The organism is Lapidilactobacillus concavus DSM 17758, assembly GCF_001435835.1.
Lineage (GTDB): Bacteria > Bacillota > Bacilli > Lactobacillales > Lactobacillaceae > Lapidilactobacillus > Lapidilactobacillus concavus.
In genome coordinates this window covers 1-40,874 of record NZ_AZFX01000011.1, presented here as the reverse complement: position 1 = coordinate 40,874, position 40,874 = coordinate 1, and the positions used below count along the sequence as shown (strand labels likewise).

General features: G+C 42.1%; 48 protein-coding genes, 2 tRNA genes and 1 pseudogene. 3 read left to right on the top strand and 48 right to left on the bottom strand.

Features of this window, described 5'->3' with window-relative positions; translation table 11 throughout:
- Positions 1-94 precede the first annotated feature (94 nt).
- Positions 95-1,339, top strand: a pseudogene (locus tag FC15_RS02235) (tyrosine-type recombinase/integrase).
- Positions 1,340-1,358: 19 nt separating this feature from the next.
- On the opposite strand, the gene rpsI reads toward FC15_RS02235, so the two are convergent.
- The 38 genes from rpsI to rpsL all read right to left on the bottom strand — a co-directional run bounded on the left by rpsI (position 1,359) and on the right by rpsL (position 23,379).
- Positions 1,359-1,754 (bottom strand): 30S ribosomal protein S9, encoded by a 396-nt coding sequence (gene rpsI, locus FC15_RS02230; RefSeq protein ID WP_057823580.1) that lies wholly within the window; start codon positions 1,752-1,754, stop codon positions 1,359-1,361.
- A 13-nt stretch (positions 1,755-1,767) separates the two neighbouring features.
- Positions 1,768-2,211, bottom strand: coding sequence for a 50S ribosomal protein L13 (gene rplM / locus FC15_RS02225; RefSeq protein ID WP_057823578.1), 444 nt, complete (start codon positions 2,209-2,211; stop codon positions 1,768-1,770).
- A gap of 174 nt (positions 2,212-2,385) precedes the next feature.
- The gene (gene truA, locus FC15_RS02220) at positions 2,386-3,168 is read right to left on the bottom strand and encodes a tRNA pseudouridine(38-40) synthase TruA (RefSeq protein ID WP_057823576.1); all 783 of its coding nucleotides are present in this window, start codon (positions 3,166-3,168) and stop codon (positions 2,386-2,388) included.
- Between the two features lie 29 nt (positions 3,169-3,197).
- The gene (locus tag FC15_RS02215; RefSeq protein WP_057823574.1) at positions 3,198-3,983 is read right to left on the bottom strand and encodes an energy-coupling factor transporter transmembrane component T family protein; all 786 of its coding nucleotides are present in this window, start codon (positions 3,981-3,983) and stop codon (positions 3,198-3,200) included.
- Positions 3,976-4,845, bottom strand: coding sequence for an energy-coupling factor ABC transporter ATP-binding protein (locus FC15_RS02210; protein WP_057823572.1), 870 nt, complete (start codon positions 4,843-4,845; stop codon positions 3,976-3,978). Before FC15_RS02210 ends, FC15_RS02215 begins: the two co-directional genes overlap by 8 nt.
- The gene (locus FC15_RS02205) at positions 4,821-5,657 is read right to left on the bottom strand and encodes an energy-coupling factor ABC transporter ATP-binding protein (RefSeq protein ID WP_083479052.1); all 837 of its coding nucleotides are present in this window, start codon (positions 5,655-5,657) and stop codon (positions 4,821-4,823) included. The genes FC15_RS02210 and FC15_RS02205 overlap by 25 nt, the downstream gene beginning before the upstream one ends.
- Before the next feature lie 238 nt (positions 5,658-5,895).
- Positions 5,896-6,276 carry a 50S ribosomal protein L17 gene (gene rplQ / locus FC15_RS02200; protein WP_057823567.1) on the bottom strand — a complete coding sequence of 127 codons (381 nt, stop codon included), beginning with the start codon at positions 6,274-6,276 and terminating at the stop codon, positions 5,896-5,898.
- Between the two features lie 24 nt (positions 6,277-6,300).
- The gene (locus tag FC15_RS02195; protein WP_057823566.1) at positions 6,301-7,239 is read right to left on the bottom strand and encodes a DNA-directed RNA polymerase subunit alpha; all 939 of its coding nucleotides are present in this window, start codon (positions 7,237-7,239) and stop codon (positions 6,301-6,303) included.
- Between the two features lie 84 nt (positions 7,240-7,323).
- Positions 7,324-7,713, bottom strand: a complete 390-nt coding sequence (rpsK, locus tag FC15_RS02190; RefSeq protein ID WP_057823564.1) for a 30S ribosomal protein S11 — start codon at positions 7,711-7,713, stop codon at positions 7,324-7,326.
- A 28-nt stretch (positions 7,714-7,741) separates the two neighbouring features.
- Positions 7,742-8,107 (bottom strand): 30S ribosomal protein S13, encoded by a 366-nt coding sequence (gene rpsM, locus FC15_RS02185; protein ID WP_057823562.1) that lies wholly within the window; start codon positions 8,105-8,107, stop codon positions 7,742-7,744.
- Between the two features lie 16 nt (positions 8,108-8,123).
- Positions 8,124-8,240 carry a 50S ribosomal protein L36 gene (gene rpmJ / locus FC15_RS02180; RefSeq protein WP_057823560.1) on the bottom strand — a complete coding sequence of 39 codons (117 nt, stop codon included), beginning with the start codon at positions 8,238-8,240 and terminating at the stop codon, positions 8,124-8,126.
- A 47-nt stretch (positions 8,241-8,287) separates the two neighbouring features.
- Positions 8,288-8,506: a translation initiation factor IF-1 gene (gene infA / locus FC15_RS02175; RefSeq protein WP_057823558.1), complete on the bottom strand. Its 219-nt coding sequence runs from the start codon at positions 8,504-8,506 to the stop codon at positions 8,288-8,290.
- 151 nt (positions 8,507-8,657) lie between these two features.
- Positions 8,658-9,311, bottom strand: a complete 654-nt coding sequence (locus FC15_RS02170; RefSeq protein ID WP_057823556.1) for an adenylate kinase — start codon at positions 9,309-9,311, stop codon at positions 8,658-8,660.
- A gap of 15 nt (positions 9,312-9,326) precedes the next feature.
- Positions 9,327-10,622: a preprotein translocase subunit SecY gene (secY, locus tag FC15_RS02165; RefSeq protein WP_057823554.1), complete on the bottom strand. Its 1,296-nt coding sequence runs from the start codon at positions 10,620-10,622 to the stop codon at positions 9,327-9,329.
- The gene (gene rplO, locus FC15_RS02160; RefSeq protein WP_057823552.1) at positions 10,622-11,062 is read right to left on the bottom strand and encodes a 50S ribosomal protein L15; all 441 of its coding nucleotides are present in this window, start codon (positions 11,060-11,062) and stop codon (positions 10,622-10,624) included. Before rplO ends, secY begins: the two co-directional genes overlap by 1 nt.
- Positions 11,063-11,095: 33 nt before the next feature.
- Positions 11,096-11,281: a 50S ribosomal protein L30 gene (rpmD, locus tag FC15_RS02155; RefSeq protein ID WP_057823550.1), complete on the bottom strand. Its 186-nt coding sequence runs from the start codon at positions 11,279-11,281 to the stop codon at positions 11,096-11,098.
- A 12-nt stretch (positions 11,282-11,293) separates the two neighbouring features.
- A complete protein-coding gene (gene rpsE, locus FC15_RS02150) occupies positions 11,294-11,794 on the bottom strand; it encodes a 30S ribosomal protein S5 (protein WP_057823548.1) in 501 nt (166 codons plus the stop codon).
- A 19-nt stretch (positions 11,795-11,813) separates the two neighbouring features.
- Positions 11,814-12,182, bottom strand: a complete 369-nt coding sequence (gene rplR, locus FC15_RS02145; protein ID WP_057823546.1) for a 50S ribosomal protein L18 — start codon at positions 12,180-12,182, stop codon at positions 11,814-11,816.
- 18 nt (positions 12,183-12,200) lie between these two features.
- Positions 12,201-12,734, bottom strand: coding sequence for a 50S ribosomal protein L6 (rplF, locus tag FC15_RS02140; RefSeq protein ID WP_057823544.1), 534 nt, complete (start codon positions 12,732-12,734; stop codon positions 12,201-12,203).
- A gap of 29 nt (positions 12,735-12,763) precedes the next feature.
- Positions 12,764-13,162 carry a 30S ribosomal protein S8 gene (gene rpsH, locus FC15_RS02135; protein WP_057823541.1) on the bottom strand — a complete coding sequence of 133 codons (399 nt, stop codon included), beginning with the start codon at positions 13,160-13,162 and terminating at the stop codon, positions 12,764-12,766.
- A 34-nt stretch (positions 13,163-13,196) separates the two neighbouring features.
- Positions 13,197-13,382, bottom strand: a complete 186-nt coding sequence (locus tag FC15_RS02130; RefSeq protein ID WP_057823539.1) for a type Z 30S ribosomal protein S14 — start codon at positions 13,380-13,382, stop codon at positions 13,197-13,199.
- Between the two features lie 14 nt (positions 13,383-13,396).
- Positions 13,397-13,939, bottom strand: coding sequence for a 50S ribosomal protein L5 (rplE, locus tag FC15_RS02125; RefSeq protein WP_057823537.1), 543 nt, complete (start codon positions 13,937-13,939; stop codon positions 13,397-13,399).
- A gap of 25 nt (positions 13,940-13,964) precedes the next feature.
- Positions 13,965-14,294, bottom strand: coding sequence for a 50S ribosomal protein L24 (rplX, locus tag FC15_RS02120; protein ID WP_057823534.1), 330 nt, complete (start codon positions 14,292-14,294; stop codon positions 13,965-13,967).
- A 45-nt stretch (positions 14,295-14,339) separates the two neighbouring features.
- Positions 14,340-14,708, bottom strand: a complete 369-nt coding sequence (gene rplN / locus FC15_RS02115; protein ID WP_057823533.1) for a 50S ribosomal protein L14 — start codon at positions 14,706-14,708, stop codon at positions 14,340-14,342.
- 34 nt (positions 14,709-14,742) lie between these two features.
- Positions 14,743-15,012, bottom strand: a complete 270-nt coding sequence (gene rpsQ, locus FC15_RS02110) for a 30S ribosomal protein S17 (protein ID WP_057823532.1) — start codon at positions 15,010-15,012, stop codon at positions 14,743-14,745.
- Positions 15,013-15,032: 20 nt separating this feature from the next.
- Entirely contained in the window at positions 15,033-15,227 is a 195-nt protein-coding gene (gene rpmC, locus FC15_RS02105) for a 50S ribosomal protein L29 (RefSeq protein WP_057823530.1), read from the bottom strand.
- Complete coding sequence (gene rplP / locus FC15_RS02100) at positions 15,217-15,651, bottom strand: 50S ribosomal protein L16 (RefSeq protein ID WP_057823527.1); 435 nt, start codon at positions 15,649-15,651, stop codon at positions 15,217-15,219. The genes rpmC and rplP overlap by 11 nt, the downstream gene beginning before the upstream one ends.
- 3 nt (positions 15,652-15,654) lie before the next feature.
- On the bottom strand, positions 15,655-16,398 hold the full coding sequence (gene rpsC / locus FC15_RS02095) for a 30S ribosomal protein S3 (RefSeq protein ID WP_057823525.1): 744 nt from the start codon (positions 16,396-16,398) through the stop codon (positions 15,655-15,657).
- A gap of 11 nt (positions 16,399-16,409) precedes the next feature.
- A complete protein-coding gene (gene rplV, locus FC15_RS02090; RefSeq protein ID WP_057823523.1) occupies positions 16,410-16,763 on the bottom strand; it encodes a 50S ribosomal protein L22 in 354 nt (117 codons plus the stop codon).
- A 17-nt stretch (positions 16,764-16,780) separates the two neighbouring features.
- Complete coding sequence (gene rpsS / locus FC15_RS02085) at positions 16,781-17,062, bottom strand: 30S ribosomal protein S19 (protein ID WP_057823521.1); 282 nt, start codon at positions 17,060-17,062, stop codon at positions 16,781-16,783.
- 37 nt (positions 17,063-17,099) lie between these two features.
- The gene (gene rplB / locus FC15_RS02080; RefSeq protein ID WP_057823519.1) at positions 17,100-17,933 is read right to left on the bottom strand and encodes a 50S ribosomal protein L2; all 834 of its coding nucleotides are present in this window, start codon (positions 17,931-17,933) and stop codon (positions 17,100-17,102) included.
- Between the two features lie 35 nt (positions 17,934-17,968).
- The gene (rplW, locus tag FC15_RS02075; RefSeq protein WP_057823516.1) at positions 17,969-18,253 is read right to left on the bottom strand and encodes a 50S ribosomal protein L23; all 285 of its coding nucleotides are present in this window, start codon (positions 18,251-18,253) and stop codon (positions 17,969-17,971) included.
- Complete coding sequence (rplD, locus tag FC15_RS02070; RefSeq protein WP_057823514.1) at positions 18,253-18,876, bottom strand: 50S ribosomal protein L4; 624 nt, start codon at positions 18,874-18,876, stop codon at positions 18,253-18,255. The genes rplW and rplD overlap by 1 nt, the downstream gene beginning before the upstream one ends.
- Before the next feature lie 21 nt (positions 18,877-18,897).
- Positions 18,898-19,533 (bottom strand): 50S ribosomal protein L3, encoded by a 636-nt coding sequence (gene rplC, locus FC15_RS02065; protein ID WP_057823512.1) that lies wholly within the window; start codon positions 19,531-19,533, stop codon positions 18,898-18,900.
- A 27-nt stretch (positions 19,534-19,560) separates the two neighbouring features.
- Entirely contained in the window at positions 19,561-19,869 is a 309-nt protein-coding gene (gene rpsJ, locus FC15_RS02060; protein ID WP_057756711.1) for a 30S ribosomal protein S10, read from the bottom strand.
- A 381-nt stretch (positions 19,870-20,250) separates the two neighbouring features.
- Entirely contained in the window at positions 20,251-22,347 is a 2,097-nt protein-coding gene (fusA, locus tag FC15_RS02055; protein WP_057823510.1) for an elongation factor G, read from the bottom strand.
- A gap of 107 nt (positions 22,348-22,454) precedes the next feature.
- A complete protein-coding gene (gene rpsG / locus FC15_RS02050; RefSeq protein WP_057823508.1) occupies positions 22,455-22,925 on the bottom strand; it encodes a 30S ribosomal protein S7 in 471 nt (156 codons plus the stop codon).
- A gap of 40 nt (positions 22,926-22,965) precedes the next feature.
- Positions 22,966-23,379 carry a 30S ribosomal protein S12 gene (gene rpsL, locus FC15_RS02045; protein ID WP_057823506.1) on the bottom strand — a complete coding sequence of 138 codons (414 nt, stop codon included), beginning with the start codon at positions 23,377-23,379 and terminating at the stop codon, positions 22,966-22,968.
- 314 nt (positions 23,380-23,693) lie between these two features.
- On the opposite strand from rpsL, the gene FC15_RS09100 reads away from it, so the two are divergent.
- Positions 23,694-23,921, top strand: coding sequence for a hypothetical protein (locus tag FC15_RS09100; protein WP_146979120.1), 228 nt, complete (start codon positions 23,694-23,696; stop codon positions 23,919-23,921).
- A gap of 377 nt (positions 23,922-24,298) precedes the next feature.
- Here FC15_RS09100 and FC15_RS02040 read toward each other — a convergent pair whose 3' ends face one another.
- The gene (locus tag FC15_RS02040; RefSeq protein WP_057823505.1) at positions 24,299-25,114 is read right to left on the bottom strand and encodes a Cof-type HAD-IIB family hydrolase; all 816 of its coding nucleotides are present in this window, start codon (positions 25,112-25,114) and stop codon (positions 24,299-24,301) included.
- Between the two features lie 910 nt (positions 25,115-26,024).
- Between FC15_RS02040 and FC15_RS02035 the strand changes: the two genes are divergently transcribed.
- Positions 26,025-26,723 carry a prepilin peptidase gene (locus FC15_RS02035; protein WP_083479051.1) on the top strand — a complete coding sequence of 233 codons (699 nt, stop codon included), beginning with the start codon at positions 26,025-26,027 and terminating at the stop codon, positions 26,721-26,723.
- A gap of 74 nt (positions 26,724-26,797) precedes the next feature.
- Here the strand turns inward: FC15_RS02035 and rpoC are convergent, their stop codons facing one another.
- From rpoC to FC15_RS01990, 9 genes are all read right to left on the bottom strand, one after another.
- Entirely contained in the window at positions 26,798-30,469 is a 3,672-nt protein-coding gene (gene rpoC / locus FC15_RS02030) for a DNA-directed RNA polymerase subunit beta' (protein ID WP_057823503.1), read from the bottom strand.
- A 36-nt stretch (positions 30,470-30,505) separates the two neighbouring features.
- On the bottom strand, positions 30,506-34,120 hold the full coding sequence (gene rpoB, locus FC15_RS02025; RefSeq protein WP_057823502.1) for a DNA-directed RNA polymerase subunit beta: 3,615 nt from the start codon (positions 34,118-34,120) through the stop codon (positions 30,506-30,508).
- Positions 34,121-34,480: 360 nt separating this feature from the next.
- Entirely contained in the window at positions 34,481-34,786 is a 306-nt protein-coding gene (locus FC15_RS02020) for a hypothetical protein (RefSeq protein ID WP_057823500.1), read from the bottom strand.
- Between the two features lie 90 nt (positions 34,787-34,876).
- The gene (locus FC15_RS02015) at positions 34,877-36,124 is read right to left on the bottom strand and encodes a peptidase U32 family protein (protein ID WP_057823493.1); all 1,248 of its coding nucleotides are present in this window, start codon (positions 36,122-36,124) and stop codon (positions 34,877-34,879) included.
- Positions 36,125-37,060: a peptidase U32 family protein gene (locus FC15_RS02010; RefSeq protein WP_057823485.1), complete on the bottom strand. Its 936-nt coding sequence runs from the start codon at positions 37,058-37,060 to the stop codon at positions 36,125-36,127.
- Positions 37,061-37,265: 205 nt separating this feature from the next.
- The gene (locus FC15_RS02005) at positions 37,266-39,761 is read right to left on the bottom strand and encodes an ATP-dependent Clp protease ATP-binding subunit (protein ID WP_057823483.1); all 2,496 of its coding nucleotides are present in this window, start codon (positions 39,759-39,761) and stop codon (positions 37,266-37,268) included.
- 31 nt (positions 39,762-39,792) lie between these two features.
- Positions 39,793-40,266: a CtsR family transcriptional regulator gene (locus FC15_RS02000; RefSeq protein ID WP_057823480.1), complete on the bottom strand. Its 474-nt coding sequence runs from the start codon at positions 40,264-40,266 to the stop codon at positions 39,793-39,795.
- 196 nt (positions 40,267-40,462) lie between these two features.
- A tRNA-Pro gene (locus FC15_RS01995) sits at positions 40,463-40,539 on the bottom strand.
- Positions 40,540-40,722: 183 nt separating this feature from the next.
- Positions 40,723-40,794 (bottom strand) — tRNA-Gly (locus tag FC15_RS01990).
- Between the last annotated feature and the right edge of the window lie 80 nt (positions 40,795-40,874).

Below are 40,874 nucleotides of genomic sequence, written 5' to 3'. Positions count from 1 at the left end.
AGACCAATAACTAAGAATAGGTCGAAAGTGTTGCACTTGATTTGACAATTCGGGAACAAAAAATAATACTTATCGTGTTAGGAAAAAGTATCCTATTGATATCATGCAATCTCTTGGTCTATCGAATCCTGACTACGATAAAATTTTTAAAACGAGAAAGGAGGCCAAACAAGCCGAACTTGAATTCGAAAACAGGATTATCAAGTTCAGAAACAACAACAGTATCAGTTCTTTTGAATTGGGCGGTGAAGCTCTTTTTAAGGACTTTTACAAGGACGTCTGGTTAGATGATTATAAAAGTGGCTTAACAAGTTCTTACACGCAACCACCTAGCCTTGTAACCATTCAAAATACCGAAGATCTTTTTAGGCTTCATATTTTGCCAATGTTTGGAGCTTATTCACTTAATTATCTTAATCAGCACCGCCAATTCGTCATCCAAAAAATGAATGCGAAGGCAAAAGAATATGCTAATTTTAAAGTTATTCGTAGCTATGTGAATCAGGTATTCGACTTAGCAGAAGAGTATGAGTATATCGAGTCTAACCGACTTAGCAAAAGTCTTAGAAAAGTAAAAGCCATCAAGAAAAATCATTTAAAAACTGAAAAATGTGATGAAGATAAATACCTTACTGACACCGAGCTAATGGCATGGTTTCAGGCTGTTCAAGAAGACTTGGATAATGGATCACTTTCATATCAAGATTATACGTTATTCTGGACAACTTTCTTCTTATCTGATCGAAAATCAGAAACGTACGCATTGTAATGGAAACACGCTGATTTTAACAACAAGACCATCTATCTCACTCAAGCACTAGACAAATTCGGTAATGTTAAAAATACAAAAGGAAATAAAAATACGCAATTCTCACTGCCTGATCATTTAGAGAGAATGCTGATCGAATGGAAACAGCGACAGAAAAACGGGCTTGCGGAATTAAATATTAAGCAGACACGAGATCAATTCTTATTTACTTATTGTGATCGACAAGGTAATTTAAATCAACGACTTCATACAGATTATTTAAATTATCGGATGAAATCTATTCACCACCGTCATCCTAATTTAAAACCTTGCTCTCCCCATAAACTGCGTCATACAACGGCAACTTTAGCTAAACTTCATGGTATGTCACTTGAAAAAATTTCAGAAGCACTAACCCATTCGAATATTGGAACAACTCGTGTTTATGTTAATGCAAATAATGTTGTGGATTTGACACCAGCTAACTTTGCCTATGATAATTTAAATAAAAATGGTCGTGGGGATTCGGTGGGGACTTTGGTGGGAATTTCTACAAAAAAAGACACCCACAAAAATGTGGATGCCTTGTAAACGTTGATATATCTGGATATTAACGTTTTGAAAATTGTGAAGCTTTACGAGCTTTCTTAAGACCTGGTTTCTTACGTTCTTTCATACGAGGGTCACGTGTTAACATGCCCGCACGTTTGAGAACGCCACGGAAATCAGGATCAACGGTTAATAATGCACGCGCAATACCATGGCGAGTTGCGCCGGCTTGGCCTGCAAAACCACCACCATGAACGTTAACGTTAACGTCATAGCTGTTTTCAGTTTCAGTCAAAGTTAATGGCTGTTTCATATCTAAAATTAAGCTAGCAAAAGGAACATACTCTTCAGCTGGTTGGTTGTTGATCGTGATTTTACCTGTTCCAGGAACGAGGAAAACACGCGCAACTGAATCTTTACGACGTCCAGTGCCATTATAAACAACTTGTTGTGCCACTATAATTTCCTCCCTAAATTAACTTGGTTAAGTCCAAGACTTCTGGTTTTTGTGCTTGTTGTTCGTGTTCTTCACCTGCATAAACATGCAACTTCATGAACTCGTGATGACCTAAAGTATTCTTTGGAAGCATACCTTTGATCGAAAGTTCAAGCAAACGAACAGGATCGTTTTCGCGTAATTCACCAGCAGTGCGAGTTTTTAACCCACCGGGATGATCACTATGATGTTGATACAACTTGTCTGTTGCCTTATGACCAGTTAATTTGATTTTTGAAGCGTTGATTACGATGACGTTATCACCAGTGTCGACGTTTGGTGTGAATGTTGGCTTGTTCTTTCCACGTAGAATAGAAGCCACAACAGCAGATAAGCGACCTAATGCAATATCTGTTGCATCTACGACATACCATTTGCGTTCGACGTCAGCTGGCTTTGTTAAAGGGGTTGTACGCACGATAAATTCCTCCATAAATAATTTTGTTTGACACTCAATAAGTTTCCGGGGCCTATCGTGGGGCAAACAAATACCAAGAACCAGTCTACCTAAATTTTGGCCTAAAGTCAATGACTAACACGCCTGATTGACACTTTTTTCGAAACTTTTTATCAAATGTAGCAATGTTCTTTATTATATCATTTTAATTTGATCTAAGGCAGCCTCATCGCCCGGATAGTAAACTTTTTTTAGATAAAGACCACTCGCCGGTGCTGTACCACGTGCCTGTTGTCGATCCTTGACTTCAAATAGTCGGCGAAAATCATGAACGTCGCGGCGACCATTGCCAATTTCCAACAGCGTCGCAACGAGGATCCGCACCATATTATACAGAAACCCATTTCCAGTGAATTCGAAAATCAATTCATTTTGTGCTTCATCAACAGTTAGCGTCGCTGCATAAATTGTTCGAACTTTATTTTTGATCACACCACCACTTGCCGCAAAACTCGTAAAGTCATGTTCACCTAACAGGTCCAACAAGGCTGTCTCGATGCGTCTGACATCGATTGGATAAGGATAGTGTCCTGTGTAGAAACGTTTGAAAGGATTCGTAAAACGTCCTCTGCTGACCCGATAACGATAACACTTGGCAATCGTATCGAACTGCGCGTGGAAATCAGCAACCGGTCGTTCACTTGCCACGACTTCCATGTCCAGCGGTAAGAGACTATTCAGTGCTAACAATAGATTACGCGCAGGAATTTCTTTGGGATAATCGAAATGAATCACTTGCCCTAATGCGTGAACACCAGCATCCGTTCGACCAGAGCCATACACACGAATGAAGCCCCCCTTATTCATCTTAGTAAGGGCGGCTTCGAGAGTGCCTTGAACAGTGCGTTGATCAGGTTGACTTTGAAATCCAGAAAACTTCGTGCCATCATAGGCAACAGTAACTTTATAACGAGGCATCAATTTAACTTCCTTTTTTCTTTGACTGCTTAAATCATGACTGCAATCGAAACGATCACGAAGCCCAATAACGTCCAACTGTCACGTTGACGCCATTTTAGAATGCGAAAACGACTACGCCCTTCCCCATCACGATACCCGCGCGAAATCATCGCCGTGGTCAAATCAGTGGCAATGTCCAGACTACTCATCATCAATGGAATCAACAATGGAATCAATGCCTTCACACGTTTGAAGAGGCTGCCATTATTGAAATCAACGCCACGCGCACGTTGCGCATTCATAATCTTCGTCGTTTCATCCATCAACTTGGGCACAAAGCGTAACGCAATCGATAACATCAACGCCACATCATTCACCGGAAGCTTAATTGCTTTCAACGGGCGAATCAAATATTCTAAGCCGTCTGCGATTGCAAGTGGTTGGGTCGTCAACGTCAATAATGTCGACATGAAGATGATCAAGAGGAAACGCAAGGCAATATAAGTCGCATTGATCAAACCTTCGCGACTAATCACTAACCAACCCCATTGCCAATAAACCGTCTCGCCGCTCGTGAAGAACAACTGAAGAATTACTGTGAACAGAATCAACCACAACATCGGTCGCAATCCCTTTAGGAAGAAGCGAATCGAAACACCAGAGAAGATCACTCCGAGCAGAACCACACTTCCCAAGATCAGATAATCATACCAATTCTTCAAGAAAAAAATCACGACAATAAATAAAATATTGACGATCAGCTTCAAACGCGGGTCCAATCGGTGCACAAATGAATCTCCGGGGTAATAACGTCCAAAAATCAATTTATCCAACGTGCGCCCCCCGTTTCAGTTGCGGCTTAATTGCCGTTAATAATTCATCGACTGTCAGCGGCATCTGATCGAAATGAAATCCTTTTTGTTGCAAACGTTGAACAAAACGCCCGGTGCTCGGCAATTCAAGATTATGTGCGGTTAACCAATTTAAATCGGCAAACACTTCGGCGGGCGTACCCACTTTAGCAACCTCACCGTGCGCCATCACCACCGCTTGATCGGCATAGCTCACGACATCGTCCATCTGATGAGTCACCAAGATAATCGTGATGCCGCGTTCCCGATGGATTCTTTCAAACAACTGCATGATTTGTTCGCGCCCTATTGGGTCCAACCCGGCAGTCGGTTCATCCAGAACTAAAACTTCGGGCTGCATCGCCAAGACGCCAGCAATCGCCACGCGCCGCATCTGTCCACCGGATAGGTCGAATGGCATTTTATCTTCTAATTGTTCATCAATGCCGACCAGTCTCAGCGTTTCACGGGCAATCTCATTGGCCTCAGCCTCCGACTTACCGAAATTCTTTGGGGCAAAAGCCACATCTTTCAGAACAGTCTCTTCGAAAAGTTGACTCTCAGGAAATTGAAACACCAGCCCAACGCGTCGGCGCAAATGATATAGTTCTTTGTTTTTGGTTGCCGGGGTGACAACTTGCTCACCGATGACAACACGTCCTGCACTTGGGCGAATCAACGCGTTTAAATGTTGTAATAGCGTCGACTTGCCGCTCCCAGTTTGACCAATAATGGCAGTGTACGACCCACTCTTAAAAGTGAGGTTAATATCTTTTAAGCCTAACGTTGCCAGCGGCGAATTGGGCTGATAAGTATAATCTACATGTTCAAATGTAATGTCCATAATTCATCCACCAATTGGTTTTCATCCAAATATTTATTCGATAGGTTAATACCAGAGGCCACTAATTTACCCCGTATTTGCTCGCTGAGTGGCTCAATTAGACCATGGTCGTGTAATTCATCAGACTTCGCAAAGAACTCGTCAGGAGCCCCCTGCATGATCAAGTGACCATCATCAATTAGAAAGATTTGATCCGCCAATGCAGCTTCATCAACATCGTGCGTAATTGAAATAATCGTAAAATCTCCAGCTGCCCGCAATTGAGACATCAAGTCGATAATTTCGCTTCGTCCCTGCGGATCCAACATGCTCGTTGCCTCATCCAAGATGATAACCTTAGGACGTTGTGCAAGCACCCCCGCAAGCGCAACCCGTTGCTTCTGACCGCCAGACAATCGCGCGGGTTCTTGATGACGATAGTCCCACATCCGTACCTGACGTAATGCGGCCTCAACACGTACAAGCATTTCATCACGAGGAATCCCATTATTTTCCATACCAAAAGCAACATCATCAGCAACTGTCGCACCAACAAATTGATTATCTGGATTTTGAAACACGATGCCAAGTTGGCCACGAACATCCCAAACAGTTTCCTCAGTCAATAACTGTCCGTCGAAATAGATTTCGCCAGACTGAGGCTCAATTAGGCCATTAAAAGTTTTAGCCAGTGTGCTCTTACCACTGCCGTTATGACCAACGATGGCAATCCACTGATTCGGCATCATCTGCAGACTAATCTGATCCAATGCAGGTTGTTCAGCATAGGGATAACGGTAAGTCACATCTCTTACCTCAATAATTGGTGTCAACTTCATTTTTCACGAACCTTCTTAGAATAATCATGCTAATATTCTACCATAAATAGGCGCAAAAAAGAGACCAAACAATCTCATTGCTTGGCCTCTCCATTCAATCTATGTACAATAATCATTCACAGACGGGGAATCGACGAATCAATTCCTAAGCTAGACTTGGTGGGTTCCCATCATCGTAACGCTCGCACTCACATCTGCGAAATGAAAATTGGCCGAAATTAATCGTGCAATACTAAACTAATTCGATAATAACCATTGGTGCGCCATCACCGCGACGTACTCTGGTTTTCAAGATGCGAGTGTAGCCACCATTACGGTCTGCATAACGAGGTGCAATGTCGCTGAACAACTTTTGTAAAGCTGATTGAACGATGACATCTTCGCCTTCTTCACGAATGTCAGCAATCTCATTGCGAACATAAGCAGCAGCTTGACGACGTGCATGTAAATCTCCGCGTTTACCTAAAGTAATCATCTTTTCGGCAGAACGGCGAATTTCTTTGGCACGGGTTTCAGTTGTTTCAATTCGTTCATTGATCAGCAGATCGGTTGTTAAATCGCGTAACATAGCCTTACGAGGTGCTGAGGCACGACCTAATTTACGATAACTCATGAATTTACCTCCTTTTAATCAAAATTATTCTTCTGAACGTAATGACAGATTAAGATCATGTAACTTAGCTTTAACCTCTTCAAGAGATTTGCGACCAAGATTACGAACTTTCATCATATCTGCTTCAGACTTATTAGTTAATTCTTGAACGGTGTTGACGCCGGCACGCTTCAAGCAATTATAAGAACGAACTGACAGATCTAATCCTTCAATCGTCATTTCAAGCTTCTTCTCTTTCTGCGTTTCTTCTTTTTCAACCATCACGTCAGTATTCTTCGCTCCATCAGAAAGATTAACGAAAATGCTTAAGTGATCTGAAAGAATTTTTGCAGCCAGACTAATTGCTTCACGTGGAGAAATCGATCCATCCGTCCAAACATCTAATGTTAATTTATCAAAGTCATTACGTTTACCTACACGGGTACTTTCGACCTGATAATTGACTCGGTTGATTGGGGTAAAAATTGAATCAATTGCAATAACGCCAATCGGCATGTCGCCGGATTTGTTTTGGTCAGCAGGAACGTATCCACGTCCATTACTGAGTGTCATTTGCATGTGTACATGGCCACCCTCAGCGATTGAACAAATGTATTGTTCTGGATTCAGAACTTCAACATCGTCGTCACCTTTGATATCCGCAGCAGTAACTGTCGCTGGGCCATCTACATCAATTTCAACAACCTTCTGCTCTTCCGAGTGATTCTTGAATGCAATTTTTTTAATATTCAGAATAATCTGGGTGACATCTTCCATGACCCCATCGATGGTTGAAAATTCGTGCAATACACCATCAATTTGAATACTTGAGACAGCAGAGCCAGGTAAAGACGACAATAAAATCCGTCTTAATGAGTTGCCGAGCGTAGTACCATAACCACGTTCTAGCGGTTCAATCACAAACTTACCATAGTTGGTGCTCTCATCAACCTTTGTAATGTTCGGTTTTTCAAATTCGATCATTCAATCTTTACCCCTTTCAAAACGTGTGTGTCGTGTGTTGCTTCAAAACGTAATTATAACAACGCTGAATGTGAACAACGGCCACTAAACACGACGACGCTTTGGAGGACGAGATCCGTTATGTGGCACAGGTGTAACATCACGAATAGCACTGATCTCTAAACCAGTAGCTTGTAATGAACGAATTGCAGCTTCACGACCTGAACCAGGACCTTTAACAGCAACTTCAACAGACTTCATACCATGTTCCATAGATTCTTTAGCAGCAGCTTCAGCGGCCATTTGCGCAGCAAACGGTGTTGATTTACGGCTACCTTTGAATCCAAGCGCACCAGCAGAAGACCATGCAACAGCATTGCCTTGAGGATCAGTAATCATTACTAAAGTGTTGTTAAACGTTGAATGAATGTGTGCAACGCCGGCTTCAATATTCTTTTTCACACGACGTTTACGTGTTCCTTTACGAACTGCCATGAATTCATTTACCTCCTATCTAAAATTATTATTTCTTCTTACCTGCGATAGAGACCTTAGGACCTTTACGCGTACGTGCATTATTCTTCGTGTTTTGACCACGAACAGGTAATCCGCGACGATGACGGATTCCACGATAAGAACCAATATCTTGAAGACGTTTGATATCACGCGTAACTTCACGACGTAAATCACCTTCAACACGGACCTTATCAACTTCCGCACGAATCTTGTCTTCTTGATCTGATGTTAAGTCTTTAGCACGAACGTCCTCAGAAACACCAGCGGCACTTAAAATTTTGTGAGCAGTTGTGTCACCAATACCATAAATATATGTTAATGCAATGACAATGCGCTTCTCACGGGGCAAGTCAATACCTGCGATACGAGCCATTTAGTAACACCTCCTATTAACCTTGACGTTGTTTGTGCTTTGGATTTGCAGAGCAAATAACCATAACGCGACCTTTGCGCTTAATAACTTTACAATGTTCACACATTGGCTTTACGGATGGTCTAACTTTCATTATTATAAGCCTCCTGATTTAATACGAAACCAATAGAATACTACTTACTAACGATAACGGTAAGTAATACGGCCTTTGGTGAGATCGTACGGTGATAATTCGACTGTAACTTTATCGCCAGGAAGTATACGAATGTAATGCATCCTGATCTTACCAGAAACATGTGCCAGCACAGAGTGACCATTCTCTAATTCAACTTTAAACATTGCATTAGGAAGTGTGTCAGTAACAGTTCCCTCGATTTCAATTACGTCATCTTTTGCCAAAAAAATATTCCTCCTAATTGGTTAAACAAGTGGATACAGAAAAACAGTGAGGATAGATATCACTCACTTGGCAATAACAACGCCTAAGTTTACCACAGACTCATTGTGATTGCCAAGAACTTATCTTTACCTTATACCACTGAACCAAGAGTTAGTTTAACTTTGACAAAATCAACTTAATTTCATCAAAAACCAGATCAATATCTTGTTCACCATTAACGGTATAAAGTAAACCTTTACCCCGATAAAAATCAAGTAACGGTGTATTCATTTTAATATTAACAGCCAGACGATTCTTGACCGTCTCTGGCTTATCATCTTCGCGTTGATAGAAATCATGACCGCCGCAACGATCACAAGTCCCCTCAACCTTTGGCGGATTGTACAACTTATGATAAGTTGCGCCACATGTCCGACAAATGAATCGGCCAGAGAGACGATCCACCAAGACAGCAGGATCAACATCGATGTTAATCACCGCGTCAACTGGTTTATCCAGTTCAGAAGCAATTTTTTCAAGTGCTTCCGCCTGTGCAATTGTTCTTGGAAAACCGTCTAACATATACCCAACATTGGTGTCAGGTTTTTGCAATCGTTCTTTAACGATTGCATTGGTCACTTCATCTGGAACTAAATTGCCATTGTCGATAAACTTTTTAGCTTCCAAACCGATCTCAGTTCCTTCAGCCATTGCCTCACGAAACATATCACCAGTTGAAATATGTGCTAAATGATAACTATCAACAATTTTTTCTGCTTGAGTTCCTTTACCGGCCCCAGGCAATCCCATCAAAATCAAGTTCACCTTGTGTCCCTCCAATTAACGAATAAATCCAACATATTGACGCTTCATCATCAACCCATCGAGTTGCCGTGAAGTCTCTAATGCAACTCCGACAACGATCAATAGACTTGTACCGCCTAAACCGATCGATTGAGGTAATCCCCAGAGGTTCGCAGCAAGTTGTGGTAACAACGCAACTGCACCTAAGAAGATTGCACCGACTGTCGAAAGTCGCATGAGTAAACCAGAGAAATACTTCTCCGTTTCCTTACCCGGCCAAACACTTGGAATGTAAGCACCTTGCTTTTGTAGATTCTCTGCCAATTTTTCGGGATTAACCTGAACAAAAGCATAGAAGAACGTGAACAAGACGATTAAAACTGTATAGATTAATGAACCAGCAGTCGTTTGCATACTGAAGATATTACTTAACGTTTGGAACCAACCATCTTCGCTATGATTCTGTTGAAATAACATCAGAATCGTTGATGGTGTGACAATAAACGAACTTGCAAAGATAACGGGAATCACACCTGAAACGTTAACCTTTAGTGGCAAGTAACTTTCGCTACCACCACCAGCGGCACGGCGTGTATATTGAATTGGAACTTTACGATTAGCTTGTTGAACAAAGGTAACCCAGTAAACAATAAATAGAATTGCAATAACCAAAACGGCTAAGAAAACAATTCCCATTGTCAGATCACTCGTTCCAATATTATTAATAATATTGTCGTTAACTAATTCGTAAATTCCTTGTGGGAGACGAGCAATGATACCCGCAAAGATAATCATTGAAACACCATTACCAACACCCTTGTCGGTAATCTGATCACCAAGCCAAGTCAGCAACATTGTCCCACCAGTCAAAATGATACCCAAGACAATAAATGTCTGAGGACTCAAGTTCTTAACCAAAGCATTGCCACTTAAATAGTTAAGCCCAGCAGTAATACCAATTGACTGAACGAATGCTAAAACAATGGTTAACCAACGAGTTGCTTGATTCAACTTACGACGACCAACTTCACCCTGTTTACTCCATTCAACGAACTTCGGCACGATGTCCATCTGTAAAAGTTGAATGACGATCTGTGCAGTGATGAATGGCGAAACACCCATTGAAAATAATGAATAATTCGACAAGCCACCGCCACTGACTGTATCTAACAAGGCGACTAATCCTGAAGTTCCCTCTGTTAAAGCCGCAGCATTAACGCCAGGAACCGTGATTTGTGTGCCCAGTCGATAAATCAACAAGACAAAGAGTGTAAAGAAAATCTTCTTGCGAATTTCTTTAACCTTTAGTGCGTTACGTAATGTCGTAAGCATTAGATCACCTCGACTGAACCACCAGCAGCTTCAACAGCTTCTTTTGCGGCTGCAGAATATTTAGCAACTTTGACGTTAACCTTAACAGTTAACTCGCCATTAGCTAAGAGCTTTACACCATCAAGTTCTTTCTTGATGATTCCAGCATTTAACAATGCTTCAGTTGTTACTTCTGCACCGTCTTCGAAACGATTTAAGTCGTTAAGATTAACAACTGCATATTCTTTACGGTTGACGTTCTTGAATCCGCGTTTAGGCATACGACGGAACAAAGGCATTTGTCCACCTTCGAAACCGAGACGTGTCTTACCACCAGAACGAGCTAACTGACCCTTTTGACCACGACCAGCTGTTTTACCTTGACCTGATGAAGTACCACGACCAACGCGTTTACGATTACGACGGGAACCTTCACTAGCTTTCAATTCATGCAAGTTCATGAAGTCTAGCACCTCCTTGTATTTTATCGATAATTAATCTTGTACTTCTTCAATCTCAACTAAGTGAGAAATTTTAAAAATTGCGCCACGAGTTGCAGCATTGTCTGGTTTAACAACACTACTGTTAATACGGCCCAATCCTAACTCTTTAACGATCTTTCTTTGAGCAGGAAGGCGATGTGCAGCACTATGTGTTAACGTGATTTTAATCTTAGCCATCGACAAAGCCTCCTAATTTTGTAAGTCTTGAGCAGAAATACCACGTAGACTAGCAATTTGCTCAGCAGTCTTTAACTGCTTCAATCCATCCATTGTGGCACGGATAACGTTGATTGGTGTGTTACTACCTAATGACTTAGAAGTAACATCGGCAACACCGCCTAATTCCATAATGGCACGAACGGCACCACCGGCACTGACACCAGAACCTTCAACGGCTGGCTTCAACATGATGACACCAGAACCGAAGTGACCGAAAGCTTCATGAGGAATCGTTGTTCCAACGATAGGAACTTCGATCAGATTCTTTTTAGCATTTTCACTGGCTTTACGGATTGCTTCAGGAACTTCTTGAGCTTTACCTGTACCAAAGCCAACGTGTCCAGCTTTATCGCCAACAACGACAATTGCAGCGAAGCGAAGGCGGCGTCCACCTTTAACAACCTTAGTAACTCGGTTGATCGTAACAACGCGGTCTTCTAAATCTAAGTTAGTTGGATCAATAAAAGTCATATGTGTGGTTTTCTCCTTTCTAGAATTTAAGTCCGTTTTCACGAGCTGATTCAGCTAAAGCTTGAACACGGCCGTGATAGAGATAGCCACCACGATCGAAGACAACTTCGGTAATGTTCTTAGCTTGCGCACGTTTTGCAATCAATTCGCCAACTTGTTGTGCTTCTTCAACTTTAGTTCCTGTTGCGTTTAACTCTTTGTCAAGAGTTGAGGCACTTGCGAGCGTTACACCCTCTACGTCATCAATTAATTGAGCGTAGATGTTTTTATTAGAACGGAATACATTCAAGCGTGGGCGCTCTGCAGTACCAGAGATTTTGGCACGAACACGTGTATGACGCTTTTGCCGTGTCTTATTCTTGTCTGGTTTTGAAATCACAATGTTCACCTCATAAATTATTATTAACTATTTACCAGTCTTACCTTCCTTACGACGAACATATTCATCGACGTAACGAATACCTTTACCTTTATAAGGTTCTGGTGGTCGAATGTCACGAATTTCCGCTGCAAGTTGGCCAACTTTTTGTTTGCTGATACCACTCACGTTAATTTCGGTGTTAGAAGGAACTTCAATTGTAATTCCTTCTGGAGCCTCAACTTCAACTTGATGTGAGAAACCAACATTAAGTACTAATGTCTTGCCTTTGAGTTGTGCACGATAACCAACACCAACAAGTTGTAACTTCTTGACGTAGCCTTCTGTAACACCGATAACCATGCTGTACACATTGGCACGAGTTGTCCCGTGAAGTGCCTTATAGCTGTCATCTGGACGTTCAAAGGAAAGGACATTATTTTCTTCTTTGATAGTAATTGCTGGGTCATAAACACGAGTTAATTCACCTTTTGGGCCTTTAACCGTTACTTTATTTCCCTCGGTTGTCGTCACCGTAACTCCCGCTGGAAGCTCGATCACTTTATTACCAATACGACTCATTTAATGAAACACCTCCTAACTTTTAGAGATTACCATACATAAGCTAAAACTTCGCCGCCGACGTTCTTGGCACGTGCTTCTTTGTCTGTCAAAACGCCTTCGGATGTTGATAAGATTGCGATACCTAAGCCGTTCAATACCTTAGGAACATCGTCAGCTTTGACATAGCTACGGAGACCTGGTTTTGAAATGCGCTTCAAGCCGGAAATAACACGTTGTTTATTCTGACCATACTTAAGGAATACACGAATCATACCTTGTTTGCCATCTTCTGTAACTTCATAATCGCGAATAAAACCTTCACGTTTAAGAATTTCAGAGATGTCTTTTTTGATTTTTGAGGCAGGAACATCTAATGCATCGTGACGCACCATGTTGGCGTTACGAATACGTGTTAGATAGTCTGCAATTGGATCAGTCATGACCATTGATTAATTTACCTCCCTTTCCTGTCTAATTAAATTACCAGCTAGCTTTTTTCATACCTGGGATTTGGCCTTCATGTGCTAATTGACGAAGGCAAACACGGCAAAGCTTGAATTTACGATAAACAGAATGTGGCCGGCCACAACGTTCGCAACGAGTATATTCTTGCGTTGAAAACTTTGCGGGACGATGATTCTTAGCAATTAAAGACTTCTTAGCCAATTGTTCGACCTCCTTTATTTGGCAAATGGCATACCGACTTGTGTTAAGAGTTCACGTGACTCTTCGTCAGTATTGGCAGTTGTGACAATCACAATATCCAAACCACGAACACGTGCAACCTTATCAAAATCGATTTCAGGGAAAATTAATTGTTCTTTGATACCAAGTGTGTAGTTACCACGACCATCGAATGAACGTGTGCTGACACCATGGAAGTCACGGACACGTGGTAACGAAACGTTGATCAACTTATCTAAGAAGTCATACATCCGTTCTCCACGCAAGGTAACCTTAGCCCCAATTGACATACCTTCACGCAAACGGAAACCGGCAATGGATTTCTTAGCTTTGGTAATCAATGGCTTTTGACCAGAAATAAGTGTTAATTCTTCAACAGCGTTATCCAAGTTCTTAGAGTTAGATACGGCGTCACCAACACCCATATTTAAAACGATTTTTTCAATCTTTGGAACCTGCATTACTGAAGCATAATTGAATTTTTCAACTAAAGCAGGTGTGATTTCTTTAACGTAGCGTTCTTTTAAGCGACTCGTCATTTAAGAGTTATCCTCCCTTCCTTGCTTACTTGTCAGTCTTTACGACTTTATCGATTGGTTCGCCAGTTTTTTTAGAAACACGAACTTTTTTGCCATCAACAACCTGATAACCAATACGTGTTGGTTGGTTGGTTGAAGGATCGATCAACATGACGTTTGAGACATGAATAGCAACTTCTTGATCTTTGATTCCACCTTGGGGATCAGCGTTAGATGGCTTTTGATGTTTCTTAGCAACATTAACGCCTTCGACAATAACACGGTCCTTCTTAGCAAGTACTTTAAGCACTTTACCTTCTTTACCTTTGTCCTTGCCGCTAATTACTTTGACTTTATCACCAGTTTTTACGAACATCGTCTGATGTGCACCTCCTCATGGACTACTTGAAATGATTGACTATTATAAAACTTCCGGAGCTAATGAGACGATCTTCATAAAGTCGTTATCACGCAGTTCACGAGCAACCGGCCCAAAAATACGAGTTCCACGAGGGCTCTTGTCTGGGTTGATGATGACAGCGGCATTTTCGTCAAAACGGATATATGAACCATCTACACGACGTGCACCTGAGCGCGTACGTACGATGACAGCTTTCACAACATCGCCTTTTTTGACAACGCCACCTGGTGTTGCTTGTTTAACAGTAGCAACAATTGTATCACCGATGTTCGCAGTCTTACGATTGGAGCCACCAAGAACTTTAATTGTCAAGATCTCACGAGCACCTGAATTATCAGCAACTTTAAGTCGACTTTCTTGTTGAATCACTTTAGTTTCCTCCTCTCGTCATTCTTGACGTTCTTTAAATGATAACTGCCTTTTCAACAACTTCTAATAAACGGAAGCGTTTTGAACGAGATAACGGACGAGTTTCCATGATCCGAACAATATCGCCAACTTTTGCTTCGTTGTTTTCGTCATGCGCATAATATCTCTTCGAATACTTAACGCGTTTACCATAGACAGGATGAGTATGGTATGTTTCAACCGAAACCGTGATTGTTTTATCCATTTTATCGGAAATCACACGACCTTGGTAAACCTTACGATGATTACGAGTTTCTTCGCTCAAGTTGTAAATCTCCCTTCCGATTATTTTTCAAGTTCTTGCTGACGAAGAACCGTCTTGATACGAGCAATGTTTTTACGAACTTGCTTAAGACGAGCGGTATTTTCCAACTGACCTGTTGCTTGTTGGAAACGTAGGTTGAACAATTCTTCTTTATATTGCTTTTCTTTATCAAGCATTTCAGCAGTGGTTAACTCTTTAATTTCACTAGTCTTCATTAGCTTCGCCACCTACTTCCTCGCGCTTTACAAACTTAGTCTTGATTGGCAGTTTATTAGAAGCTAACCGTAATGCTTCACGAGCAACTTCTTCAGAGACACCGCTAATTTCGAATAAGATCTTTTCGCGTTTTACAGGAGCTACCCAGCCAGCTGGTGCACCTTTACCAGAACCCATACGTACGCCGACACCTTTAGCAGTGTACGATTTATGTGGGAAAATACGAATCCAGACACGTCCGCCACGTTTCATGTAACGGGTCATTGCAACACGGGCAGCTTCAATCTGTCGGTTACTGATCCAATGTGATTCGAGAGCACGTAATCCGTATTCACCAAAGTTAAGTTCCTTACCGCCTTTTGCAGCTCCACGCATCTTGCCACGGAACTCGCGACGATGTTTCACACGCTTAGGTACTAACATTGATTATTTTCCTCCTTTCGCGCTTCTATTATCTCTTCTGTTATCACGACGACCATTATCACGACGGCCACGTTTGTTATTGTTCTTATCACCAGTATCAGCGTCACGAACAACCTTTTGACCTGGTAAAATTTCACCACGATAGATCCAAGTCTTAACACCTAATTGACCATAAGTGGTTGTTGCTTCGTTCCATGAGTAATCAATGTCTGCACGTAATGTATGCAAAGGAACAGTTCCTTCTGTATGCCATTCACGACGAGACATATCAGCCCCATTTAAACGACCAGAAATTTGGGTTTTAATCCCCTTAGCACCTGCACGCATTGTACGTTGTGTTGCTTGACGTTGAGCACGACGGAAGGCAACACGAGCCTCTAATTGACGAGCAATTGACTCACCAACTAATTGTGCATCTAGATCTGGTTGTTTGATTTCAACAATGTTGATGTGTACTTGCTTACCAGTTAAATCATTCAAAGCCTTGCGTAAGTTTTCAACTTCAGCGCCGCCTTTACCAATGACCATACCTGGCTTAGCAGTATGAATAGAAACATTGACACGTTTTGCTGAACGTTCAATTTCAATTTGTGAAACTGAAGCATCAGCTAACTTCTTAGCAATATATTTACGGATTCTTAAATCTTCATGAAGATAGTCAGCATATTCTTTGTCAGCATACCATTTGGCATCCCAATCGCGGATAACGCCAACACGAAAACCGATCGGATTTACTTTTTGACCCACGTTTTTCCCTCCTATTCTTCTCTTTCTTTAACAACCACAACGATGTGGCTTGTACGTTTATTGATTGGTGAAGCTGAACCTTTAGCACGAGGACGGAAACGTTTAAGCGTTGGTCCTTCGTTCACGTACGCTTCACTGACAAACAAATTTTGTGCATCTAAATCATAGTTATGTTCTGCATTGGCAATTGCTGATTTTAAAACTTTTGCGACAACGGGTGAAGCACCACGTTGTGTGAATTGTAAAATAGCTAATGCTTCTGCGGCCTCTTTGCCACGAATCAAATCGACTACCAGGCGAGCTTTACGAGGCGCAATACGAACAGTTCTTGCTTCTGCTCTTGCTGTTGTTACTTGATCTGCCATCGACTAATCTCTCCCTTCTACTTTGCAGCCGTCTTTTTATCGTTACTACCATGGCCATGGAATGTTCTTGTTGGTACAAATTCGCCGAGTTTATGACCAACCATATCTTCTTGAACAAAGACAGGGACATGTTTGCGACCATCATAAACTGCAATTGTGTAACCAACGAAACTTGGGAAAATCGTTGAACGACGTGACCAAGTTTTGATAACTTGTTTCTTTTCACTATCTGCCTGTGCAGCAATCTTCTTCAAAAGATGCTCGTCAGCAAAAGGTCCTTTTTTAAGGCTACGACCCATTATGTTACCTCCCTTGAACGTGATTAGTAATTACGTTTTATTTACCTTTACGATGACGAATAATAAGTTTCTCTGAACGAGCCTTAGAATTACGTGTCTTCTTACCCATCGTCTTCTTACCCCATGGTGACATAGGAGATGGACGACCGACAGGTGCTTTACCTTCACCACCACCATGTGGGTGATCGTTAGGGTTCATAACTGATCCACGAACTGTTGGGCGGAAACCTAACCAGCGTTTACGACCAGCTTTACCAATATTGATCAATTCGTGCTGTTCATTACCAACTTCACCGATTGTCGCACGACCAGCTGAAAGAACCATACGAGTCTCACCGGAAGTTAAACGAATCAAAGTGTACTTAGCTTCATGTCCAAGAATCTGAGCAGAAGTACCGGCTGAACGAACAAGTTGTCCACCCTTGCCAGGCTTCAATTCAATGTTATGAACTAATGTACCAACAGGAATGTTTGCAAGTGGCAAAGCATTACCTGGTTTAATATCGGAATTAGGACCAGATTCGACAACAGTGCCAACCTCTAAGCCTTTAGGCGCGATGATATAAGCTTTAATACCATCCTCGTAGTGTAATAATGCAATGTTTGCTGAGCGATTTGGATCATATTCGATCGCTTTAACAACTGCTTTGACATCGTCTTTATTACGTTTGAAATCAATAACACGATACTTCTGTTTATGACCACCGCCACGATGACGTACCGTGATGTGACCATGTGCATTACGACCAGCAATGCGGCTTTGTGATTCTAACAAAGTCTTTTCTGGAGTCGTTTTTGTGATCTCGGCAAAATCCGAGCCAGTCATATTACGACGTCCGTTGCTGGTTGGTTTGTATTTAACAATCGCCAATTTTATTCCCTCCTGTTATTAATATTTGATAGGAACTAGTCTTCAAAAATCTTAATTTCATCAGAATCGGGTGTCAAAGTAACGATTGCTTTACGGCGTTTCTTAGTGTAGCCTTCATACCGGCCATAGCGTTTCTTCTTACCACGAACATTTAAAATATTGACTTCTTTAACTTTAACGCCAAAAATCTTTTCGATTGCTTGACGAACTGTGACCTTGTTTGCATGAACATCGACTTCAAAAGTATATTTCTTTTGGTCCATGATGCCCATTGATTGTTCAGTCACGATTGGACGAATAATAACGTCATGTGCTGCCATTAACCAAGCACCTCCTCAATTTTTGAAAGAGCGGCTTGTGTCAAGATCAACTTCTGGTTATTAACAACGTCTAATACGTTGATACCTTCAGCTTCAACAACAGAAACATTTGGCAAATTACGTGCGGATAAAGCAGCAAAATCATTATCTGCTTCGAGCACAACCAAAGCCTTAGTTGCGACATTTAATCCAGCTAAAACATCTGCAAAAGCTTTTGTCTTAGGTTGGTCAAAGTTCAATCCGTCCACAACAATCAAATCACCATCAATAACCTTTTGTGAAAGGACTGATTTGATTGCTAAACGCCGTACTTTTTTAGGTAGCTTATAAGCGTATGATCTTGGGGTAGGTCCGAAGACAATACCACCGCCACGCCATTGAGGAGAACGGATAGAACCTTGGCGAGCACGTCCTGTACCCTTTTGACGCCAAGGCTTACGTCCACCACCGCTTACAGCTGAACGGTTCTTAACTGCATGTGTACCTTGACGTAATGATGCACGTTGCATGATGATTGCGTCGAAGATAACACTTTCGTTTGGTTCGATTCCGAAAATTGCATCGTTTAATTCAACTGTGCCATTTTCAGTTCCGTTTTGTTTATAAAGTGTGACATTTGCCATGATTAAATCCTCCTTTCTCGATTACTTCTTCAATGATTTAACTGCAGATTTAATTGTTACAAATGAGTTCTTAGCTCCAGGTACATTACCCTTAATCAAGATCACGTTGTGTTCAGTGTCTACACGAACAACTTCAAGGTTTTGAATCGTTACCTTATCATTACCCATACGTCCTGGCAACATCTTGCCTTTGAATACACGGTTGATAATGGCACCCATTGAACCAGGAATTCTATGATAACGTGAACCGTGAGTCTCAGGACCACGTGATTGACCAAAGCGTTTAATGTTACCTTGGTAACCATGACCTTTCGTAATGCCAGTTACATCGACTAACTCGCCAGCAGCAAAGATATCAGCCTTAACTTCTGAACCTAATTCATAATCTCCTAGCTCAACATCACGAATTTCTCGAATGAAGCGCTTAGGAGTCGTGTTTGCTTTAGCAGCATGACCTTTAGCTGGTTTGTTCGACAAGACTTCACGTACATCTTGATAACCTAACTGAACTGCTTCGTAACCGTCGTTTTCAACGGTTTTAACTTGTAAAACAACGTTTGAACTAGCTTCGATAACAGTAACAGGAAGTAATTCACCATTTTCGGTGAAGACTTGCGTCATTCCAACCTTTTTCCCTAAGATTCCTTTTCTGGTCATGACTACACCTCCATTTTTTTGAATTTATTATAACTTGATCTCAATATCAACGCCGCTTGGTAGGTCAAGCTTCATTAAAGCATCGACCGTCTTAGCAGATGGGTTGACAATATCGATCAAACGCTTATGCGTCCGGATCTCAAACTGCTCACGAGAATCCTTATACTTATGTGGTGAACGCAACACTGTATACAAGCTACGTTCTGTTGGCAGTGGAATTGGGCCACTGATCGAAGCACCAGTACGTTTTGCAGTTTCAACGATCTTCTCAGCTGATTGGTCTAAAATGCGGTGCTCATAAGCCTTCAACCGAATACGAATCTTTTGTTTTGCCATGGAATTTACCTCCTTTTCGTCACATGAATGGACAGGCTCAGTAGAAATTTTCCGACATAACCGTCGTGGCAATGCGGCCGGGTGTGTCGCAACCTCCTACATCAATGCCCTCAATAATGTACCTGCACAGGTGCATAGTAGCCCCTTGATGACAAGCACTTTATCTATAATACAGTAAAAGCGTTGATAATACAACACTTTATCCTCACTTTTTTTGAAAAAAACGGCATTTTTCAGTCACATTTTAATAGAACGTTTTCGCGAAATAATAATGATTCAAGATCAATTTCAATACGACAAAAAAAGATGCTGCGATTAACCGCAACATCTTTTTAAACAAGATTTAAGAATTAGCAATCACTCATCCTAGTTCGTTAAAAACTATTTGCCTGAGTTGCCACCATTCTTCTTGATAATTTCTTCTTGAATTGACTTAGGAACTGGTGCGTAATGATCAAAAGTCATTGTAAATGTCCCACGACCCTGAGTAGCAGAACGCAATGTTGTTGCGTAACCAAACATCTCAGACAATGGTACAAAGGCATTAACTACTTGAGCGTTACCACGTGCTTCCATGCCATCAAGTTGTCCACGACGTGCAGTCACCTGACCCATGATATCACCAAGGTAATCTTCAGGAGCAACGATTTCAACCTTCATGATTGGTTCAAGGATAACAGCACCAGCGGCACTTGCAGCATTACGTAAGGCCATTGAAGCAGCAACTTTAAAGGCTGCTTCAGAAGAATCGACTTCATGATATGAACCATCGTACAACTTAGCTTTAACGTCGATCAATGGGTAGCCAGCAAGAACGCCGTTTGCCATTGACTCCTTCAAGCCTTGTTCTACAGAAGGAATGTATTCACGAGGAACAACACCACCAACGATGGCATTTTCAAATTCGAAGCCTTTACCTTCATCATTAGGTGTAAATTCAATCCAAACATCACCGTATTGACCTTTACCACCAGACTGACGAACGAATTTACCTTGTGCTGAAGCTTGCTTCGTAAATGTTTCACGATAAGCAACTTGTGGTTCACCTACTTCAGCATCAACGTTAAATTCACGACGCATACGATCAACGATGATATCCAAATGCAACTCACCCATGCCGGCAATCAATGTTTCACCAGTTTCAGAGTTAGTTTCAGCTTTGAAACTTGGATCTTCTTCGGCAAGTTTTTGAAGAGCAACGTCCATCTTATCTTGGTCAGCTTTAGTCTTTGGCTCGATTGATACTTGGATAACTGGGTCAGGAAAGACCATTGATTCCAAGATCAAAGGATGGTTGACAGCGGTCAACGAGTCACCTGTTGTCGTATTCTTCAAACCAATTGCAGCAGCAATATCGCCTGAGAAGACTTCAGGGATTTCTTGACGGTGGTTGGCGTGCATTTGAAGCAAACGACCTACGCGTTCACGTGTATCTTTCGTAGCATTCAAAACATATGAGCCGGACTCAAGTGTTCCTGAATAGACACGGATAAACGTTAAACGTCCAACGAATGGATCAGTAGCAATCTTGAATGCCAAGGCAGCGAAGTCTTTGTCATCACCAGCCATTAATTCAACCTTGTCCCCAGTATTAGGGTCAGTTGCATTGTATGGTTTAACATCGAGTGGTGATGGTAAGTAATCGTTGACAGCATCAAGCATCATTTGCACACCTTTGTTCTTGAATGCTGAACCAGCCAAAACTGGATAAGCTTCCAAGTTCAAAGTTGCTTTACGAATTGCGGCTTTGATTTCATCTTTGGAAATCTCTTCGCCTTCGAGATACTTGTCCATGATTTCATCATCAACATCTGCAAGTGATTCAATCATTTCGTTACGGCGTTTAGTTGCGTCTTCTTTATATTGTTCAGGAATATCAACAGTGTCCCATTTTGTTCCTAAAGCATCTTCGTCATACAAGTCAGCTTTCATTTCAACTAAGTCAATGACACCTTCGAAGTTATCTTCAGCACCAATTGGCATTTGAATAGGTAAAGCATTAACTTGAAGACGATCGCGAATTGTACCAACTGAATAATCGAAGTTTGCACCGATCTTATCCATTTTGTTGATGAACACAATTCGGGGAACACTATAAGTTGTTGCTTGACGCCAAACGTTTTCTGTCTGTGGTTCAACACCAGCTTGGGCATCAAGGACCACAACGGCACCATCTAAGACACGGAGTGAACGTTCAACTTCAATTGTGAAGTCAACGTGCCCTGGGGTATCAATGATATTGATACGGTGATCTTTCCATTGTGCAGTCGTTGCAGCAGAAGTGATTGTAATACCACGTTCCTGCTCTTGAGCCATCCAGTCCATTTGTGAAGCACCTTCATGGGTTTCACCGATTTTATGGATTTTACCTGTGTAGTACAGGATACGCTCAGTTGTCGTTGTTTTACCAGCATCGATATGAGCAACGATACCAATGTTACGTGTTTTTTCCAAAGGGAATTCACGTTTATTTGCCATTCAAAGTTTCTCCTCTCAGAGTAAAGTAGACAATCCGCTAGTAACCGCGCCATTGCCTCTATACAAAAGTGAGCGGCGGATTGTTCCACTGCTCGCAATAAAAAATCTTACCAACGATAATGTGCAAATGCACGGTTAGCATCAGCCATTTTATGTGTATCTTCACGTTTCTTGACAGCTGAACCAGTGTTGTTTGCAGCATCCATGATCTCGTTAGCTAAGCGCTCGTCCATCGTGTGTTCGTTACGAAGACGTGCATAGCTTACCAACCAACGTAAACCAAGTGTTGTACGACGTTCTGGACGAACTTCGATTGGCACCTGATAGTTAGAACCACCAATACGGCGAGCCTTAACTTCAAGTACAGGCATAACATTTTTCATTGCTTCTTCGAAGACTTCAAGTGGCTCCTTGCCAGTCTTTTCTTTAACGATGTCAAATGCATCATAAAGAATAGTTGAAGCAGTACCACGCTTACCATCGATCATCAAACGGTTGATCAAGCGTGTGACTAATTTGGAATTATAAATAGGATCGGGCAAAACATCGCGTTTTGTCACGTTACCTTTTCTTGGCATTGAGTAAACCTCCTAGTAATTGGTCATTAATTTAATTATTTTAGTTCTTAGGGCGCTTTGCACCATATTTCGAACGGCTTTGTTTACGGTCTTGAACACCGGCAGTATCTAAAGCACCACGAATGATATGATAACGGACACCAGGAAGGTCTTTTACACGGCCCCCACGAATTAAAACAACACTATGCTCTTGCAAATTATGGCCGATACCAGGAATGTAAGCTGTCACTTCAATTAAGTTAGACAGACGAACACGCGCATATTTACGCAATGCAGAGTTAGGTTTCTTAGGTGTCATGGTTCCGACACGAGTTGCAACCCCACGTTTCTGTGGCGCAGGATTATCAGTTAAAGCTTTCTTTTTACTGTTGTAACCAAAGTTCAAAGCAGGTGAATCTGACTTTGTTGTCTTTGATTGACGGCCTTTACGTACCAATTGATTAATTGTTGGCATCAAAGATCCTCCTCAATTATTATTCTGGTTTAAGTACACACATCCAGGCGGTTCTTTTTTTGGTAAAAAATAACGCCTAAATGAATATAGGCTTGGAATAAAGCAGCACGGACACCGAAGCATCGAACAATATTCATTAAGCACCTTAAATACATTAGCACGAACACCAGAAGATGTCAAATCGGCATTGATAAAAGTGAGCGGTTTTATTTTCTCAGTTTATTGTTTTGATCGGCTTAAATTCCCTAATCATTGACTGTTTCATCATTCGACCCCCGAAAATAATACTTCGGACAGCCTCAAAAGTTCCGCGCATGAAATGGCGCACGCCACTCCTTCGTGTGAGTCTGTTAAGGAATTTATCTAATCGGACGGTTGATACTGCCGCCGATTCATTTAGTCGTATTTTCCCAGATACTTTCGGTGTACCTCTTCTCGTGCAAGGAAATATCTCACTTGGCGTCCTCTTTATGATCAGCAATCCCGCAAGTCAATTCATTAGCCCAGTCATCAACTTTTTCTGTGATTTCACCAAGAAGTAATTTTGATTGACGATGTCTGAGATTACAATATGATGCTTGGCCAAGATCTTACTGAAGGCCTGCTAAATATGACAATTAAATCCGTAGGACTCGTGGAATTCGTTGAACAAAAAGGCTTGGATTATGCAGTGGGAATCAGCGGAAACAATCTCTCTAACGGTCAAAAAAAGGCGTAGAAATTGCTCATGCACTTATCTTGAATCGTCCGATACTGATTGTAGACGAATCAACTAGTCCCCTTAATAATCTTAATAACAAGGGTACTGAATGTATTCAAGAGATAATTCTTAGCACTGGAAAAATTGTTCTGGTGGTCGCACATCGCGCTTCCGAGAGTGATCTGGCTCTAATTGACAGAGCGATTATTCTCGACCAGATTAATCGGTAAGCACAAATTTTCGGACAGCTTCAGCAATGCCATCAGCATCATTAGTCGATGTTATATATGTCGCATGGTCTTTAGCCAGCTCAGAGCCATTGCCCATCGCAATTGCTATGCCGGCGAAGTCAAACATTGGAATATCATTTTGTTCGTCGCCAATAGCCATAACTTCAGCAGACTCGAGACCTAACTTGGCAGCTAGGTCTTTTAAGGCTTGCCCTTTGTTGACGTGTTGGTTTAGAACCTCGAGGAAATTTCTACCGGACCGCACAACATAGAAGTCAGGTGAGAATGTACTACGCACCTCGTTCTCAACCAAGTCTAGTTGTTCCGCCTCGCCGATGAAGAGACCTTTCGCGATTGAAAAGTCGGCCGACTGCTCGTCTGGAGTACGCACGTAGATGCCTGCAAGATTCTCATATGCCTGGACAACGGTGATCCAATTGACATCATGACTGGCTGTGTAGATACTACTGTGCTCATCTAGCACGTTGAACGGAATGCCCTTCTTTTCCGCAAAAGCGGTTAGAGCACGATAGGTGGCATTGTCTAACAAATGCTTAGCAACAACTTCGCCAGTAACGGTCTCAATCACCGCGCCGTTGAAAGTAATAACATACTGGTTTGAACCTTCGATACCTAATTGCGCTAAGAAATGAGTCACTCCCGCAAGTGGACGACCTGTGCAAAGTACAACTTTTATGCTTTTTGTCAACGCCTGCTGAATGACTTCAATCGTACTATCTAGGAGTTCTTGCTTGCTACTGAGTAACGTATCATCGACGTCTATTGCGATTAATTTGATAGTCATTTATTTGTCCTCTTTAGAATTCAGTTAGTCCGTCGTCGAGTGGGAATTGAAGGAAATGACGAGAGTTTCTGTACGGCGAATCCAGATGTGACTGTAGCATCTGCATGACTTATTCCATGTTGCTAAAATCGGGCATTAACATACTGGCAAAAGAACCAATGAAGTTTGTTCGCGTACCCGAACGAACCGCAGCGATGACCTGTTTTGCTCCTTGGTCACCGGCAGCAAGTGTTAAGTTGTTCATTGAAATGATTTCACCAGCTGCGGGCAGTTGATCGATATGTAGAATCCAATCAACATTGATACTGCCGATTATTATAATCTAATTTGTGATAGCGGCCTCCATATTAGCTTTTCTGATTTCAATTTTACCATATCTAGGACTTTCACCGTTACAAAAAACCAAGACAGTGCGCGGATCTATTTTCTCAGGTTGTTGTTCGGCTTCAAAAAAGAACTAGTTCTTTTTAAATGAGCTTTAAGAAGCCTGATCGATGCTACTTCATCCCTACTTTCATCCGTAAAAGCTACTGATTCAGCGGTATCAAAACACGGCTGTCATATTTTCTTCATCTTTTCTAATTGACTTGTTGAAAAAGCAACCCATTCTGGCTTAAAGAATAACCGCTCATTCGTTTTGCACCTCAATGAAAGTTCGTCAAATAAACGATGGCTATATCTCGGACCGCCGCTGGAGTTAAATAGAAAATTGCATCCTTGAGGTCGTATGTTTGCCGTAAAAAAACCACATAAATTATTTTTATAAATTCATGTGGGTATTGATTAGTTCCTTATTCTGTTGATTAATAACTTTCATTTTGTGATGCCGAATAAAACTTTCCGCTAGTTGATAAAACGAGAAATTATTTTTCGGTGTATCTACCTTTAGAACGAAAAAATCGAGGTAGAAATGATGATACTTTTAATTAATTTACTTGCCTTCATGTTTGGTGCAACCATTGGCTCGTTTTTTGCCTTAGTTGTCGAACGCTTACCACAGGGATTGGATGTCGTTTTTACGCCATCTCACTGTGATCATTGCCAAACCAAACTGCAATATTATGATCTCATTCCGATTATCGGTTATTTCAATCAAGGCGGCAACTGTCGCTTTTGCCATAATTGGATTTCACCACAATCATGCTTCATTGAGATCATTGGTGGCCTCAGTAGTTGTTGGATTCTTAATCAATATAACACTTATCATCTTCTGGGAGCCAGTTTATTCCTGCTGCTATTCTATGCCGCTATTTTTGATCTGGCATACCACTATGTTGATCAACTTGTATTAACCCTAATGTTCAGCCTAACCATCATCTTACAAAATCGTGCATTGTTTGCTAACTTACTACCCGCCCTAGTTGTTGCCATCGTGCTGTGGCTTCTTTCCAGTCTCACTCATGGACTAGGTTTAGCAGATATTGAACTAATTGTCATTCTCGTTTTGGCATTTGGGCTTCAAATAACACTTTGGCTCACACTGTTTGCATGTCTATTCGTCATCCTGAAATATTATCGTCATCATTATCTGCCAAACATTGAAATTGCCTTCATCCCGTTTTTCTATATGGCTTATTTTCTTATACCTTGGTTACCTCTTAGATTCTAAGAACGCAAAAAAACAGCATGACAACGAAAAGTCGTTATCATGCTGCTCAAAGACAGGGATAAATCCTCTATTCTTTATTTATGATCATCTTTGCTGGCTTCAGCTTCAGCCTCGCTCTTTTCCTTCATTTGCTTTTCGATGTCGGAAATCGAGTAAATGCTTTGAGAGGAAGCACCGACCATTTCTGGTTCCATATGACGATACTTCGCCATACCAGTACCTGCAGGAACGATTTTACCAATGATGACATTTTCCTTCAGACCAATCAATGGATCATTTTTACCACGGATCGAAGCGTCTGTCAGAACACGTGTTGTTTCCTGGAATGATGCGGCAGATAAGAAACTATTTGTCTCCAATGATGCCTTAGTAATTCCAAGTAAAACAGGACGGCCAGTTGCAGGAATACCACCATTGACCAAAGTGATTTGGTTTTGTTCAGTGAAGTCCGCAATATCAAGTAATGTCCCTGGTAAGATTTCTGTATCACCGGGATCCAGTACACGAATCTTGCGTAACATCTGACGAACCATTACCTCGACGTGCTTATCACTAATTTCAACACCCTGCATCCGATACGTCTTTTGAACTTCGGATAACAAGTAGTTTTCAGTTGTAATGACGTCACACACACGAATTAATTGCTTAGGATCGATTGAACCACCAGTTAACTTGGCACCACGTTCAACATGATCACCCTCAGCAACCGCTACGCTTGAGGCATAAGGGACACTATAAGTTCTGGTATCCGTTGTACCTTCTACGGTGATTTCGCGAGTATGTTCAGCCGGATTCTCATCAATAGCCGTCACAGTACCCGTAACTTCAGTGATCACTGCAAGACCCTTAGGATTACGAGCTTCAAAAATTTCTTGAACACGTGGTAAACCTTGAGTAATATCTTCGCCGCCAGCAACACCGCCGGAATGGAAGTTACGCATGGTCAACTGAGTACCTGGTTCACCGATAGATTGTGCAGCAACCGTACCGACTGCCTCACCAACCTCAACTTCATCGCCAGTTGCTAAGTTGTAACCATAGCATTTCTTGCAGACACCATGTTTGGTATCACAAGTGAAGACCGAACGAATTGTCGCTTGTTCAACACCTGCATAAACGATAGCATGAGCAGTATCTTCGTCAACTAATTGACCACGAGTTGCAATTGTTTCACCCGTTTCAGGGTTAACGATTGATTTTTGTAAATAACGACCAACTAAACGATCATACAGTGACTCGATCAATTCATTACCTTCGCGAATCGCCTTGATGACGATACCACGGTCAGTGCCACAATCTTCCTCGCGAACAATGACATCTTGCGCAACGTCGACTAAACGTCTAGTCAGATAACCAGAATCGGCAGTCTTCAAGGCCGTATCAGTCATACCTTTACGAGCACCGTGAGTTGACATGAACATTTCCATGACTGATAAGCCTTCACGGAAGTTTGACGTTACAGGAACTTCCATCATACCACCGTTAGGAGCAGCCATTAATCCACGCATACCAGCTAACTGTGTAAAGTTAGAAATCGAACCACGGGCACCAGAATCACTCATCATTGAAATTGGGTTGGCAGGATCAAATGAATCAACCAATTCTTGTTGAATTTCATCCTTAGCATCGTTCCAAATCGTGATCACACGGTCATGGCGTTCCTGGTCAGTAATCAAACCACGACGGAACTGTTTCGAGACGTTCGCAACTTTCTTGTGAGCATCATCAACAATACGATCTTTATCAGGCATGGTTGGTACATCGGCAACCCCGACGGTTAAGCCGGAAAGCGTACATACCGTGTAACCTAATTCTTTCATATCATCGAGTAACTCTGAAGTACGTTGAACCTTATACACTTTAAAGACCTGAGCGATGATATCGGATAAGAAGCCCTTCTTGAATGGTGTGACTAATTCAGCATCCGATAATTTTGCATGAATGTCTTCGCCAGGCTTCAAGTAGTAGTCACTTAAATCCTCATCCACTAAGTTTTTGGACGTGGGTTCATTCAGATATGGAAAATCAGTTGGCAAGACTTGATTAAAGATGGCTTTACCAACGCTCGTCACTAAGACGCCATGACGATATTTCTCATCAAAAGGCTTCTCAGGCATCGAGTCGATTGCTAATCCAATACGTGTATGATAATGAACGTCGCCGTTCTGCATTGCTGTCAAAACTTCGCCAATATTCTTGAAGATCATGCCTTCGCCTTCACGACCACGTTCTTCAAGGGTCAGGTAATAGTTACCCAACACAACGTCCTGTGATGGTGTCACGATAGGCTTACCATCTTTAGGTGCCAAGATATGGTGGGCAGCAAGCATCAACATACGAGCCTCAGCCTGTGCTTCGTCAGAAAGTGGCACGTGAATAGCCATCTGATCACCATCGAAATCGGCATTGTAAGCTTCACAAGCTAGTGGATGCAAACGGATAGATTTACCATCAACCAATACCGGCTCGAAAGCTTGGATTCCCAAACGGTGTAATGTAGGCGCACGGTTTAAAAGAACTGGTCTTTCTTTGATGACATCTTCCAAAACATCCCAAACATCGTCGTCTTGATGCTCAATCTTGCGTTTAGCATTCTTGATGTTAGAAGCAATGTCGCGCTTGACTAATTCATGCATGACAAAAGGCTTAAATAACTCAAGAGCCATTTGACGTGGCACCCCACACTGATAGAACTTCAACGTTGGGCCGACATCAATAACTGAACGGCCTGAATAATCAACACGCTTACCTAACAAGTTCTGACGGAAACGTCCCTGTTTACCTTTCAACATATGTGAAAGAGACTTCAGTGGACGATTACCAGGTCCAGCAACAGGACGGCCACGACGACCATTATCAATCAACGCATCAACGGCCTCTTGTAGCATCCGCTTTTCGTTTTGAACGATGATACTTGGCGCATTCAAGTCTAATAATCGTTTCAAACGATTATTTCGGTTGATCACACGACGATACAAATCATTCAAGTCAGAAGTGGCAAAACGGCCACCCTCCAGCTGTACCATCGGACGAAGATCTGGTGGAATAACTGGGATGGCATCCATAATCATCCATTCAGGACGATTGCCTGATTGGCGGAAAGCATCTAAGATATCCAAACGACGAATTGCGCGTGTCCGTTTTTGACCTTGGGCACTCTTTAATTCTTCTTTTAATTCGACAACTTCTTTTTCAAGATCAACTTGTTGGAGTAATTCCTTGATAGCTTCAGCACCCATTTTGGCATTGAATTTACCATGAAATTCTTCCATACGTTCACGATATTCTTGCTCTGTCATTAATTGCTTGCGTTCAAGTGTTGTTTCACCAGGATCGATCACAACATATGAAGCAAAGTAAATAATTTCTTCAAGCGCACGTGGGCTCATATCAAGGACGAGACCCATCCGACTTGGAATACCTTTGAAATACCAGATATGTGTGACAGGTGCAGCCAATTCAATATGGCCCATCCGCTCACGACGAACTTTAGAACGTGTAACTTCAACACCACAGCGATCACAAACAATCCCCTTATAACGGACACGTTTGTACTTACCGCAGGCACATTCCCAGTCTTTCGTGGGTCCAAAAATGCGTTCATCGAACAGACCATCACGCTCGGGTTTCAAAGTTCGATAGTTGATCGTCTCGGGCTTCTTAACTTCGCCGTAAGACCAACTACGAATCTTGTCCGGTGATGCAAGTCCGATCTGCATACTTTCAAACTTATTTACATCGATCAAAGATTTAGACCTCCCTATAATTTTCAGTCAGTAAACTTATTTTTCGGCCTTGTCAGCTTCAGCTTCATTACCTTTTCCGGTCAATTCTTCTAAAGCTTTACGAGCAACTTCTTCTTGGTGCTTCTTATCCTGTTCATCGGCATACTTTTGTAAGGCGTCATTATTGACAACTTCACTATCTTCATCGTCCATATCACGCAATTCAATTTCTTGATGATCAGCATCAAGCACCTTCATATCGAGACCTAAGGATTGCAATTCTTTGACCAAGACACGGAAGGATTCAGGAACACCAGGCTTAGGAATTGGATCGCCTTTGACAATCGCTTCATAAGTTTTGACACGACCAACGACATCATCTGACTTGTAGGTCAAAATTTCTTGTAGGGTATAAGCAGCACCATAAGCTTCAAGTGCCCAAACTTCCATTTCACCAAAACGCTGGCCACCAAACTGTGCTTTACCACCTAATGGTTGTTGTGTAACTAATGAGTAAGGCCCGATTGAACGTGCATGGATCTTATCATCAACCATGTGGGCCAACTTCATGTAATACATGACACCAACAGAGATACGGTTATGGAATGGTTCACCTGTTCGGCCATCATAGAGGACAGACTTGCCATCACTAGCCATGCCTGCCTCCTTAACGGTTTCCCAAAGGTCATCATCATTAGCCCCATCGAAAACAGGCGTTGAGACGTGAATGCCCAAGTTACGTGCAGCCATACCTAAGTGAAGTTCCAAAACCTGACCAATATTCATACGTGAAGGCACACCCATTGGATTCAAGAGAATATCAATTGGGGTACCATCAGGCATAAATGGCATGTCTTCTTCAGGAACAACGATTGAAACGGTCCCTTTATTACCATGACGTCCGGCCATCTTATCACCGACTTGAATCTTACGTTTCTGGGTGATATAAACCCGAACCATCATGTTGACGCCAGGTAAAAGTTCATCGCCAGCTTCACGCGTAAAGATCTTCACGTCTTGGATAATACCGCCACCACCATGAGGAACACGCAATGATGTGTCACGAACTTCGCGGGCTTTTTCACCAAAGATTGCGTGAAGTAAGCGTTCCTCAGCGGATAATTCAGTGACACCCTTAGGCGTAACTTTACCAACTAAGATGTCACCATCACGGACTTCGGCACCGACACGGACGATACCAAACTCGTTCAAGTCTTTCAGTGCATCTTCACCAACATTAGGAATTTCACGAGTGATCTCTTCAGGCCCTAACTTAGTGTCGCGTGCTTCTGATTCATACTCCTCAATATGGATTGAAGTGTAAATATCGTCTTTAACCAAACGTTCAGACAAGACAACAGCATCTTCAAAGTTATACATATTCCAAGTCATGAAAGCAATCAATGGGTTCTGACCTAAAGCTAATTCCCCATTTTCCATAGCAGGACCGTCAGCAATAATCTCACTCACATCAACGTGATCACCCTTGGCTACGATTGGACGTTGATTATAACTCTTACCAGCATTAGAACGACGGAATTTCATCAATGGATACTTATCGAGCGTTCCGTCTTCACGACGAATACGAACTTCTTTTGCATCAACAAATTCAACTGTCCCGGCATTCTTAGCAAGTAAAGCTGTCCCAGAGTCATGTGCAGTAACATATTCCATCCCAGTACCAACTAATGGGGCATGTGGGTTGATCAATGGTACGGCTTGACGCTGCATGTTAGCTCCCATCAACGCACGGTTCGAGTCGTCGTTTTCCAAGAAAGGAATGCAAGCTGTTGCGACGGCAACAACCTGTTTAGGCGAAACGTCCATGTAGTCAACTTTTTCAGGGCTGATTTCGATATTATCATCCTTGTGACGAGCCAAGACGGTCTCGTCTTTGAAACTACCATCTTCATTCAATGGTGAGTTAGCCTGAGCAACAATATAATTATCCTCTTCATCGGCAGTCAGATAATCGATTTTGTCAGTAACTTTGTGATCAGACCAGTCAACACGACGATAGGGAGTTTCAATAAACCCATATTTGTTCACAACAGCGTATGAAGCCAAGCTGTTGATCAAACCAATGTTAGGTCCTTCAGGAGTTTCGATTGGACACATACGACCATAATGCGTGTAGTGAACATCACGAACTTCATATCCGGCACGATCACGAGTTAAACCACCAGGCCCTAATGCAGAAAGACGACGTTTATGCGTCAACTCACCGAGCGGATTAGTTTGATCCATGAACTGTGACAATTGTGAAGAACCGAAGAATTCTTTAATTGAAGCAACAACTGGACGAATATTAATCAATTGTTGTGGTGTAACAGTCGCAATATCCTGAATTGACATTCGCTCACGAACAACACGTTCCATTCGAGCTAAACCAATTCTGAATTGATTTTGTAATAACTCACCCACGGAACGAATTCGACGATTACCCAAGTGATCAATATCATCAGTCGAACCTAAGCCTTCGCGTAAGTTCAAGAAGTAATTGATTGAGGCAATAATATCTGCGGGTGTAATATGTTTAACTTCTTCAGGAATGTTGGCATTACCAATCAAACGAACTTCCTTTTCAGGATCATTAGGCGAAACGACTTTAATCGTTTGAATCGTCATTGGTTCAGTAATGACACCCTCTTCAGAAGGTTCGAAAGTTTGCGTCTTAAAGTCATCACGAGCTAAATATGGGCTTAATTTGTCCATAACTTCGCGGTCAACCAAAGTACCTTTAGTTGCTAAAATCTCACCTGTATCAGGATCAGCGAGTGTCTCAGCCAAGGTTTGGTTAATTAAACGATGCTTCAAGCCAAGCTTTTTGTTGATCTTGTAACGGCCAACTGGTGCGAGGTCATAACGTTTTGGATCGAAAAAGCGCGCATAAAGTAATGAACGTGAGCTATCAGCGGTCTTAGGCTCGCCTGGGCGTAACCGTTCATAAATATCCTTCAACGATTCAGTTACACGCGAATCAGAAGTATCTTTATGGACATCCTTTTCCATCGTCAACATTAAGCTTTCATCTTCGCCTAACAGGTCGACAATTTCAGAATCCGAGCCAAAGCCAAGTGCGCGGATCAGAACGGACAATGGTAATTTACGTGTCCGATCAATGCGGACGTAGGAAATATCCTTCGCATCAGATTCATATTCTAGCCAAGCACCACGGTTAGGAATCACAGTGGTGCCATAAAGAGTACGGCTATTCTTATCCACGGATGAATTGAAATAAACACCAGGTGAACGGACTAATTGAGAAACAATAACACGTTCTGCACCATTAATAATAAACGTTCCTTGTTCGGTCATTAATGGGAAGTCACCAAAGAAGACGTCTTGAGTTTTGATCTCATTTGTCTCGTGGTTGGTTAGCTTAAGCGTAATATGCAATGGTGCAGAGTAATTTGCATCGTGCTGACGCGCCTCTTCAACGGTATATTTTGGTTCAAGAAGCTTGTAACCGACATATTCCAACGAAAGATTTCCAGCAAAGTCATCAATTGGCATGATATCTTGAAACATGCTTTGAAGCCCTTCATCTAGGAACCATTGGTAAGAATTTGTTTGGATCTCGATCAAATTTGGTAAATTTAAGACTTCTTTGATTCGTGCATACGAACGACGCGTCCGATGTTTACCATATTTCACGATATGTCCTATCAAACTGTTCACCCCTTCAAAAAATTCAATAGCTAACGATATTGCAAAAAGATTACAAATGTTACGTTTTGGTTAAGTTGCTATTTTATCCCTTTTTTGAGCAAAAAAAAGACAAAAACAACTCGCTCAGACTCATTGTTTTTGTACCCTATGATCACTAACCGGACAATAGATCGGCGTGATACTGCAATATCTAGCTACAGTTCTTTTTAGACCTTACAAGTATACCGAATCCAACCAGACGTGTCAACTTCATTGCCTTAATAAACAGTTACTATCTTCCATATCATAAAAGAGTAGCAATCCAAGAAACTTAGATTGCTACTCTGCTAGACATTCAGTACTTATTACAGGATGATGTGATTAACTATCTTGACGCATGCCTCGACGATCTCCCGCCAATTTAGCAATTTTGTCACTAGAATCATCACCATTATTGACTTCCTGTTCCCTCTCATGACGTTCACTCTGACTCATTGACTGCTCATCGAGATCTCGAGGTGGCAGCTTGCTTGAAGTAGGTTTGTCACCTTCTTCAGTCAAATGACCTGTGTCCAATGTCGATGTTTCTTCCTCAACGTTAACCGTATTCGTCTCACCATAACGTTTGGAGTCATGAATTTGATCGGACATTTTTTTCTTATCGTCTTGATGATGTTCGTTAGTCATGGCTTGTTGCCTCCTTTAAAGAATTCTGAGGGGTGATTGATTTACTCTTTTATCTTAACAAGCCGTTTTTAGACGTCACAACAATTATGCTTAATTCTCGTTAGCCCGCATAAAATCACCCGGTTGAACTGCTTGTGCACAAGTAAAGTGAACAACTTGCATCGCATGAGGCGCACGGTCGATGGGTTGATTCTGATCATCATACAAATCAGTTATCTTTTGAGAATGATGTGCAAAATTGGGACCATAAAATTCAACCGTATCGCCAATACCAAAATTATTTCGTTGTTGGACGGTTACTTGCTTGGACGCTTTGTCATAGGCAAGCACTTGTCCGACAAAAGTGTAACGAGGCATCCGGCGACGTTTGCCGAACAGCTGGAAGTTTTCGTCCGGTACGCCATAATAAAATCCTGTCGAAAGTTCACGTTGCGCGACTTTCCACAACTCATCTACCCACGCGGGATCGAGTTGATAATGTTCCGGATCAGCACAGTATGAACGCACTGCTGTCGAATAGACATTTGCAACCGTCGAAACGTAATGAATGGTCTTCATTCGGCCTTCAATTTTTAACGAATCCACACCCGCATCCACCAGATCGGGAATGTGTTCAATCATCGACATATCCACCGCACTCATCGAGAACTTCTCCAGTTGCCCATCTGGACCGTGTCCCATGAGTTCACGCTTTTGACCATTTTCAGGTAGATCAAATAAGTCATATTTCCACCGACAATTCTGTGCACAACCGCCTCGATTCGCATCTCTTAAACTGAGATGATTGGACAAAACACAGCGTCCGGAATAACCGATACACATCGCACCATGAATAAATGCTTCAATTTGAATATCCGTGTGTTGGCGGATTTCTTTAATTTCATCGATCCCGACCTCGCGTGCCAAAACAACGCGCTCAAGTCCTTCGTTTTTCCAAAAATTGAGTGTTTCATAATTCGTTGCTGAAGCCTGCGTCGATAAATGAACCTTGAGACCAGGAGCTTCGGTGATAGCAGTCTCAATCAAAGATGGATCTGACACGATCACAGCGTCAATACCTGCGTCTCGGACATGCCGATAGAATGCGCCGGCGCCGGCTAAGTTTTGCTCATGAGCGACTATATTCGCAGCGACATAGACCTTAGCACCACGTTCATGCGCGTATGCAGCCCCAGCGGCCATTTCATCAAAAGAAAAATTGCCGGCGCGAGAACGCAAGCCATAAGCATCTCCGCCAATATAAACAGCATCGGCACCATAATCAATAGCCACACGCAATTTTTCTGGCGTACCTGCAGGTGCTAAAACTTCTGGATGTTTGACTTTAATATTCTGCATTTATTTCACCTCATTTGGATCAAGATCGAAGAAGCCCAAGTCAAGCCCACGCCCATTTGGTTGATTGTGTGTCACTTGAACATCAAGTTGTTGCAATTGCGATTCAAGTGAGACCGAATTATCCTGCTGATCCAACAACTGGCGTGCTTGGTCAAAAGCTACCACAATCTGTGGAAACGTTTGGGAATCAGCATATAAACCGTCAAGTTTCCACCGTCGCAGGCCTAATTGCCAGAGCTTCGGTAGCACCGTCATCAAATCGACATCGTTATTCGCAAACACATGGGTTCCATTCACATCCTCATAGATCGAGTAATGTGTTTCGGGATGATGTGGTGCTGCGATAAACAAGCCGCGCTCGCGATCAGTCTCCGCGAGATGTTCTTGAACAAAGTTTGAATAATTACGCAATAATGGTCGACCTGACTGATGAATCACAGTTGCGCCGTAGACAAGAACTTCAACTGGAATCTTAATTGCCTTTGAGAGCGGCACCATTTCTTCGTATGGTACCTCACGCGCCAAGACAGCTGCAGTTGCTTGATGCTTCGCCCAGAAATTGATCTGTCGTGAACTTGTGACTAAATCCGCGGCATCGTAAATATAAGGAATGGTAATCTGTAACTGCTGCAAAAGATAAATGACGCCAGGATCACCTACGGAAATTTCGTCAACCGACATCGCCTGCAACGCCCTTAAATAGTTACCAACTTTTTTGATACGATCATTATGAAAAATCGCATTGACCGCCACCGTGACCTTTTTGTGATGTTGATGTGTTAATTGTACGACTTCGGCAAGTTCATCTAAATCAAAACTGTGCGGTAATCTTAATCCAAAATAATCTTCACCTAAATACAGGCGATCTGCACCAGCCTCAAGAAGCGCTTTCGCTTGTGGAAGACTAGCCACAGTTGCCACCAATTCAGTTCTCATAAAATACCTCTTCACCTACAAAGAATTCCCGTCAAGCATAGCATAAAAGATCCTCAAAAATCCAGACATCTTGGCACGACAAACAAAAAAAGCACACAATGGCCACATCATCTCCAATCACTAGATTTTTGATCTAAAGATTGGAGATGACGACAGCAACGTGTGCTTTCGTATAATGATCAATTCAAACTTTGATTGAGTATGACTAGATCTTGACAGGCTTCTTGGTCTCTGGTATCTCCGCTTGGTGAACAGCAAACGTAATCTTGCCCTTACGTCCACCAATCGTCAACGATGACCCTTGGTGGATTTCTTTACTCAATAACATCTCACTCACCTTATCTTCGATATCACGTTGTAAAGCACGACGAATTGGACGTGCACCATATTCAGGATCATAGCCATCCTGTGCGATAATATCCATTGCAGCAGGCGTGATTTTCACATCAATCTCTTGTTCTGATAAACGTGCAAGTAATCGTTTAGAAAGAATTTTGACGATCACACGCAATTGATCTTTGGTCAATGAATGGAAAATTACCGTTTCGTCGATTCGGTTCAAGAATTCAGGACGGAAGAATTGTTTCGTCGCTTCCATGATTTTCGATTGCATTTGTTGATATTGACTTGAAGCGTTATAACTGCTGAACCCGACGTTTTTATCGTCACGTAATGCAGTCGCACCCAAATTCGAGGTCATGATCAAAATGGTATTACGAAAATCAACTCGACGGCCTTTAGAATCAGTCAAGTAGCCATCATCTAAAACCTGCAATAACAAGTTGAAGACATCAGGATGTGCCTTTTCGACTTCATCGAATAGCACAACTGCATAAGGTTTATTACGCACCTTTTCGGTCAACTGGCCACCCTCATCGTAACCCACATAGCCTGGAGGTGAACCAATCAAACGCGAAGTTGTGAATTGTTCCATGTACTCAGACATATCGATTCGAATCAAGTTATCCTCAGAGCCAAACATCGCTTCTGCGAGCGCTTTTGCTAACTCAGTCTTACCGACACCGGTTGGTCCCAAGAATAAAAACGAACCAATTGGACGCTGTGGATCTTTCAAACCACTACGAGCACGACGAATGGCTCGGGAAACAGAAACCACTGCCTCGTCTTGACCAACCACGCGATCATGCAGAATCTTCTCAAGGTTAATCAAACGTTCACTTTCTTTTTTCTGCAGCTGGGTCACCGGAACACCCGTCCACTCAGAAACAACTTCAGCAACATGCTCAGCTTTGACTTGAATGTCCGCACGAATTGCTTGTTCATCCGGATCAAAATTTTCCAACTTCTGTTTGACAACCATTTCTTTCTCGCGAATGCTGGCTGCTTTTTCAAAGTTTTGCTGTTCGATTGCATTTTCCTTTTTATTGACCAAGTCATTCAACTCGCGCTTCATTCGGTCAGCCGGACTCATATCATCAGCTAAATCCAAACGAACTTTTGCCGCAGACTCGTCAACCAAGTCAATCGCTTTATCCGGCATAAAGCGTCCGGTAATATAACGATCAGCTAAAATCACGGCTTCATGTAAAGCTTCATCCGTGATTGTCACGCCATGATGTGCTTCATAACGCGGACGTAGGCCACGTAAGATTTCCTCGGTTTCTGCAGGCGTCGGCTCATTGATTTGAACCGTCGCAAAGCGGCGTTCAAGCGCGGAATCTTTTTCAACATATTTCTGATATTCATCTAAAGTTGTTGCGCCGATTAACTGCAATTCACCACGTGCCAAGGCTGGCTTGAGGATGTTCGAAGCATCTATCGCACCTTCAGCACCGCCTGCACCGATCAAGGTATGCAGTTCGTCAATAAATAGAATCACCTGACCATCTTGATAAACCTCATCGATGACTTTCTTCAAACGATCCTCAAACTCACCACGATATTTCGTCCCCGCGACTAACGATCCCATGTCCAACATCATTAAACGCTTCTCGCGCATATCTGCGGGCACATTGCCAGCGACAATACGCTGTGCGAGGCCTTCCGCAATCGCTGTTTTACCCACGCCGGGTTCGCCTAACAGTACTGGATTGTTCTTGGTTCGCCGACTTAGAATCTGAATAACGCGTTTGACCTCTTTCTCACGGCCAACAACGGGATCCATTTTATTTTCCGATGCGGCTTGCGTTAAATCTCTAGCCAGTGAGTTTAACGTTGGTGTAAGTGTTGATTGACTGCCTTGATTAGCCTTCGCAGGTTGTGCCTTACGTTTAATTGCCGATTCAGACAACCCCATCTTCTTGAACAGAAGTTGCTTGGTCTTGGATAGACTTAAACCCAAATTTGTTAGAATTCGTGAGGCAAGAATATCGTCCTCGCGTAATAAGCCCAGTAGAATGTGCTCAGTCCCAATTTTAACGGCACCCAAGCGTTTTGCTTCGTCACCGGCATAAGACAGAATCTGTTTTGACTTTGGCGAATACGGTAAATAACCATCTTCTTGCTCACTCTTCGATTGAACATCTGAAGAGCCGTAACCGGTAAATCGCTCAATCTCTTCTTTAACGTAATCCGTCGTAATCGTCAGCTGACGCAAAGTCTTACCAGCAATTCCACTGTTTTCAATTGTTAACCCAAGCAGTAAATGTTCCGTTCCAATGGCGTGATGGCGGAAATAACGTGCTTGTTCTTGCGCAATCATTAAAACTTGACTCGCACTTTCTGTAAATAAATTATCCAAGAGAACACCTTCCCTTTCAGTGAGTTGATTCTCACGACAGTCGTTGATAACGCAAACTATTCAATAAACCAATTAGTAAATTTGCACGCAGTGTTTCCTCAGCGATTCGATGATCTAAATTTAAAGTCTGGTGAGCGGCCAACACAGCGACGATTTGTGCTTCGCGCTTAGTGATCATATCATGATCGTAGAGTTGCTGCAAAAAAAACTGCAACTCATCCTCAGTCAGACGAGAATCCACAAAGTCCAACAATTGATCAATATAGTGATTCAAATCATTAAACTGCAACTTTTCGATTCGAATATAGCCACCGCCACCACGTTTACTTTCCACCCAATAACCCTGTTGCTGGTTAAAGCGCGTTTTGATCACATAATTAATTTGTGAGGGGACACAATTGAATTGTGCAGCAATTTCAGAACGATTAATCTCAATTTGCTGTTGTTCAGCGAGTATTTGTTTTAAATACGCTTCGATGATATCAGAAATATTTTGTCCAGCCATCACACAATCCTTTTTATAATTTATTAGCCTCCGTCAATCGACAATTATTATTGACCTTCATTGACCATTATTATAAAAGATAATGTTGTGAAAGCCAACTAATAAAACCTATAATCAATCAAATCGTACTTCCACAATACTAATTACTTCTAAAAAAATAAAAGTCAGATTCATTTAGCATGAATTCTGACTCACATGGTCGGAAAGACTGGATTCGAACCGGCGACCCCTACGTCCCGAACGTAGTGCTCTACCAAGCTGAGCTACTTTCCGATAATATTAACTTCTTGAGACATACTACCCACCTATTGTAACTTAAAACTGACGCTTAAAAAAGTGGTTTTGAATTATTTATGCCAACCTATTTGGTTTCACTTTTCAACGTACAGTGAGTTGTTTACACTCATTACAATTTTTAATCAAATAAAAAAACCTAAATCACAATTTAGGTTGAAAAGCGGAAGACGGGATTCGAACCCGCGACCCCCACCATGGCAAGGTGATGTTCTACCACTGAACTACTTCCGCATTTTTTATTTAATTCTTGGTACGATCGGGAAGACAGGATTCGAACCTGCGACCCCCTGGTCCCAAACCAGGTGCTCTAC

What these genes read in the sequence shown, in the direction of transcription:
- truA (WP_057823576.1), bottom strand. Translation starts at nt 3,168, where the DNA reads ATGCCTCGTTATAAAGTTACTGTTGCCTATGATGGCACGAAGTTTTCT.
- FC15_RS02210 (WP_057823572.1), bottom strand. Translation starts at nt 4,845, where the DNA reads ATGGACATTACATTTGAACATGTAGATTATACTTATCAGCCCAATTCG.
- rplQ (WP_057823567.1), bottom strand. Translation starts at nt 6,276, where the DNA reads ATGAGTTATCGTAAATTAGGTCGTGCCTCAGCACCTCGTAAGGCTATG.
- FC15_RS02195 (WP_057823566.1), bottom strand. Translation starts at nt 7,239, where the DNA reads ATGATCGAATTTGAAAAACCGAACATTACAAAGGTTGATGAGAGCACC.
- rpsK (WP_057823564.1), bottom strand. Translation starts at nt 7,713, where the DNA reads ATGGCAGTTCGTAAAGGAACACGTAAACGTCGTGTGAAAAAGAATATT.
- rpsM (WP_057823562.1), bottom strand. Translation starts at nt 8,107, where the DNA reads ATGGCTCGTATCGCAGGTATTGACTTGCCCCGTGAGAAGCGCATTGTC.
- rpmJ (WP_057823560.1), bottom strand. Translation starts at nt 8,240, where the DNA reads ATGAAAGTTAGACCATCCGTAAAGCCAATGTGTGAACATTGTAAAGTT.
- secY (WP_057823554.1), bottom strand. Translation starts at nt 10,622, where the DNA reads ATGCTTACGACATTACGTAACGCACTAAAGGTTAAAGAAATTCGCAAG.
- rplO (WP_057823552.1), bottom strand. Translation starts at nt 11,062, where the DNA reads ATGAACTTGCATGAATTGAAAGCTAGTGAAGGTTCCCGTCGTAATCGT.
- rpmD (WP_057823550.1), bottom strand. Translation starts at nt 11,281, where the DNA reads ATGGCTAAGATTAAAATCACGTTAACACATAGTGCTGCACATCGCCTT.
- rpsE (WP_057823548.1), bottom strand. Translation starts at nt 11,794, where the DNA reads ATGACTTTTATTGATCCAACTAACTTAGATTTAGAAGACCGCGTTGTT.
- rplF (WP_057823544.1), bottom strand. Translation starts at nt 12,734, where the DNA reads ATGAGTCGTATTGGTAATAAAGTGATCGAGCTTCCAGCGGGAGTTACG.
- rpsH (WP_057823541.1), bottom strand. Translation starts at nt 13,162, where the DNA reads ATGGTCATGACTGATCCAATTGCAGACTATCTAACACGTATTCGTAAC.
- rplE (WP_057823537.1), bottom strand. Translation starts at nt 13,939, where the DNA reads ATGACGAGTCGCTTAAAAGAACGCTACGTTAAAGAAATCACACCTGCT.
- rplX (WP_057823534.1), bottom strand. Translation starts at nt 14,294, where the DNA reads ATGTTCGTAAAAACTGGTGATAAAGTCAAAGTAATTAGCGGCAAGGAC.
- rpmC (WP_057823530.1), bottom strand. Translation starts at nt 15,227, where the DNA reads ATGAAGACTAGTGAAATTAAAGAGTTAACCACTGCTGAAATGCTTGAT.
- rplP (WP_057823527.1), bottom strand. Translation starts at nt 15,651, where the DNA reads ATGTTAGTACCTAAGCGTGTGAAACATCGTCGCGAGTTCCGTGGCAAG.
- rplV (WP_057823523.1), bottom strand. Translation starts at nt 16,763, where the DNA reads ATGGCAGATCAAGTAACAACAGCAAGAGCAGAAGCAAGAACTGTTCGT.
- rpsS (WP_057823521.1), bottom strand. Translation starts at nt 17,062, where the DNA reads ATGGGTCGTAGCCTTAAAAAAGGACCTTTTGCTGACGAGCATCTTTTG.
- rplW (WP_057823516.1), bottom strand. Translation starts at nt 18,253, where the DNA reads ATGGCAGCACATGACGTTATTATTCGTCCAATCGTGACTGAACAATCA.
- rplD (WP_057823514.1), bottom strand. Translation starts at nt 18,876, where the DNA reads ATGGCAAATGTCACACTTTATAAACAAAACGGAACTGAAAATGGCACA.
- rplC (WP_057823512.1), bottom strand. Translation starts at nt 19,533, where the DNA reads ATGACCAGAAAAGGAATCTTAGGGAAAAAGGTTGGAATGACGCAAGTC.
- rpsJ (WP_057756711.1), bottom strand. Translation starts at nt 19,869, where the DNA reads ATGGCAAAACAAAAGATTCGTATTCGGTTGAAGGCTTATGAGCACCGC.
- fusA (WP_057823510.1), bottom strand. Translation starts at nt 22,347, where the DNA reads ATGGCAAATAAACGTGAATTCCCTTTGGAAAAAACACGTAACATTGGT.
- rpsG (WP_057823508.1), bottom strand. Translation starts at nt 22,925, where the DNA reads ATGCCAAGAAAAGGTAACGTGACAAAACGCGATGTTTTGCCCGATCCT.
- rpsL (WP_057823506.1), bottom strand. Translation starts at nt 23,379, where the DNA reads ATGCCAACAATTAATCAATTGGTACGTAAAGGCCGTCAATCAAAGACA.
- FC15_RS09100 (WP_146979120.1), top strand. Translation starts at nt 23,694, where the DNA reads ATGAAATGGCGCACGCCACTCCTTCGTGTGAGTCTGTTAAGGAATTTA.
- FC15_RS02040 (WP_057823505.1), bottom strand. Translation starts at nt 25,114, where the DNA reads ATGACTATCAAATTAATCGCAATAGACGTCGATGATACGTTACTCAGT.
- FC15_RS02035 (WP_083479051.1), top strand. Translation starts at nt 26,025, where the DNA reads ATGATGATACTTTTAATTAATTTACTTGCCTTCATGTTTGGTGCAACC.
- FC15_RS02020 (WP_057823500.1), bottom strand. Translation starts at nt 34,786, where the DNA reads ATGACTAACGAACATCATCAAGACGATAAGAAAAAAATGTCCGATCAA.
- FC15_RS02015 (WP_057823493.1), bottom strand. Translation starts at nt 36,124, where the DNA reads ATGCAGAATATTAAAGTCAAACATCCAGAAGTTTTAGCACCTGCAGGT.
- FC15_RS02010 (WP_057823485.1), bottom strand. Translation starts at nt 37,060, where the DNA reads ATGAGAACTGAATTGGTGGCAACTGTGGCTAGTCTTCCACAAGCGAAA.
- FC15_RS02000 (WP_057823480.1), bottom strand. Translation starts at nt 40,266, where the DNA reads ATGGCTGGACAAAATATTTCTGATATCATCGAAGCGTATTTAAAACAA.